Source organism: Blastococcus sp. SYSU D00669, assembly GCF_054050715.1.
Genome location: NZ_JBJGZV010000031.1, coordinates 1 through 55,299 on the forward strand (window position 1 = coordinate 1; position 55,299 = coordinate 55,299).

Genomic DNA, 55,299 nt, shown 5'->3' on the forward strand with positions numbered 1-55,299 from the left:
CGAGGACCTCCGGTTCGTGAGTGGGTGCCTTCAGCAGCTCCACTCCACGTCCGGAGGTCCTCCTCCACAAGATCAGCAGTCAGATCTCGTGGTCACACGTCCTCGACCAACGTCTCTGGTCAGTACAACTAGCTCAGCACCACCGCAGCCCGGGCCAGAAGACACCACTCGTCCGGGGCGCAATGGTTGGCCCCCCACCCACCACCAGCGTCAGCCCGCCGGGAGCGGGCAGACGCCAGCCCCTCGACCACGGCGCTCCCGGGCAGCCCGCCGTACGGGCTCCAGCCCTCGCCGTCCGCGCACGAGGGGTCCCGGCGGGTCGGGCGCTCGGCCAGCGCGGCGTCCCGACCGCCCGCGGCGGCGACCAGCGCCGCGACGCGGGCGCGGGCCTCGCCCGCGTCCGGCGTGACGGCCGGTGTCGCCGTCGGCGGCGCGGGCGGTCCGCAGGAGGGCCACGCGATGCTCGAGGACGAACTCCGTGAAGCCGTCGTCGTCCTCCGCCATGTCCCCTCACCACGGAACGGCTCCCCCGGCCGGCAGGACGCCGGCCGTGCAGATCACGACCCCCGCGGCCACCAGCACCCGTTCCCACCAGGCGAGCGGTCCGTCGTCGGGGGGCGGCGGGGACCGGTGGGCGCGGCGCACACCGGTGAGACGCCGCGACCCCGCACGCCGCCCGTGGCTGGACACCCAAGTGCAACCGTGGTTGCATCGGCGCCGTGACGGCGGCGGCTCCCGGCGAGTGGGTGCTCCTGGCCTACCGCCTCCCCCGCGAGCCGTCCGGGCCGCGGACGACGCTGTGGCGGCGGCTCCGGCGGCTCGGGGTGGCCCAGCTCGCCGACGGCCTGGTGGCCCTGCCCGCCGACGCGCGCACGCGCGAGCAGCTGGAGTGGCTGGCCGGCGACGTCGTCGAGGCCGACGGGACCGCCGACGTCTGGCTCGCCCGGCCGACGTCGGAGGCGCAGGAGCGCCGGCTGGCCGCGGGGATGGCCGCGGCCCGGGCGGCGGAGTACGGGGCGCTGGCGCAGGAGTGCCGCGAGGCGCTGCACGCCGACCCGGCGGAGCGCCGCCGCGCGCTGCGCCGCCTGCGCGGCGAGTGGCGGGCGATCGACAAGCGCGACTTCTTCCCGCCGGCCGAGCGGGACACCGCCGCAGCGGCGCTGCGCGAGCTCGCCGACGCGGTGGCCGCCGCGGAGACGGCGGTGGCGCGGTGAGGTGGGCGACCCGGGCCGGCGTGCACATCGACCGCGCCGCGTGCGCCTGGCTGATCCGGCGCTTCCTGGACCCCGAGGCGGAGTTCGTCTTCGTCTCCGACCCCGCCCAGGTGCCCTCCGACGCCACGCCGTTCGACATGCGCGGCGCCGAGCTGGGCCACTCCGGCGGCGACTGCTCCTTCGAGACGATCCTCCGGCGCCACGGGATCACCGACCCGGTGCTCTGGCGGATCGCCGAGATCGTGCACGAGGCCGACCTGGACGACGAGCGCTTCGACGCCCCCGAGGCCCGTGGGCTCGACGTCGTCCTGCGCGGGCTGTCGATGACCGGCACCGACGAGCGCACGCTCGCCGTCTCCGGGCCGGTCTTCGACGGCCTCTACGAGTTCCACCGCCGCCGCCTGCTGCTCGGCCGCGAACCGGCCTGACCCGGAGGACGCATGGACCCCGACACCCGCCCGGCGCAGCAGACCGGGGTGCCGTTCGGCACCGCGGTGCGGGCCTGGTTCCTGATCTCGCTGCAGACCTTCGGCGGTCCGGCCGGCCAGATCGCGGTCATGCAGCGCACCCTGGTCGACGAGCGGCGATGGATCGGCCAGCGCCGGTTCCTGCACGCCCTCAACTACTGCACGCTGCTGCCCGGGCCCGAGGCGCAGCAGCTGGCCACCTACGTCGGCTGGCTGCTGCACGGCACCCGCGGCGGCCTGGTCGCCGGGGGCCTGTTCGTCCTCCCCGGCGTGGTGGCCCTGCTGGTGCTCTCGGCGGTCTACGTCGCCTTCGGCACCACGACCGCCGTCACCGCGCTGTTCACCGGCCTCGCCGCCGCGGTGCTCGCCATCGTGGTCCAGGCCGTCGTCCGCGTCGCGAAGAAGGCGCTGGACAGCCCGGCGCTGGTCGCGATCGCCGTGGCCTCGTTCCTCGCCCTCGCGCTCTTCGCCGTCCCGTTCCCCGTGGTGGTGGCGGTCGCCGGGCTCGCCGGCTGGGCCCTCGGCCGGTGGCGGCCGGCCGCGCTGCCGCAGAAGCGTGCGGCGGAGGGCCCGGACGCCGGCCCGCCGCCGGTGGTCTCCGACGACGTGCTGCACCACGAGACCCCCAGCGCCCGCCGCACCCTGCGGGTGCTGGTCGTCGGGCTGCTGGTCTGGGGGCTGCCGGTCGCGGCGGTCGCCCTGCTCACCGGTGCCGGCAGCGTGTTCACCGAGCAGGGGCTGTTCTTCTCCGGCGCGGCGGTGGTCACGTTCGGCGGCGCCTACGCGGTGCTCGCCTACGTCGCCCAGCAGGCGGTGCAGGTCTACGGCTGGCTCTCCCCCGGCGAGATGGTGCGCGGCCTGGCGTTGGCCGAGACCACGCCCGGTCCGCTGATCATGGTCGTGCAGTTCGTCGCGTTCCTCGGCGCCTACCGCGCACCGGGCGACCTGGACCCGTGGGTCGCGGCCGTCCTGGCCTCGCTGCTGGTCACGTGGGTGACCTTCGTGCCGAGCTTCCTGTTCGTGCTGCTCGGCGCCCCGTACATGGAGCGGCTGCGCGGAAACCGGTCGCTGTCGGCGGCGCTGTCGGGCATCACCGCGGCGGTCGTCGGGGTCATCGCGAACCTCGGCGTCTACTTCGCCGTCCACACGCTGTTCTCCGAGACCGTGGCCGTCGACGGCGGTCCGTTCGCGCTGGAGCTGCCCGATCCGACCACGCTGAGGTGGGTGCCCCTCGTCATCGCCCTGGTGGCCGCGGCGCTGCTGTTCCGGGTGCGGTGGTCGGTGCTGCGCACCCTCGGCGTCTGCGCCGTCCTCGGGCTCGCCGCCGGGCTGGCCGGGCTGCCCCTCGCCTAGCGTGCCCTAGCGTTCGCGGGCATGTCGCACCCCCTCGCCGTCACCGGCGCGACCGGCCGGCTGGGCGGGCGGATCGCCCGCCGCCTCGCCGACGCCGGCCTGCCCCAGCGCCTCCTCGCCCGCGACCCGGCCCGCGCCCCGCAGCTACCCGGCGCCGAGGCCGTCCGGGCGGCGTACGCCGACGCCGACGCCGTGCGCACCGCCCTGGCCGGCCTGCCGACCGTGCTCATGGTGTCGGCCGCCGAGACCCCCGACCGCGTCGACCAGCACCGCACCTTCGTCGACGCCGCGGCGGCGGCCGGCGTCGAGCACCTCGTCTACGTCTCCTTCCACGGGGCCGCCCCGGACGCGACGTTCACCCTGGCCCGCGACCACTGGGCCACCGAGGAGCACGTCCGGGCCTCCGGCCTGCGGTTCACGTTCCTGCGCGACAACCTCTACGCCGACTTCTTCCCGCAGATGATCGGGGACGACGGCGTGCTGCGCGGCCCGGCCGGCGAGGGCCGGGTCGCCGCGGTCGCGCAGGACGACGTCGCCGACGTCGCCGCGACCGTGCTGCGCGATCCCGCCCCGCACGCCGGCCGCACCTACGACCTCACCGGGCCGGAGGCCTTGACCCTCGCCGAGGTCGCCGAGGTGCTCGGCCGCGTCACCGGGCGGGAGGTGCGCTACGTCCCGGAGACGGTCGAGGAGGCCTACGCCTCGCGCGCCTCCTACGGGGCGCCGGACTGGCAGGTGGCCGCCTGGGTGTCGACCTACACCGCGATCGCCGCCGGGGAGCTGGCCGGTGTCAGCACCGCCGTCCCCGACCTCACCGGGCACCCCGCCCGCACGCTCGAGCAGGTGGCCCGCGCCGCGACGTTGTGATCGACGTCCGCCCTGGGTATGGGCGGGGTCGCCGCTGAACACCAGGAGGCCGACGATGTCCATCCAGTCCAGCTCCGAGGGCGTCCCGCCCGTCGCCGCCGGCGACGCGCAGGACGACATGATCGACCGCGCGACCGAGGACGGCCAGACCGTCGGCGCCGCCGACGCCGCCGAGGACGCCCGGCGGGCGGGCGCCGACCGCGACACCCCGCTGCGGGACACCGTCGAGGAGGGCGCGCTCGACGCCGGCGCGGACGCCGAGCGCGCCACCGACGGCGGCGAGGCGGTGGGCGCGGCCGACGCCGAGGCCGACCGCCTGGCCGCCGGCGCCGACGACCGCGGGTGATCGACGTCGTCCTGTTCCACCACGCCCGGGGGCTGACCGACGGCGTCCGCCGGTTCGCCGGGCGGCTGTCCGCCGGCGGCCACCGGGTCACGGTCCCCGACCTGTTCGACGGGGCGACCTTCGGCTCGATCGACGAGGGCGTCGCGCACGCGCAGGAGATCGGGTTCGGCACGGTGCTGGAGCGCGGGGCCGCGGCCGTGGCCGACCTGCCGCCCGAGACCGTCTACGCCGGCCTGTCGCTCGGCGTCCTGCCGGCGCAGCGGCTCGCGCAGGAGCGGGCCGGTGCCCTCGGCGCGCTGCTGCTGTTCTCGGCCGTGCCGGCCGCGGAGTTCGGGTCGTGGCCCGACGGTGTCGCGCTGCAGCTGCACCTCGTGGACGACGACCCGTGGAGCGAGGAGGACCGCCCCGCCGCCGAGGAGCTGGCCCGCACCGTGCCCGGCGCCGAGCTCTTCCGCTACCCCGGCACCGGCCACCTGGTCTGCGACGACAGCCTCGACGACCACGACCCCGCGGCGACGGAGCTGATCGTCGAGCGCTCGCTCGCCTTCCTCGACCGGTGCGGTCGCGCCCGTGGCGCCGGGCTACCGTCCGGGGCGTGACGACGACGGAGCCGGGGATCCAGCGGGCGGAGGTGGGCGGGCTCGAGCTCGCCTTCGAGACGTTCGGGGACCGCTCGGACCCGCCGGTGCTGCTGGTGATGGGCCTGGCCACGCAGATGATCGGGTGGCCGGACGAGTTCTGCCGCGGCCTGGCCGACCGCGGGCTGTTCGTCGTCCGCTTCGACAACCGCGACATCGGCCTGTCCACCCACCTCGACGACCGCGGGGTGCCCGACCTCGGCGCCGTCCTCGGCGGCGACCGGTCGACGGTCCCGTACGCGCTGGCCGACCTCGCCGACGACACCGTCGGGCTGCTCGACGCGCTCGGCCTGGACAGCGCGCACGTGGTCGGCGCCTCGATGGGCGGCATGATCGCCCAGCTCGTCGCGATCCGGCACCCGGCGCGGGTGCGCAGCCTGACCTCGATCATGTCGACGACCGGCGACCCCGCGGTGGGGACGCCGTCGGAGGCGGGCATGGGCGTGCTGTTCGCACCGCCGGCCACCGACCGGGGCAGCGCCGTCCAGCGCGCGGTCGACACCTACCGGGTCATCGGCTCGCCCGGCTTCGAGCTCGACGAGGCGGCCGTCCGCGAGCGCGCCGGGCTCTCCTACGACCGCCGGTACAACCCGGCCGGCGTCGCCCGCCAGCTCGCCGCGATCCTGAGCACGCCCGACCGCACCGCCGACCTGGCCGCGGTGGGCGTACCCGCGCTGGTCGTGCACGGCGCGGAGGACGCCCTGGTCGACGTCAGCGGCGGGCGGGCCACCGCCGCGGCGATCCCCGGCGCCGAGCTGCTTGTGGTCGACGGGATGGGCCACGACCTGCCCCGCGCCGTCTGGCCGGAGCTGACCGACCGGATCGCCGGGCTGGTGCAGCGGGCCGAGCGGGCTTGAGGGGTCACTCGGGGAGCAGCGGCGCGTAGGCGAACCAGACCTCGTCGAGCTCCTGGGCGGTGTGCCCGCCCTCCCAGTCGGCGTAGACGGCGAACAGGTCGAGCTCGCCGTCCCAGAAGGTCAGGAACAGCCACGGGGTCGCCGAGGCGGCCGGGCTGCGGAACAGCCCGCCCTCCTCCTCGCCGGAGGGCCCGGTCCAGGTGCGGCTGCCCGGCTCGGCGATGTCGCGGATCTCCTCCACCCGCGCGTCCTGGGCCGCCACGTCGGGGAACTGGAGGACCTCGACGTAGAGCCCGTTGGGGTACTCGCAGAAGACGAAGGCCTCGAGCGTGTCCACGGTGTCGATCTCGCAGGTGGCGCCCATCCAGGCGGCCGCGCCCGGCTCGGGCCCGACGAGGTCCGGGAAGGCCTGCCCGATCGCCCACGCCTCCTCCCACGGACCCGGGGCGAAGACCTCCTGCTCCGTCACCGTCGACCGGCCGGCGCCGTCGTCGTCCAGCGCGACCACCCCGTACACGTGGTCACCGTTCTCGGGGACCACGTCGGTGAAGGTGGTCTCGGGGACGTCGGCGGCCACCACCTCGCCGTCGCGGAGCACCTCGTACCGCTCCGCGCCGTCGACCGCCTGCCAGCTGACGACGACGTCGGGGCCCTCGACCGTCAGGGTCACCGCTGCCGGGGCGTCGAGCGGGGTGACGAACGGGTCGGCGGCCACGGACTCCGACCGGTCGCCGTCCTCGCCGACGGCGACGACGGAGTAGCGGACCTCCGTCGCCCCCGGGGCCTCGGGATCGGGCCAGCTGGTCTCGGTGGTCGTGCCCAGCAGGTCGGCGTCGCGGTAGACCTCGTAGTTCTCCGCGCGGGGCGCGGCCTCCCAGCTGACCACGACCCGGCCGTCGTCGTCGGCGTCCACCGCGACGGCGCCGGGCTCGCCGACACCGCGCAGGAGCAGGAAGACGACGACACCGGCCGCGACGACGAGGGCCAGCCCGGCCGCACCGAGGGTCCACCAGAGGCCCTTCCGGCTCGTCCCCCCGCCGCCACCCGGTGTGCCGAGCGACCCCCAGGACCGCGCCGGCTGCTGCCAGGCCGGCTGCTGCTGCCAGGCGGGCGGCTGCGGTTGCGCCTGCTGCCAGGGCGGCCGGTCCGGCGCCGCCGGCGGAACCCCCCACCCGGGCTGCTGACCACCCCAGGGCTGCCCGGGCGGCCAGCCCTGACCGGCGTACGGATCGCTCACGCCGCGCTCCCGCTCGCTCGAGGCCCGCACCGGGCCGACGGCGGTCACGCTATGTCACCGGGGCCGCCAGCGGCAGCGTCGTCGGTCCCGCTGTCACCCGTCCGGGCGCAGCGGTCAGCTGGTGAGCAGACCGCCCTCCACCGGCAGCGTGGTCCCGGTGACGTACCCACCGGCGTCGCTCACCAGGAACAGCAGCGCCGCGGCCAGCTCGTCGGGCTCGCCGGGGCGGCCCACCAGGACGCGGGGCAGCTGCGAGTCGAGGTAGCCGGGCTGGTAGCTGTCGGTCATCTCGGAGGCGAAGAAGCCGGGGGCCAGCGCGTTCACCCGGATGCCCCTGCGGCCGGTCCACTGCTGGGCGAGGTCGCGGGTCAGGCCGATCAGGCCGGCCTTGCTGGCCGCGTAGGCCGCCTGCGGGAGCCCGGCGGTGGTCAGGCCCAGGATGCTGGAGATGTTGACGATCGAGCTGCCGGGCTGCATGACCCGGCCGCAGGCCTGCGCCATCCAGTAGCAGCCGTTGAGGTTCACGTCGATGACCTGCCGGAACTGCTCCGGGGTCTCCCGGGTCGCCGGGACGGCGGTGCCGACGCCGGCGTTGTTGACCAGGATGTCGACCTTGCCGAACTCGGCCATCGCCGCGTCGACCAGCGCCTGGCAGTCCTCGGGCACCGAGACGTCGGTGCGCACGGTGAGCGCCCGGCGGCCGGCCTCCTCGACCAGGCTGCGGGCGTGCCCCAGCCGGTCCTCGCGGCGGGCGGCCAGGACGACGTCGGCCCCCGCCTCGGCCAGCGCCCGGGCGAAGTCGACGCCGAGGCCGGAGGACGCCCCCGTCACGATCGCCACCCGGCCGTCGAGCCGGAACAGGTCCAGGATCGTGCGGTCCCTCACGGAAGGTCCCCTCTCGTCGCGTGCCGTCGACCTGACGGTAGGTCAGGTGTTGCACAGGTCACCCGGCGGGTAGACCGCGCACCCGGCGGGCTCGAGGGGGAGAGATCGATGGGCAACCTGGCGCAGAACCTGCTCGACACGGCGGAGCGGCACGGGGACCGGCCCGCGCTGCGCATGGACGACGCCGTCCTGACCTACGCCGAGTTCCGCGACGCCGCCGCCCGCGTGGCCGCGTTCCTCGCGCAGCGCGGCATCGCGCCCGGTGACCGGGTGGGCATGGTGCTGCCCAACGTCGTCGCGTTCCCGGTGCTGTTCTACGGCGCGCAGCTGGCCGGCGCCGCCGTCGTCCCGATGAACCCGCTGCTCAAGGCGCGCGAGGTCGAGTACTACCTGCGCGACTCCGGCGCCCGCCTGGTGCTGGCCGCCGAGCAGGTCGCGCAGGCGGCGACCGAGGCCGCGGCCACCGTCGGCGTCGAGGCCATCGCCGTCGACCCCGTGCTGCCCGAGCAGGCGATGGCACCCGACGGGCTCCCCGAGGCCGTCGAGCGGGCCGACGACGACCCGGCGGTGATCCTCTACACGTCGGGGACCACCGGGCCCCCGAAGGGCGCGGAGCTGACCCACGCCGGGCTGCGCAGCAACGCGCGCACCACCACCGAGACGCTGCTCGAGGCCGGTCCGGACGACGTGATCATGGGCTGCCTGCCGCTGTTCCACGTCTTCGGCCTGACCTGCGCGCTCAACGCCGGCGTGCTCGCCGGGTCGCTGCTCACCCTCGTCCCCCGCTTCGACGGCGCCAAGGCGCTGTCGGTGATCGGGCGCGACCGGGTGACGGTGTTCGAGGGCGTGCCGACGATGTTCGCCGCGATGCTGCACGCGCCCGAGGCCGGCCAGGCCGACGTCTCGAGCCTGCGGCTGTGCGTCTCCGGCGGCTCGGCCATGCCGGTGGAGGTCATGCGCTCGTTCGAGGAGACCTTCGGCTGCATCGTGCTGGAGGGCTACGGGCTGTCGGAGACCTCGCCGGTGGCCTCCTTCAACCACCCGCACGCCGAGCGCAAGCCGGGCTCGATCGGCACGCCGATCCGCGGGGTGGAGATGCGCCTGGTCGACGACGACGGCCGCGACGTCGGCCGGGGCGACGTCGGCGAGATCGCCATCCGCGGCGAGAACGTGATGACCGGCTACTGGGGCAAGCCCGAGGAGACGGCGAAGGCGATCCCCGACGGCTGGTTCCGCACCGGCGACCTCGCCCGCCAGGACACCGACGGCTACTTCTTCATCGTCGACCGCAAGAAGGAGATGATCATCCGCGGCGGCTACAACGTGTACCCGCGGGAGATCGAGGAGGCGCTCTACGAGCACCCCGCGGTCGCCGAGGTGGCCTGCGTCGGCGTGCCGCACCCCGAGCTCGGCGAGGAGGTCGCCGCCGCCGTCGCGCTGAAGCCCGGCGCGACCGCCGAACCCGACGAGCTGCGCGAGTGGACCAGGGCGCGGGTGGCGGCCTACAAGTACCCGCGGCACGTCTGGCTGGTCGACGCGCTGCCCAAGGGGCCGACCGGCAAGATCCTGCGCCGCGCGGTGGAGGTCCCGGAGGGCGTGCGATGAGCGGACACGGCCGTGGGCACCGCAGCGAGGAACGAGCGAGGAGCGGAGCGGCCCGCGGGAGCGATGTGGCATCGACCGGTCCCCGGTGGCGGCAGGCCTACGACGCCGTCGACAGGGCGGTGACGCCGCGGGCGGAGGCGTTCGTGCGGACGCCCGGGTTCGCCCAGGGGGCCGCCCTCGTGCAGCGGGCGCAGAAGCTGGCACGGGACTCGGCGCGCGGGCTGACCGCCCGGGCCTGGCACCTGCTCAACCTGCCCGCCGGCTCCGACGTCAGCCGGCTGCGCGCGCAGATCGGCGCGCTCGACCGCGAGGTCCGCCGCCTGAACTTGCAGCTGGAGACCGAACGGCGCCGGGTCCCCCGGACGACCACCGACCCGACCAGCGTGGAGGACCTCCGTGCCGACGGTGCCGAGCCCGCAGACGATCCTCGACCGCGTCCGGCGCGACGTCGAGCGCAACGCCCTGCGGGCCCGTAACGGCATCAAGCTCGCCGCGGGCCTGGACCGGCCGGGCGTCGGCCTGAGCCCCAAGGACGTCGTCTGGCAGCGCGGTCGGTGCCAGCTGTGGCACTACCGCAGCGACCCCGACGTCACCGGCGGAGTCCGCTACCGGCCGCCGCTGCTCGTCGTCTTCAGCCTGATCAGCCGCAGCTTCGTCCTCGACCTGGCACCGGGGAACAGCTTCGTCGAGCAGTTGCTGGCCGCCGGGTTCGACGTCTACCTGGTCGACTGGGGCGAGCCGGACGAGCGGGACGCGCAGAACCGGCTCGAGGACTACGTCGACGACTACATCCCCGCCGCGGTCGACCGGGTCCGCGAGCTGTCGGGCTGCGACGAGGTCAACCTGTTCGGCTACTGCTTCGGCGGCGACCTCGCCCTGCTGTACTCCGCGCACCACCCCGACGCGCCGCTGCGCAGCCTGACCGTGCTGGCCACCCCGGTCGACTTCCGGCACATGGGCCCGCTGGCCGACCTCTTCCGGGTGGGCGGCCTGGAGGTCGACGACGTGCTCGACGAGAACGGCAACGTGCCGCCGTCGGTCGTCGTCCAGGGCTTCCGCAGCCTGACCCCGACCGCCGAGGTGACCCGCTACGTGACGCTCTGGGAGCGGCTCTGGAACGACGAGTACGTCGCGGCCTACCAGGCGATGACCGGCTGGTCCGACGACCACGTGCCGTTCCCCGGGGCGGCCGCCCGCGAGACCGTGCGGATGCTGGTGCGCGACAACGGCATGCTCACCGACCGGCTCACCGTGGCCGGCGACCCGGTGCACCTGCGGGACGTCACCGTGCCGTTCCTGACCGTCCGGGCCGACCGCGACCACATCGTGCCGCCGGCGGCGACCGCCCCGCTCGTCGACCTGGTCGGCTCCACGGACAAGCACGAGCTGTGCCTGGACGCCGGCCACATGGGCCTGGTGGTGGGGCGGACGGCGGCGCGGACGACGGTGCCCACGATCCTGGACTTCCTCCGCCGGCGCAGCGAGGAGGCCGCGTGACCGCCGTCGTCCCCCTGGCGGCGGAGGACTGCGAGGCGCTGCTGCGCTTCTTCCGCGAGCTGCCCGAGGGCGACCGCACGTTCATCCGGGAGGACGTCACCGACGCCGAGACCGTCCGGTCGTGGACGACCGGCGGTGATCGCTGGGTCGCCCGGGACGGCGACCGGATCCACGGCTACGTGGCCGTGCTGCGGCTGCCCGGCTGGTCCGACCACGTCGGCGAGGTCCGGCTGGTGCTGGCGCCGGACGCGCGCGGCCGGGGGCTCGGCCGCGACCTGGCTCGGCACGCGCTCGTCGAGGGGGTGCGGGCCGGGCTGACCAAGCTCGTCGTCGAGGTGGTCGCCGAGCAGGGTGCCGCGCTGGCGCTGTTCACCGCGCTCGGGTTCAGCGGCGAGGCGCTGCTGCGCGACCAGATCCGCGACCGGGAGGGCCGGCTGCGCGACCTGATGGTGCTGGCCCACCACGTCGACGAGACGTGGTCGGGCATGGACACCGTCGGCCTGCCCGAGGAGCTCGGCGCGGACCCGGGCTGACCGGCTCGGGTCAAGTCCGGGCGGCCGCGTGCCGACGCTGTCCTGGAGGGAGACCGGCTCCCCGGACGAGGACGGTGGCGGATGCGCGCGGGCGGACGGCGACGGCTCGGCGTCCTCGTCCTGTGCTCGGCGGCGCTCACCGGGTGCGCGGCGGCCGACGCGGACGTGCAGCCGGCGGCGGCCACCCGCCAGGCGGCCGGGCAGACCTGGTTCCTCGACTCGGGCGGCGTCGTCCCGCCGGTGCCCGACCTGTCCGAGCCCGCGGAGGTCGGCCTCTCCCCCGTCGTCCCGCGCCCGTCGGTGCCGGAGTTCGTGCCGCCCGTGGTGCCCCACGGCGTCGGCATCGAGGACGAGCCGCCGCCCGCGGTCTGCGGCGGCTACGCCAACCCGGTGCGGATCAACCCCGGCGCCACCCCCGGTCCGGGGACGGCGACCATCAGCTGGATGGCCGACGGCCGGCCCGAGGTGACCGGCTACCGCGTGCAGGCGGTCTCCCAGGACGTCGTGCCCGGCGAGCAGCCCGACCCGGTCCGGCGGACCGTCGCACAGCCGGCCGGCTGCACACCGGTCATCACGACCCTGACGGGGCTGACCCGGGGCGGGGTCTACGTCTTCTGGCTGGAGGAGGCCGTGTTCGACCCGCTGACCGGCGTCACGCGCCTGGTGCAGGTGGGCTCGTCCGAGGCGGTTCCGATCCCCTGAGCGCGCGCACCCCGCTGCCGGCCGCGGACCCGACGCGCTCCACCCCGGTGAACCCGTGCGCCGCCAGCGCCCCGGCGACCGCGGCCGTCGCCTTGTCCGGACCGCCCGGACCGGTGCCGTAGAGGACCAGCAGCAGCCCACCGGGCCGCAGCGCCCTGCGCAGCACCGCGAGCTCCGCGGCGGGGTCCCCGGTCCAGAACAGGTTCACGTTCACCGAGAAGGCCCGGTCGACCCCGTGCTCGGGCAGGTCCAGCCCGTCCAGCGCCGCCTCGACGACGGTCAGCCGCCCGGCCGCGACGTGCCCGGCGTTGCGACGGGTCGTGCGCTCGACGGCCACCGCCGACCGGTCGACGGCGACCATCCGGCCGGTGGTGAGCCGGGCGCAGACCAGCTCGGCGGCGACCCCGGGCCCGCAGCCGACCTCGAGCACGACGTCGTCCGGCCGGGGGTCGAGCAGCTCGACCGCCCACCGGACGCGGTCGGGGACGGCGCTCACCGCTCGGTGACGCGGCCGCCGTCGACCACGAGCCGGCGGGTGGTGTGCACCGCCTCGAGCATGCGGCGGTCGTGCGTGACCAGCAGCAGCGTGCCCTCGTAGCCGGCCAGCGCCTGCTCGAGCTGCTCGATCGCCGGCAGGTCGAGGTGGTTGGTCGGCTCGTCGAGGACGAGCACGTTCACCCCTCGGGCCTGCAGCAGGGCCAGCCCGGCGCGGGTGCGCTCCCCCGGCGAGAGGGTGGCCGCGGGCCGCAGCACGTGGTCGGCGACCAGCCCGAACTTGGCCAGCAGCGTGCGCACCTCCGCGGTCGGCCAGGACGGCACCTCGGCCGAGAACGCGTCGAGCAGCGGCTCGCCGCCGAGGAAGCGGCCGCGGGCCTGGTCGATCTCGCCGATGCGGACCGAGGGCCCCAGCGTCGCTGTCCCCTCGTCGAGCGGCACCCGGCCGAGCAGGGCGCCGAGCAGCGTCGTCTTCCCCGAGCCGTTGGCGCCGGTGATCGCCAGCCGGTCGCCCCAGTCGACCTGCAGGTCGACGGGGCCGAGCGTGAAGGCACCGCGGCGCACCACCGCGCCGCGCAGCGTGGCCACGACGGCGCCGGCGCGGGGGGCCGCGGCGATCGACATCCGCAGCTCCCACTCCTTGCGCGGCTCCTCGACCTCCTCGAGCCGCTCGATGCGCTTCTCGGTGATCCGCGCCTTGGCCGCCTGCTTCTCCGACGTCGACCGCATGTGCGCGCGGATGTTCTTGTCCGGCTCGCTGCCGGCCTTGCGGACCGCGTTGCGGACGCCCTTGGCCATCCAGTTGCGCTGCATCCGCGCCCGCGCCTCGAGCTCGGCCTTTGTCCCGGCGTACTCCTCGTACTGCTCGCGCGCGTGCCGGCGGGCCACCTCGCGCTCGACCAGGTAGCCGTCGTAGCCGCCGTCGTGCACCCGCACCAGCTGCTGGGCGAGGTCGAGCTCGACGACACGGGTGACCGTGCGGGCGAGGAACTCGCGGTCGTGGCTGACCACGACGATGCCGGCCCGCGCCTGCTCGACGAACCGCTCGAGCTGCGCCAGGCCGGTCAGGTCGAGGTCGTTGGTCGGCTCGTCGAGCAGCAGGACGTCGTAGCGGGCGAGCAGCAGCGCGGCCAGGCCGACGCGGGCGGCCTGGCCGCCGGACAGGCCGGCGGTCGCGGCGTCCAGCGCGATGCCCGGTGCCACCTCGGCGACCACCTCGGCGGCCCGCTCCTCGAGGTCGGCCCCGCCCAGCGCGAGCCAGCGCTCGAGCGCGTCGCCGTAGGCGTCGTCGGCCCCCGGCCGGCCCTCGCTCAGCGCCGCGGTGGCCTCGTCGAGGGCCGCCTGAGCCGCCGTCACGCCGGTGCGGCGGGCCAGCGTGGCGAGCACGGTCTCCCCCGCCGGGCGCTCGGTCTCCTGCGGCAGGTAGCCGATGGTCGCCGTCGGCGGGGACAGCGCGACGCTGCCGGACTCGGCGGGCAGCTCGCCGGCGAGGGTGCGCAGCAGCGTGGACTTGCCGGCGCCGTTGACCCCGACCAGACCGACGACGTCGCCCGGGGCGACAACGAGGTCGAGGTCGGAGAAGAGGACGCGGGCGCCGTGGCCGGCGGCCAGGCCGCGCGCGACGAGGGTGGCGCTCATGGCGGGGGTGCTCCCGGTGCGGTCGAGGACGGACGACGTCGGTCACCGGGTCACAGCACGGGCCCACTGTAGCGGGTGCCGCGCGGGCTCAGCCGCCGATCTCGTCGTCGTCCCGGGCGAGCACCTCGTCGGCCATCTCGTCGAGCATGGCCTCCAGCGCGGTGTCCTCGCCCTCGCCGGGGCGGCGGCGCACCAGCCACGGCTGCAGGTGGTCGTAGCCCCGCACCGAGACCCGGCGCAGCGGCCGCACCCGGTAGGCGGGCAGCCCGCGCAGCCGGCGGGCCAGCTCGCGGTCGACGAGCACCGCCTGCGGGTGCGCGATCGAGGTCAGCCGGCTGGCCAGGTTCACCACGGGCGAGTAGACGTCGCCGAGCCGGGTGAGCACCGTCCCGTAGGCGACACCCACCCGCAGCGGCGGGCGGTCCTCGGCGGCCCAGCGCTCGGGCAGGTCGAGGGCGATCTCGGCGCCGTCGACCGCGGAGGCCGCGGTGAACAGCACGCCGTCCCCCACCGTCTTGACCACCCGGCCGCCGTGCCGGGCGATCACCTCGGCGGCGGTGCTCTCGAAGTCCTCCACCATGTCGCCGAGCTCGCGGCCGCCCATCCCGCGGCTGCGGGAGGTGTAGCCGACCAGGTCGGCGAAGCCGACGGCCAGCTCGCGGCGGTCCCCGGTGGCGCCGGCGGCGAGCAGCCGGTCGGCGTTGGCGGCGAGGTGGCGGCGCCAGACGTAGTCCTGGACATCGCGCAGCAGCGGCAGCAGCCGGCGCGCGGCCTCGACCGCCTCCTCCGGCGTCGCCCCGCGGCCCTCGTGCGTCGCCGCGCCGGCCAGCACGTCGGCGAGCATGTCGGTCTGCCAGTCGGCCAGCCGCGACAGCGCCTGGCCCATGGCGCGGGCGATGGTCGCCTCGGTGTCGGGGCCGACGAAGCCGGAGTCGATCAGCGAGGACAGCACGCCCAGCGCGGCGATGTCGGCGTCGCTGTAGGCCGGGTCGTCGTCCGCGGAGTCGGCGAACCCGAGCGCGCGCCACAGCCGCCGGGTGCGCTCGAGGGGCACGCCGGAGAGCTCGGCCACCTGCAGCCGGGTGTAGCGGCGCGGGCCGCCGAGCAGCAGCCGCTCGAGCGCCTCGCGGGGGTCCGGGCCCTCGGCCGGCCCGGCGTCGTCCATGGGGTGGATGGTGCCTCTCAGGTGGTGTGCACGACCAGCACGTCGACCGCCGAGCGGCGCGTGGCGTCGGCCGGCACCGAGCCGAGCAGCCGGCCCTTGATGCCGTTGAGCCCCTTGTTGCCGACCACCAGCAGGTCGGCGTCCTCCCGCCGGACGACGTCGAGGAGGGCCTCGACCGGCGAGCCCATGACCGCGACCGTGCGCACGTCGCGCGCACCGGCCTGGCGCGCCCGGTCCCCCGCGCGGCTGACGGTGTCCTCGGCCGGGTGCGACCCGACCACCTGGTAGGCCTCGTCCCCCAGCACGTCCTGCGCCCGCGCCAGCTCGCGCTCGTCGGCGTCGGTGGGCAGGTAGGCGCAGGCGACGACGAGGGCGGCCCCGCAGGCCCCGGCGATGGCGCCGGCCCGCGCGACCGCGCGCAGCGAGGACTCCGAGCCGTCGGTGCCGACGACCACGGTCCGGTAGGGGGTGTCGCTCACGGCGCGCACTGTATGTGACGCGCGGTACCGCCTGTGGGGCGGGTCACCACGTTTCCCCCGGTCGGGGGCACCCCGGAGCGCGACGACCGGCCGCCGCGGTGAGCGCGGCAGGGCCGGACCCGTTGATGCGGGACGCCGCCCGGACCATGCTGCCGCGCATGGCTGCCCACCCGAAGACTTCGGTGGAGGAGGCTCCGCGGCCGGCCGCTCGGCTCAGCACCAAGTACTACGAGCAGGAGCTGACCCGGCTGCAGGTGGAGCTGGTCAAGCAGCAGGAGTACGTCCGCGCGAAAGGCCTGCGGGTGGTCGTGGTCTTCGAGGGCCGCGACGCCGCGGGCAAGGGCGGCGCGATCCAGCGCATCACCGAGCAGCTCAACCCCCGCTTCGCGCGCATCGTCGCGCTCGCCGCGCCGACCGAGCGCGAGCGGGGGCAGTGGTACTTCCAGCGCTACGTGGCCCACCTGCCGGCCCGCGGCGAGATGGTCCTGTTCGACCGCTCCTGGTACAACCGCGCCGGCGTCGAGCGGGTCATGGGCTTCTGCACCGACGAGGAGTACTGGGAGTTCCTGCGCTCGTGCCCCGAGTTCGAGCGCATGCTCGTGCGCAGCGGCATCCAGCTCCTGAAGTACTGGTTCTCGGTCAGCGACACGGAGCAGGAGCGGCGCTTCCAGGCGCGGCTGCACGACCCGACCAAGCGCTGGAAGCTCAGCCCGATGGACCTCGAGGCGCGCAACCGGTGGGTCGACTTCTCGCGGGCCAAGGACGCGATGCTCGCCGCGACCGACATCCCCGAGGCGCCGTGGTGGGTGGTCGAGGCCGAGGTGAAGAAGCGCGCCCGGCTCAACGTCATCAGCCACCTGCTCACCCAGGTCCCCTACGAGGACCTCACCCCCGCAGCCCCGGTGCTGCCGCCCCGGCCCCCGGTGCGCGACGACTACGTCCGCCCGCCCCGGTCGAGCCAGCACTTCGTGCCGGACGTCTGCCCGGGCTGACCGCGGCCGTTCGCCTCCCGTTCCGCGACCGTTCGCCGACGGCGGACCGGTTGCGGGCCCGGCATGACCCGGATCGGCGCGCGGGTGCGCTTGGATGGGCACCGACCTGCCCGGACCCACCCGAGGAGTGCGCCATCTCCAGCGCCACCGCCCCCCGCGCCCACCCCGTGCGCGTCGAGGTCAGCGGACTGACGAAGACGTTCGGCACCGTCCGCGCCGTCGACACGCTGTCGTTCTCCGTGGAGCCGGGCTCGGTCACCGGGTTCCTCGGGCCCAACGGCGCCGGGAAGACGACGACCCTGCGCATGGTGCTCGGGCTGGAGACCCCGGACGCCGGCCAGGCCACGTTCGACGGCGTCCCGTACGCGGCGCTGGGCGAGCCGACCCGCACGGTCGGCGCGGTCCTGGAGACGGCGTTCCACCCCGCGCGGTCGGGCCTCAACCACCTGCGCGTGTACTGCCGGGCGGCGGGGCTGCCGCTCTCGCGGGCCGACGAGGCGCTGCACCAGGTGGGCCTGGCCGACGCCGGCAAGCGGCGCGCCGGCGGCTACTCGCTCGGCATGCGCCAGCGGCTGGCGCTGGCCACCGCGCTGCTCGGCGACCCCGCCGTCCTCGTCCTCGACGAGCCGGCCAACGGGCTGGACCCCGAGGGCATCCAGTGGCTGCGCGGCTTCCTGCAGCACATGGCGCACAACGAGGGCCGCACCGTGCTGGTCTCCAGCCACCTGCTGTCGGAGATGGAGCACACCGCCGACCGGGTGGTGATCATCGGCGCCGGCCGGCTGGTGCGTGAGGGCTCGATCGCCGAGCTGCGCTCCGGTGCCGACGGCGCCGGCACCGTGCTGGTGCGCAGCCCCGAGGCGCACCGGCTGGCCGACGTGCTGCGCACCGCCGGCCACGCCGTCGCGGCCCAGGACGGCGAGACGCTCACCGTGACCGGGCTGCCCGCGGCCGCGATCGGCCACCAGGCGTTCACCGCCGGCGTCGAGCTGCACGAGCTGCGCCCGCAGAGCAGCGGCCTCGAGGAGATCTACTTCCGGCTCACCGCCGGGCAGGAGCAGTACGCCGCGTCCACCCCGACCCCCACCCAGGAGACCTCCCGATGACGCGGCTGGTGCGCGCCGAGTGGACCAAGCTGTTCACCACCCGCGTGTGGATCGGCCTGCTCGTCGGCGCCTGCGTCATGGCCGGCGGCTTCGCCGCCCTGTTCACGGGGCTGGCCGGTGTGGAGCAGAACGGCCAGCCGGGCCTGCCGGCGGTGGACGACCCCCAGTACGCCGAGCTCGTCTTCTCCGTCGCGGCCAACGCCAGCGTGCTGCTGCTGATCCTGGGCATCATCGGGATGACGCAGGAGTACCGGCACCGGACGGCGACGCCGACCTTCCTCACCACCCCGAAGCGGGGCCGGGTCGTGGCCGCCAAGGTGCTGGCGTACGCGCTGGTCGCGGTGCCGTTCGCGCTGCTGGTGCTCGCCGTGAACGTGCTCGTGGTGCTGCTCTACGCGGGGGCCCGCGGCAATGCGCCCGCGCTGGACGCCGACAACCTGCAGACGCTCACCGCGGCCGGCCTCGTGCTGGTGGTCTTCACCGTGATCGGCGTCGGCGTCGGCGCGCTGCTGCGCAACCAGGTCGGCGCGATCGTCGGCTCGCTGGTCTACCTCTACGTCGTCGAGCCGATCGTCTCCTCGATCGGCGCCATCCAGGGCGCCTACAAGTGGCTGCCCGGCGGCGCGGTGCAGGCCGTCACCTCCGACTTCCAGGCGCCGGACCTCCTGGAGCCCTGGCAGGGCGGCCTGCTGCTGCTCGGCTACGGTCTGGTGGCGGCCGTCCTGGGGACGTTCCTCGCCGTCCGGCGCGACGTCGTGTGACGTCGTCGGGCGCCCCGGGAGCTGCGCACGCGACCACCGACGACCCGGAACGGGGGCGATCGCGCATGACCACCCGCATGACGGTCCAACGCCTGGTCCGGCTGATCGCCGCCGGCGACGCCGAGGCGGTCCGCACCGCCGTGGCGGAGAACCCGCGGCTGCTCGCGCGCACCGTGGAGCGGGACGGCCACAGCGGCTGGGCGCCGCTGCACGTGGCCGTCGCCGAGGGGCAGGAGGAGATCGTCCGGCTGCTCGTCGTGGCCGGGGCCGACGTCCACGCCGTCACCGAGCACGACCGCACGCCGCTGCACGTGGCGCTCGAGTTCGCGCCGCAGCTGGTGGCCGTCCTGCGCGAGCTCGGCGCCCCGGTCGACGCGGCCAGCGCGGCGTTCCTCGACGACGTCGACCAGCTCGCCCGCGAGCTCGACGCGGGCGCCCGCCTCGCCGACCCGGTGACCGGCGTGGACCTGCTGGCCTTCGCCGCGCACGGTGGGGCAGCGGGCACCGCGCGGCTGCTGCTCGACCGCGGCGCCGACGCCGACGGCGGGGCGCTGCACGCGGCCGCCGGGCGGGCGCACGTGGAGCTGGTGCGGATGCTGCTCGACGCCGGCGCGCAGGTCGACCGCCGCGACCCGGAGTCCGGCCGCACCCCGATCCACGCGGCCGTGGCCGCGGGCGGCACCGGCGACGCGCCCGAGGTGGTGCGCGTCCTGCTGGCCGCCGGGGCCGACGTCAACGCCACCACCAACGACGGCGCCAGCGCGCTCGACATCAGCCGGGTCACCGCCGCGCGTTCCCGCAGGCACGACGACGGGCAGGCCTCCCGCAGCGACGCCCTGGCCGAGCTGCTCGTGGCGCACGGCGCGACCGACTGACCCCCGGTGCGAGACGCGTCGTGACAGCCGGGTTCGCCCGGTGTCCGGGCAGGCCCCGGGCGTAGACTCGCCACCCGGTCCGAAAACGTCCACAGACGAAGAAGGCACTCGCCCCCGTGTCAAGCGTGAGCTCATCCCGGCCGTCCTCCACGAACTCCTCCTCCGTGGCGGGATTCGGCACCAACGAGTGGCTGGTCGAGGAGATGTACCAGCAGTACCTCGCCGATCCGTCCAGCGTGGACCAGGCCTGGCACGAGTTCTTCGCCGACTACCGGCCCGGCAGCCCGGTGTCCTCCGGTCTCGACCGCGAGCAGCCGGCCCAGCCGAACGGCGCGGCCCCCGCCCCGGCGCCTGCCGAGCCCGCGCCCGCCCCCGCTCCGGCGGAGCCCGCCACCTCCAAGAGCGCCCCGGCCGCCGCGGCCACGCAGGGCTCGGCCACCCAGCAGAGCGGCCCCGCCGTCGCCCCGAGCGCCCCCGAGTCCGCGCCGCGCGCGACCCCGGTCCCCGAGCGCACCGAGGCCACCGTGGTGGGCCGGGCCGCCGACCGCGCCGACCAGCAGCAGCCGGCCGCCCCTGCCCCGAAGCCGGCCGCCAAGCCGGCGCCCGCGAAGGCCGAGGGCGACGGCGTGAAGCGCACCCCGCTGCGCGGTGCCGCGGCCAGCGTCGTCAAGAACATGAACGCGTCGCTGGCCGTCCCGACGGCGACCAGCGTCCGGGCCGTGCCGGCGAAGCTGCTCGCCGACAACCGCATCGTCATCAACAACCACCTGGCGCGCTCGCGCGGCGGGAAGGTCTCGTTCACGCACCTGATCGGCTACGCGCTGGTCCGGGCGCTGCGCGACTTCCCGAACATGAACAACGCCTTCGCCGAGGTCGACGGCAAGCCGGTGCTCGTGCAGCCCGAGCACGTCAACTTCGGGCTGGCGATCGACCTGCCGAAGTCCGACGGCACCCGCTCGCTGGTGGTCGCCAACATCAAGGCCGCCGAGGCCATGGACTTCGCCCAGTTCTGGGGCGGCTACGAGGACATCATCCGGCGTGCCCGCGCGGGCAAGCTGACCGTCGAGGACTTCTCCGGCACCACGATCAGCCTGACCAACCCGGGGACCATCGGCACCAACCACTCGGTGCCGCGGCTCACCGCCGGGCAGGGCGCGATCATCGGCGTCGGCGCGATGGAGTACCCGGCCGAGTTCCAGGGGATGAGCCCCGAGGCGCTCGCCGAGATGGCGGTCAGCAAGATCATCACGCTGACCTCCACCTACGACCACCGGATCATCCAGGGCGCCGAGTCCGGCGACTTCCTGCGCCGCATCCACGGCCTGCTGCTGGGCGAGGACGGCTTCTACGACGAGGTCTTCCGCTCGCTGCGCATCCCCTACGAGCCGGTCCGCTGGGTGCCGGACGTGCGGATCAGCCACGAGGGGCAGATCGACAAGGAAGCGCGGGTCATCGAGGTCATCGAGGCCTACCGGCGCAACGGCCACCTGATGGCCGACACCGACCCGCTGGAGTTCAAGGTCCGCACCCACCCCGACCTCGACATCGTCGAGCACGGGCTGACCCTGTGGGACCTCGACCGGCACTTCCCCGTCGGCGGCTTCGCCGGCGAGCGCACGATGGCCCTGCGCGACATCCTCGGCGTGCTGCGCAACTCCTACTGCCGCACGGTCGGCGTGGAGTACATGCACATCACCGACCCCGAGGAGCGGGAGTGGCTGCAGAAGCGCATCGAGGTCAAGCACGAGCAGCCCGACCGTGAGAAGCAGAAGCACATCCTCGGCCGGCTGAACGCCGCCGAGGCGTTCGAGACCTTCCTGCAGACCAAGTACGTCGGGCAGAAGCGGTTCAGCCTCGAGGGCGGCGAGTCGGTCATCCCCATCCTCGACGAGGTGCTCATCGCCGGCACCGACTACGAGCTCGACGAGGTCGCGATCGGCATGGCCCACCGCGGCCGGCTGAACGTGCTGGCCAACGTGCTCGGCAAGAGCTACTCGAAGATCTTCGGCGAGTTCGAGGGCAACATCGACCCCTCGACGGTGCAGGGCTCCGGCGACGTGAAGTACCACCTCGGCGCCGAGGGCACCTTCGCCAACCCGTTCCGCGAGGCCTCGATCGACGTCTCGCTGGCCAGCAACCCGAGCCACCTCGAGACGGTCAACCCGGTGCTCGAGGGCATCGCCCGCGCCAAGCAGGACATGATCAACAAGGGCGAGAGCGGCTTCACGGTCCTGCCCGTCCTGCTGCACGGCGACTCGGCCTTCGCCGGCCAGGGCGTGGTCGCCGAGACGCTGAACCTCTCCCAGCTGCGCGGCTACCGCACCGGCGGCACGGTGCACGTCGTCATCAACAACCAGGTGGGCTTCACCACCAGCCCGGCGGCCGCCCGGTCGAGCCTCTACTCGACCGACGTGGCCCGGATGATCGGCGCGCCGATCTTCCACGTGAACGGCGACGACCCGGAGGCGTGCGTCCGGGTGGCCCGGCTGGCGGTCGACTACCGGCAGGCGTTCAAGAAGGACGTCGTCATCGACCTCATCTGCTACCGCCGCCGCGGGCACAACGAGGGCGACGACCCGTCGATGACGCAGCCGCTGATGTACGACATCATCGACCGCAAGCGCTCGGTCCGGAAGCTGTACACCGAGGCGCTGGTCGGCCGCGGCGACATCACGCTGCAGGAGGCCGAGGAGGCCCTCAAGGACTACCGCGGCCAGCTGGAGCGGGCGTTCGCCGAGACCCACGACGCGCAGGACTCGGCCAAGCCGGAGCCGGTGATGGACCCGCGCACCCCGCAGGAGTCCACGGTGCGGACGGCGATCAGCACCGAGGTCCTCAAGACCATCGGCGACGCCCACGTCTCGCTGCCCGAGGACTTCACGGTCCACCCGAAGCTCAAGCGGATGCTCGAGCGGCGCGCGGCGATGGCCAGCGAGGGCAACATCGACTGGGCGATGGGCGAGCTGACCGCGTTCGGCTCGCTGCTCATGGAGGGCGTCCCCGTCCGGCTCGCCGGCCAGGACTCCCGCCGGGGCACCTTCGTGCAGCGGCACTCGGTGCTCATCGACCGGGACAACGCCCGCGAGTACACGCCGCTGCTGAACCTCTCCGAGGACCAGGCGAAGTTCTTCGTCTACGACTCGCTGCTCTCCGAGTACGCCGCCCTCGGCTTCGAGTACGGCTACTCGGTGGCCAACCCGAAGGCCCTGGTGCTGTGGGAGGCGCAGTTCGGCGACTTCGTCGACGGCGCCCAGATGGTGATCGACGAGTTCATCAGCTCCGGCGAGGCGAAGTGGGGGCAGCGCTCCGGCGTCGTCCTGCTGCTGCCGCACGGCCTGGAGGGCCAGGGGCCCGACCACTCCAGCGGCCGGATCGAGCGGTTCCTGCAGCTGTGCGCCGAGAACAACATGACGGTCGCCAACTGCACGACGCCGGCGAACTACTTCCACCTGCTGCGCCGCCAGGCGCTCTCCGACGTGCACCGGCCGCTGGTGGTGTTCACGCCGAAGTCGCTGCTGCGGGCCAAGGCGGCGGTCAGCCAGGTCGCCGACTTCACCGAGGAGAACTTCCAGCCGGTGCTGGGCGACCCGGGCGTGGGCGGCGAGCCGCTCGACCCGTCGGCCGTCCGCCGGGTGCTGCTCTGCAGCGGCAAGGTCGCCTACGACCTCGGCGCGCACCGGGAGGCCGAGGGCATCGCCGACACCGCGATCGTCCGGGTCGAGCAGCTCTACCCGCTGCCCGCCGCGCAGATCCGCGAGGTGCTCGACCGGTACCCGAACGCTCACGACCTGGTGTGGGTGCAGGAGGAGCCGGCCAACATGGGCGCCTGGCAGTTCATGGCGATCAACCTGCCGGAGGAGCTCGGCGGCCGTGCGCTGCGCCGCGTCAGCCGCAAGGCGTCGGCCAGCCCGGCGGTCGGCTCGGCCAAGGTGCACGACGTCGAGCAGCGCGAGCTGGTGGCGTCGGCCTTCGCCCGCTGACGTGTACTTCACCGATCGGGGGCTGGAGGAGCTGGCCGACCGGCGGGGCGAGGAGCAGGTGACCCTCGCCTGGCTGGCCGACCAGCTCCAGGCCTTCGTCGACCAGCACCCCGACTTCGAGGTGCCGATCGAGCGGCTGGCCACCTGGCTGGCCCGCGGCGGCACCGAGGACGACGAGGACTGAAGGACCCCTCCTGCCCCCCGCCACTCGCACGCTCGCGGTGGGACCCTGCAGAGGGGCCTCTCGGTGTGGCGTCCCGACATCCGATCAGGTGAGCGGCACCCTGTGTGCGTGCTCGGTCACTCGCATGCCCTGTCGGGCCTCGCCGCGGGCGCGGCCACCCTGCCCTGGGCCCCCGTCCACGGCGCCGTGGCGCAGGGCGCCTGGGTCGCCGCGGCCGGCGGGTTCGCGATGCTGCCCGACCTCGACCAGCAGCGGACGACGATCTCGCGCATGTGGGGGCCGATCACCGACCTGCCCGCGGCGCTGATCAACAAGATCTCCGGCGGCCACCGCTGGGGCACGCACGACGCGGTCCTGGCCCCGCTGGTGTTCGGCTTCCTGGCGATGGCCGCCGCGGAGAACTTCGCCACCAGCCTGCTGGTGCTGGCCCTGGCGATCGGCCTGGCCCTGCGCGCGCTGCACTTCGTCATCCCGGGCCGGGCCGAGAACACGATCCTGGGCAACCTGGTCATCTCGTGGGGTGGCGCCTGGCTGTTCCTCGACCACTCCCCCGCGCCGATGTGGCTGCCCTACGCCGTGGGCGTCGGCGTGCTCGCGCACATCGTGGGCGACTTCCTGACCCGCGAGGGCATCCCGGTGCCGGTGATCTGGGTGATCCACAAGTGCCGGCTCTCGCCGATCCACCTGCGCACCGGCGCGACGATCGAGAAGGTGCTGCTGGTCCCGGCGTTCGCGGTGGCGACGCTCGTCTTCCTGTACCTGAACACCGGCGTATCGGCGGCCGTCGAACCGGTCGTCGACCGCATCACCGGCACCGGCTGACCCGAGGGCGGGTGTGATCCCCCGACCGCGATTCGGTCGCCCGGGAGCCGGAACGGCCGCAGACTCGGTGCGTGGAACAGCTGTCGGACAAGCTCCTGAACTGGGCGAGCATCCTCGACGAGCAGACGTTGGCGCAGGCCGAGCGCACCGCGTCCCTGCCGTTCGTGCACCCGCACGTCGCCCTCATGCCCGACGCGCACCTGGGCAAGGGCGCCACGGTCGGCTCGGTGCTGCCGACCCGCGGCGCGATCATCCCGGCCGCGGTCGGCGTGGACATCGGCTGCGGCATGATCGCCGTCCGCACCCCGTGGTCGGTGGACGAGGTCCGCGGCCGCGGGCCGCTGGCCCCGCTGCGCGGTGACATCGAGCGGGCGGTGCCGCTCTCGGCCGGCCGGTACAACAAGCGGCTGACCGCGACGGCGCAGGCGCGGGTCGCCGAGCTCGAGCGCTACGGCGAGGAGCTCGGCGTCCTCGGCTCGGTCAACGCGACGGCGCCGAACTGGCCGCTGCAGCTGGGCAGCCTCGGCTCGGGCAACCACTTCATCGAGGTCACCGCCGACGAGCGGCAGCGGGTCTGGCTGTTCCTGCACTCGGGCAGCCGCGGGGTGGGCAACAAGATCGCGCAGACGCACATCGCGATCGCCGCCGAGCGGGCCCGCCGGGAGCGGCTCGACCTGCCCGACCGCGACCTCGCCTGGCTCGAGGAGGGGACGGCGGAGTTCGACCGGTACATCGCCGAGCTGCGGTGGGCGCAGCACTTCGCCCTGCTCAACCGCGAGGAGATGATGGACCGGGTCGCCGACTGCCTGGCCCGGCACATGCGGGCCGACGGGACGCCCGAGCACGAGCGGATCAACGCCCACCACAACTTCACCCAGCGGGAGACGCACGACGGTGTCGACCTGTGGGTGTCGCGCAAGGGGGCGATCCAGGCCCGGCACGGCCAGGAGGGGCTCATCCCCGGCTCCATGGGGACGGCGAGCTACGTGACCACCGGCCTGGGCAACCCGCTGGCGCTGGAGTCGGCACCGCACGGCGCGGGGCGGGCGTACTCGCGCAGCGCCGCCCGGAGGACGTTCACGCGGGCGCAGCTCGACGAGGCGATGACGGGCATCGAGTGGCGGCACAGCGACGTCTTCCTCGACGAGATCCCCCAGGCCTACAAACCGGTCGACGTCGTCATGGAGGACGCGAAGGACCTCGTCGAGATCCGCCACACCCTCCGCCAGCTGGTGAACGTCAAAGGCGATTGAAGGAGGACCCCCTGCCCCCACCGCTCGCACGCTCGCGGCGGGCCCCTGCAGGGGGCCGGATCCAGGCGCACGAGCCGTTACGGTTCCGGCCGTGACCGCCGTCTCCTCCCCCGCGCGGCTCGGCCGGGGCACGCACGTCGGGTACGCCGTGGGCTCGATCGGGACGGCGGCGTTCGGCACGGTGCCCGGGCTGCTGCTGCTCTACTACCTGACCGACGTGCTCGGGGTGGCCGCCGGGCTGGCCGGCGCGGTGGTGTTCGCGCCCAAGGCGTGGGACGTGCTGCTCAACCCGTGGATCGGCAGCCGGTCCGACCGCACCGAGAGCCGCTGGGGGCCGCGGCGGCCGTGGATGCTGGCCGGCGGTCTGACCCTGCCGCTGCTGTTCGTGCTGGTCTTCGCCGGGCCGGGCGGCTCGCCGGGTGTCGCGGCGACGTGGGTGGCGGTCACCTTCCTGCTGGCCGCGACCGCGTACGGCTGCTTCCAGGTGCCCTACGTCGCCCAGCCGGCCGAGATCACCGACGACCCCGGCGAGCGGGCCACGCTGATGTCCTGGCGGGTCGCCGCGCTGGCCGTCGGCATCCTGCTGGCCGGGGCCGGTGCGCCCGCGGTGGTCGACGCGGCCGGCGGCGGCCGGGGCGGCTACCTGGCGATGGCCGCGTTCGTCGCCGTCCTGCTCGCCGTGGGCATGCTCGGCGCGGTCTGGGGCACCCGCAGCGCCCCCACCCTCACCCGGGTGCGCAGCGAGGGCCGGCTCGGGACGACGCTGCGGCTGGCTTGGGGCTCGCGGCCGTTCCGCGTGCTGCTGATCGGCTTCGTCGTCCAGGCGCTGGGCATCGGCGTGATGCTCGCCGGCGTCCCCTACTACTCGCAGCACGTGCTCGGCGACGAGGCCGCCGGCACGCTGCTGTTCGCGGCGCTCGTGGGCCCGGCGATCCTGGTCATGCCGCTGTGGCTGCGGGTCAGCCGGAAGCTCGGCAAGCGCGCCGGGCTGCTCATGTCCTCGGTGCTGTTCGCCTTCGGCGCCGCGGCCCTGGCCCTCGGCGACGACGGCGGCACGGGCGCGGTGCTCCCGCTCGTGGTGCTGGTCGGCATCGGCTACGCCGGCATGCAGATGTTCCCGCTGGCGATGCTGCCCGACGTGATCGCCGCCGACGAGGCGGCCTCCGGGCAGCGCCGGGCCGGCGTCTTCACGGGGGTCTGGACCGCCGCCGAGACCCTCGGTCTCGCCGTCGGCCCGGGCCTGCTCGGCCTGCTGCTCGGGGGGGCCGGCTACGTCTCCTCCACCGGGGACGACGTCGCGCAGTCCTCCGCCGCGGTCACCGCCGTCCGGCTGGGCTTCAGCGTGATCCCAGCGCTGATCGTGCTGGCCGCCGTCCCCGTCTTCGCCCGCTACCGACTGGAGGAAGCGTGAACCCGCACGACGTCCTGGCCGAGCTCACCGCGCTGCAGGCCGACGACGTGCCCACCCACGGCGGGGCGACGATGGCCTACGTCTACGACTCGGGCCTCGCCGACCTCGACGACCTCGCGGCCGCCGCCCAGGCCGCCTACCAGTGGACCAACGCGCTCGACCCGACCGCCTTCCCCAGCGTCGCGCGCATCGAGGACGACCTGGTCGGCGCCGCGCTGGAGCTGCTGCACGGCCCGCCCGGCGCCGTCGGCACGCTCACCTCCGGCGGCACCGAGAGCTGCCTCCTGGCGGTGCTGGCCGCCCGGGAGCGGTGGCGCTCGCGCGGCGGCACCGGCACGCCGACCCTGCTGCTGCCGGTCACCGCGCACGCCGCGTTCCGCAAGGCCGCCCACCTCTTCGGCCTCGACGTCGTCGACGTCCCGGTCGACCCGGACACCTGCCGCGCCGTGCCGGCCGCGATCCGCGCCGCGCTCGACGGGCGGACGGCGCTGGTCGTGGTCAGCGCGCCGTCCTACCCGCACGGCGTGCTCGACCCGGTCGGCGAGATCGCCGGTCTCGCCGCCGGCGCGGGGGTCCCCTGCCACGTCGACGCGTGCATCGGCGGGTGGGTGCTGCCGTTCCTCGACGACGTCCCCGAGCCGTTCGACCTCGCCGTCCCCGGGGTCACCTCGCTCTCGGTCGACCTGCACAAGTACGGCTACGCGCCCAAGGGCGTCTCCCTGCTGCTCACCGTCGAGCCCGAGCTGCGGCAGGCGCACTGGTTCTCGACCGCCGGCTGGCCCGGCTACCCGGTGGTCAACCCGACGCTGGCCGGCACCCGCCCGGCCGGGCCGATGGCCGCCGCCTGGGCGGTGCACCGGTACCTCGGCGACGACGGCTACCGGCGGCTGGCCCGCGGCACCCGCGCGGCGACGGTCGCGCTGGCCGAGGGCATCGCCGGGATCGAGGGCCTGCGGGTCGTCGGCGCACCGGTCGCCACCCTGGTCGCGGTCGCGCAGGACGGCCCGGACGGCATCGACGTGCTCAACCTCGCCGACGAGATGACCGCCCGCGGCTGGCTGCTGCAGCCCCAGCCGCCGTTCCCCCAGCCCGGCGGCGCCGACCTGCCGGCGACGCTGCACCTCACCGTCACCGGCGCCACCGCCGGCCGGGTCGACGCCCTGCTGGCCGACCTCGCCGACGCCGCCAAGGCCGCGGCGGCCCTGCCCGCACCGGTGGCCGATCCCGACCTGGTCGCCGCGGCGGCCACCATCGACCCGGCGACGCTCACCGTGGCCGAGGTCGACGCCCTGCTCGAGGTCGCCGGCGTCGGCGGCGGCCGGCTGCCCGAGCGCATGGCGCCCGTGCACGCCCTGGTCGCCGCCCTCCCCCGACCGGTCGCCGAGCGGCTGCTGGCCGGCGTCCTCGACCTGGTCTACCGGCCCGCCCGACCGTGACCGCCCTCCGGGCCGTGGCCGCGGTCATGTGGGGCCGTCCCGACGTCGGCCGGCCCCCGTGGCTGCTGCTCGGGCGCCGGCTGCGTCGGCTGCTGGTGGCGGCGGTCGCCGCGTACGGGCTGATCGTCGCCACGGCGGCGTCGAGCCTGATCAACGACGCCGGGCGGATGACCGGTGGGCTGGCGTTCCTGGTGCTGCTCCCGCTCGCCGGCCTGGTCGTGCTCGCGGTGTGGCGGCCGCTCCCCGCCTGGCGGGTGGTCACCGCCGCGTGGCTCGGGATCCCGTTCCTGATCCTCCGGCCCGACCCCTCCGACCTGCTCCTCGAGCCGTGGCAGTGGTGCCTGTGGGTGCCGGTGCTGTTCGCCGCCGCGTGGGTGCTGCCCCGCCGCGACGTCGTCGCGCTGGCCGCGCTCTCGGCCCTGCTGCCGGTGGTCCTCGCGCCGCTGCTGACGTGGCCCGGTGGGATCGACACCGTCGTCTACTCGGTCCTCGGCGCGCTCGTCCCCGTCCTCCTCGGGGCCAGCCTCGGCGCCCGCTGGGACGCCCGGCGCGCGCTCGCCCGGGAGCAGGCGCGGACGGCGGCGGCGCAGGCCGAGCGCGGCGCCCTCGCCGAGCGCGCCCGCATCGCGCGGGAGATGCACGACGTCCTCGCGCACGAGCTGTCGCTGATCGCGGTCCGCTGCGAGACGGCGCCCTACCGGCTGCCGGAGCTGTCGCCGGCGGCCGGCGCCGAGCTGGCCGAGCTCGCCGGCACCGCGCGCCGGGCGCTGACCGACCTGCAGCAGCTGCTCGGGGTGCTGCGCGCCGACGACCACCAGGCCGAGCGCGCCCCGCAGCCGGGGCTGGACGGGCTCGGCGGGCTGGTCGACCAGACCCGCGCCGCCGGCGTCGAGGTGTCGGCCGCCATCGAGCCGGTGCCGGTGCCGGCCGGCGTGGGGCTGTCGGCGTACCGGATCGCGCAGCAGGCGCTGGCCAACGCCGTCCGGCACGCCCCGGGTGCGGCCGTTCGCCTGGAGCTGACCCCGCGCGACGGGGCGCTGCGGTTGTCCGTGGTCAACGGCCCCGGCGGCACGCCGGGCACCCCGGGCGCGGGCGTGGGGCTGCTCGGCATGCGGGAGCGGGCGGAGCTGCACGGCGGCCGGCTCGACGCCGGGCCGACCGGGGACGGCGGGTTCGCGGTGGTCGCCGAGCTGCCGCTCGACGGGGAGGGCGGGTCGTGATCCGGGTGCTCATGGTCGACGACCAGGAGATGGTCCGTGAGGGGCTGGCCGCGCTGCTCGCGGCCCAGCCCGACATCGAGGTGGTGGGCACGGCCGGGGACGGCGCCGAGGCGCTGCGCCGCGTCGCCGACCTGACCGCGGCGGGCACCGGACCGGACGTCGTCCTGATGGACGTCCGCATGCCGGTGCTCGACGGGCTGGAGGCCACCCGGGCGCTGCTGGCCGACGGCGCGGCCGCGCCCAAGGTCGTCGTGCTCACCACCTTCGACCTCGACGACTACGTCTACGACGCCCTGCGCGCGGGGGCCAGCGGCTTCCTGCTCAAGCACGCCCCGTCGGCCGAGCTCCTGCAGGCGGTCCGCGTCGCGGCCGCCGGCGACGCGCTGATCACCCCCACCGTCACCCGGCGGCTGATCGCCGACTTCGTCGCCGCGCGCCGGGCGGCCGTGCCGCCGCCGGGCCGGCCCGGTGCCCTGGCCGGCCTGACCGAGCGGGAGACGGAGGTGCTGCGGCTGGTCGCGCGCGGGCTGTCCAACACCGAGATCGCCGCCCGGCTGGTGGTCGCCGAGCAGACGGTGAAGACCCACGTGAGCCGCGTGTTCACCAAGCTGGGGGTGCGCGACCGCGCCCAGGCCGTCGTCCTGGCGTACGAGACGGGGCTGGTCTCCCCCGGTGGGGACGTACCCGGGTAGCACGCGGAAGACGGCTCCTGGGTGTGACGACCCGGCGACCGTCCGTGCCTAGCGTCGGGGAACGTGACGACCACCCGCCGCCGGGCATCGGCCCTGGTCGGCGTCCTGTCCGCGCTGGCCGTCGGACTCCTCGCGCCGCCGGCGGAGGCGGCCGTGCCGCCGCCGGTGGTCCGCGACCCCGGGTGCGCCGCCCGGCTGGCCGAGCGCCTCGCGCCGGACGGCCGGGACCAGGTGCGCGTGCTCGGCTGCGACCCGGCCGGGCGCGGGCTGGCGGTGGTGGCGCTGGGCGACCCGGCGACCGCGGCGCACGTGGCGGTGCTGGTCCCGGGGTCGGACATCGACCTGGGCACGCTCGCCGACGCCCGGCGGCCGCAGCGCCGTCCCTCCGGCTGGGCGCGGGCGCTGGCCGAGGCCGGCGGGCCGGAGCTCGCCGTCGTGCTGTGGGTGGGCTACCCGACCCCGCAGGGGCTGGGGCTGGACGCCGCCTCCGGCCGCCTCGCCCGCGCCGGGGCCGCGGCGCTGGTCCGCTTCGTCGACGACCTGAGCCCCGCCGGGTCGGTGACCGTGGTCGGGCACAGCTACGGCGCCGTCGTGGTGGCGCTGGCCGCGGACCACCTGGCCGCCGGCGACCTGGTCCTGCTGGCCAGCCCCGGGGCGCGGGCCGGCACGACGGCGGAGCTGGGCACGCCGGCGCGGGTCTGGGCCGGCCGCAGCGACGACGACTGGATCGGCCGGGTGCCCGCGGCCCGCATCGGCGACCTCGGCCACGGCACCGACCCCACCGACCCCGACTTCGGGGCGCGGACCCTGCCCACCGGCGGGGCGGGCGGGCACGACGGCTACTTCCGGCCCGGCTCGGCGTCGCTGGCCGCGATCGCCGCGGTCGCGACCGGCCGGCGGCCCGGGAGCGCCGCGTGACCGCCCGCCGTGATCCGGCCGTCGACGCGCTGCGCGCGCTGGCCGTCGTCGGCGTGGTGCTGGGCCACTGGCTGGTGACGGCGCCGGTCGCGCCGCGGGCGGGCGACGGCGCCGTGCGGCTGGACAGCCCGCTGCGCACGGTGCCGGAGCTGGCGCCGGTCAGCTGGCTGCTGCAGACGCTCGGCCTGTTCTTCCTCGTCGCGGGCTCCGCCGCCGCGCGCAGCTGGTCGGCCGACGGCGGGCCGTGGGGGCGGTGGTGGACGCGCCGCGTCCGCCGGCTGCTCCGGCCGGTCGCCGTCCTGGTGGGCGCGGTGGCCTGCGTCGCGGCGGCCCTGGCGCTGGCCGGCACGTCGCAGAGCCTCGTGCGGCGGGTGGTCGTCCTCTCGCTGAGCCCGCTGTGGTTCCTCGGCGTGCACCTCCTCCTGCTGGCCGCGACACCGGTGCTGGTCCGGCTGGACCGCCGGTTCGGGCGGGCCGCCGTCGTCCTTCCCGTGGCCCTGGCCCTCGCCGCGCCCCCGCTGGTGGTCGCCGCCTGGTGGGTGCCGTGGCAGCTCGGCGTCGCCGCGGCCCGCCGGCCGCTCCCCCGCGCCACCGCCGCCGCGCTGGCGCTCGGCGGCCTCGCCGGGGTGGTGCTGCTCGTCGGCGTCGGCGGGCTCCCGGCCGCGGCGGTGGGCGTGCCGGGCACCGCCGGGTCCAACCTCGACTCGCCCTCGGCCGCCACCGTGTGCCTCGCGCTGGCCCAGGCGGGCCTCGCCGGGCTCGCGGCACCCCGGCTGGCGCGGCTCGGGGACCGGCCGGTGGTCCGCGCCGTCGACCGGGCCGCGCTGCCGGTCTTCCTGCTGCACCAGCCGGGGCTCGTCGCGCTGTGGCTGGCCACCCTGCCGCTGGGCCCGCTGCCGGGCCTGCACGACCCGCCCGGTGGCCCGGGCTGGCTGCTCGCCCGAGCGCTGTGGCTGCTCCCCCTCGCCGCCGTGCTGTCGGAGTGGACCCGTCGGCGTTCCCGCGACGGATCCACTCCGCTCAGGCGGTGACGCCCTCCGCGCGGGCGCAGGCGGCGACCGCAGCCGCGACCGCCTCGGCCACCCGCCGGTCGAGCGGGCTGGGGACGATGTGGTCCGGCCGCAGGTCGTCGCCGACGACGTCGGCGATCGCGGTCGCCGCGGCCAGCTTCATCTCCTCGGTGATCGCCGTGGCGCCGGCGTCGATGGCCCCGCGGAAGACGCCGGGGAAGGCCAGCACGTTGTTGATCTGGTTCGGCAGGTCGCTGCGCCCGGTGGCGACGACGGCGGCGTACTTCGCCGCCATGTCCGGGTCGACCTCGGGGATCGGGTTGGCCAGGGAGAACACGATGCAGTCGTCGGCCATCGCGGCGATCGCCGACTCGGGCACCGAGCCGCCGGAGAGCCCCAGGTAGACGTCGGCGCCGGCGAGCGCGTCGACCATCGTGCCGGCGTGCCCGGCGCGGTTGGTGTTCTCGACCAGCCAGCGCTTGACGGGGGTGAGGTCCTCCCGCCCGGCGTGCAGGATCCCCTTGGAGTCGGCGACCGAGATGTCGCCGATCCCGGCTCCGAGCAGGATCTTCGTGCACGCCACACCGGCCGCGCCGGCGCCGGCGACGACCACCCGCAGGTCGCCGATCTCCCGCCCGACCACCTTCGCGGCGTTGCGCAGGGCGGCCAGGACGACGATCGCCGTCCCGTGCTGGTCGTCGTGCATGACCGGGATGTCGAGCCGCTCGCGCAGCCGGTCCTCGATCTCGAAGCAGCGCGGCGCGCTGATGTCCTCCAGGTTGATCCCGCCGAACGACGGCGCGACCGCGGCCACCGCCTCGACGATCTCGTCGACGTCGGTGGTCGACAGCACGACGGGGACGGCGGACAGCCCGGCGAACTCGCTGAACAGGCAGGCCTTGCCCTCCATCACCGGCAGCGAGGCGGCCGGGCCGATGTCGCCGAGGCCGAGGACCGCGGTGCCGTCGGAGACGACGGCGACCACCCGCGGTGCCCAGGTGAAGCGGCGGGCCAGGGCGGGCTCGGCGGCGATGGCGCTGGAGACCCGGGCGACGCCCGGCGTGTAGGTCAGGGCCAGGTCGGCGATGGACTCGATGGACCGGGTGGGGCGTACCCGCAGCTTGCCGCCCTCGTGCACCGCGAACGCCGGGTCGCCGGCGAAGCGGTCGGGTCTGTCCGCATCGTTGCGCTGGTCACCCATGGAACGGGGAGCGTAATCCCGCCGTGGCAGCCCTCTGACGCCCCCTGCGGGTCGGCAGCGCAGTGTCTCCGTCCGCGTGGCACCGGCCGGTGCTCCTGGTGTGGTGCTTGACACGGCCCAGGGCGGGGACGAGGGTGTCCGCACCCCCGGGGGGACCGCGGTGCGGGCCCGTGTCCGACGAGGTCGGGGCGAGCCGGGGGCGTGACCGACCCTCCGGGAGGCCCCGTGAGCGGAGCGCACGTCCCCGTGGTCGTCGTCGGCGGCAGCCTGGTGGGACTCACCACGTCGCTGCTGCTCTCCACGCACGGGGTGGAGCACCTCCTGGTCGAACGCCACCGGGGCACGGCGGTGCACCCCCGGGCCGCCTCGTTCCACCAGCGCACCATGGAGGTCTTCCGGAGCGCCGGCCTCCAGGAAGCGGTCGAGGCGGCGGCGGCGCGGGAATTCGTGCAGAACGGTGCGATCATCTCGGTGCAGAGCCTCGCCAGCCCCGACATGACGTTCTTCTTCCGGCACTTCAACGAGGGCGTCGAACAGCTGAGCCCGACGTCGCGGTTGTTCATCACGCAGATCGGCCTGGAGCCCGTGCTCCGGGAGCGAGCGCGCGAGCTCGGCGCGGAGCACCGGTACGCCACCGAACTGCTCGACGTCGAGCAGGACGACGACGGGGTCACCGCCGTCGTCCGTCCCCGGGACGGCGGACCGGAGCAGCGGATCCGCTCGGACTTCCTGGTCGCGGCCGACGGCGCGCACAGCTCCGTGCGGGAGCGGCTGGGCATCGGGATGCAGGGCCGGGGAGCGTTCGCCGAGTGCGCGACCATCTACTTCCGCGCCGACATGCGCGAGCTCATCGGGGACCGCAACCTCAGCGTCGTCTACGTCTCCCACCCCGAGCTGCTCGGCTTCTTCCGCTTCTCCATCACCGGCGACTCGGGCTTCCTCGCCGTCTTCTCCACCGTCGGACCCGACGGCGCGGTCGACCGGCACGTCGCCGAGGACCTGGACGCCCCGCGGTGCGTGGACATGGTCCGCAAGGCCCTCGGCCGGCCGGACATCGCCGTGGAGGTGGACGACGTCCAGCGGTGGACCGCGGCCGCGGCGCACGCCGCCGCGTTCGGTGACCGGAGGATCTTCCTCGCCGGCGATGCGGCGCACGTCATGCCGCCGACCGGCGGGTTCGGCGGCAACACCGGCGTGGCCGACGCCCACAACCTGGCGTGGAAGCTGGCCATGGTGACCCGCGGCGCCGCGGGACGCGAGCTGCTGGAGACCTACGACGCCGAGCGGCGCCCGGTCTGCGACCTGATCGTCGAGCAGGCCTACACCCGCTACGCGCTGCGGGTCGACCCGACGCTGCCCCGCGACGACATGGCTCCGGCGATGGACGACCCGTCGATCGAGCTCGGCCCCGTGCACCGCTCCCGGGCGATCCTGGCCGACGAGCCGGACGACGGGGCGCTCCTGGTGGATCCGAGGGGTCCGGGTGGTCGCCCGGGAACTCGCGCGCCGCACCTGCCCGTGACCCGGGACGGCGTCCGGGGGTCGGTGCTCGACCTGTTCGGGTCCGACCTGGTCCTCCTCGCCGGCGCCGGGGGCGACCGCTGGGCGTCCTCGGCCGCGCGGGCTGCCCGCGCGGCCGGGGTGGCCCTGCCGGCGCACCTCGTGGGGGCGACCGGTGCGGTCGTCGACACCGACGGACGGTTCGCCGAGACCTTCGGCATCGAGGACGACGGGGCCGTCGTCGTCCGGCCGGACGGCGTCGTCGCGTGGCGGGCGCGCCGGTGCCCCGAGGACCCGGACGCGGTGCTCGCCGACGTCGTCCGCCGGCTGCTGTTCCGGTAGCGGGTGGGCCGGCTACGCGCCCGCCTCGAGGACGTCGGGCGGAGGTGCGTCCAGCCGGCCGGGCCGTGGCCAGAGCCGGGCGACCACCCGGCCCACCGGCACGGCGACGCCGAACGCGCGGCTGTCGTCGGTGACCAGCGGGTTGTCCCCCACCACCCAGCAGCCGCCCGGTTCCGGGCGCAGGGCCCGCTTCACCACCAGGAGCTCCGGCCGGGCGGGGAACCGGGCCAGGACGACGGTGCCGGGCGCGACCGCGGCCCCCGGGCGGAGCCGGCGGACGAGCAGGCGGTCGCCGTGCCGGACCGTCGGCGACATCGACGGGCCGCTGACGCGGGCCAGCACCCAGGACGTCGCGAGCGGGCTCGCACCGCTCCCCCTGTCGTCCGCGATCACCGCGAGTAGGGTCGCAGACGACCCGATCTCACGACATCCGGAGGCACACCCATGCGTCTGACCCGCATGTTCTCCGCCGTCGAGGCCACCGCGCACTGCGACCTCCCCTGCGGCGTCTACGACCCGGCCCAGGCCCGCATCGAGGCGGAGTCCGTCAAGGCCATCCAGGAGAAGTACCAGGCCAACGACGACCCGGCGTTCCGCACCCGCGCCATCCTGATCAAGGAGCAGCGGTCCGACCTGGTCAAGCACCACCTGTGGGTGCTGTGGACCGACTACTTCAAGCCGCCGCACTTCGAGAAGTACCCGCAGCTGCACGAGCTGTTCAACAAGGCCACCAAGCAGGCCGGCGCGGCCGGCGGCAAGGGCAGCATGGACCCCGCCGAGGGCCAGAAGCTGCTCGACTACATCGCCGAGATCGACAAGATCTTCTGGGAGACCAAGGCCGCGGCCTGATCCCCGGGCGCTCGACGGCGCCGGTCGACGGTCCCCGTCGACCGGCGCCGTCGTCGTCTCGGGTGCGCCGTGCTGCCTCCCGGTACCGTTTGCCCACGATGCGCATCGACCGGGCCGGGTGGCCCTTCATCACCGGGCCGCTCGCCCCCGCCGCCGTCCTGGCGGTCACCCGGCGGCGCGGGACCCGGCTGCTGGCCTGGCCGTTCGTCCTGCTGTCCGCCTACATGGCGGTGTTCTTCCGCGACCCCGACCGGCGCTGCGACGTCGAGGCGCCGGCCGCGGACGACGTCGTCTCCCCCGCCGACGGCGTGGTGATGGTCGCCGGCGAGCCGCAGGAGGGCGTCGCCCCCGAGGACGCGCCCGAGGGCGGCTGGCAGCAGGTGAGCGTGTTCCTGTCGGTCGTCGACGTGCACGTGAACCGCTCGCCGTACCACGGGGAGGTGGTCGAGAGCTCCTACCGCAAGGGCAGCTTCCTGGCCGCCTACCGCAAGGAGTCGGCGCACCGCAACGAGCGCAGCGAGATCCGGCTGCGCGACGGCGAGCGCACCGTCGTGTTCCGGCAGATCGTGGGCGTGCTGGCCCGGCGCATCGTCACCCGCACCGGGACCGGCCGGCGGCTCGCCACCGGCGAGCGCATGGGTCTGATGAAGTTCGGGTCGCGGATGGACGTCTTCGTGCCCCGGGAGTGCACCATCACGGTGCGGAAGGGGCAGCGCGTGCGCGGCGGGGAGACCGTCATCGCGCGCTGGCCCGAAACCCGCTGAGGGGGCTGAGCGCATGCCACCCACCCGCCGCACGGCGACCGTCGAGTTCGTCCGCGGTTCCGGCCGGCGCGCCCGCCGCCGCACGCTCGCCACCCTGCCCAGCCTGTTCACGCTGGCGAACATGATGTGCGGCTTCGCCGCCATCCTCGTGTCCATCCGCGGCCAGTACACCCTCGCCGCGATCCTGGTCGGCCTCTCGGTGGTCTTCGACATCACCGACGGCGCGGTGGCCCGCCTGGTCGGGGCGGTGACCCCGTTCGGGCTGCAGTTCGACTCGCTGGCCGACCTGGTCTCCTTCGGCATGGCGCCGGCGCTGCTGGCCTTCACCCTCTTCTCCGAGGGCGACGACGCCTTCGACCCGCTCGGCTGGATCGCCTGCGCGCTGTGGGTGGCCTGCGCCGCGATCCGGCTCGCCCGCTTCAACACCACGATCGACCCGACGGCCGACAAGCGGTACTTCGTCGGGATGCCCAGCCCCGGCGCGGCCGGCGTCGTGCTCGCCTCGGTGTTCGCGTTCGGCGACCAGATGCAGGGCCGCGACCGGCTGTGGGTGCTGCTCATCGTCGCCGTCCCGGCGCTGCTCATGATCAGCCGGATCCGCTTCCGCTCGTTCCGGTCGCTGGTCAGCCCCAAGAGCCGGCGGCCCTACGGGCTGATCGCCACCGCCGTCCTGCTGCTCGTCGGGTTCCTGACGGTGCCGGTGGTCACCGGCGTCGTCCTCGCCTACGGCTACCTGCTGGCGCCGGTCCTGGTGCCGCTGGTGTCGCCGCTGGGCAGGCTGGTGCCGGACAAGGTCAAGGAAGCGCTGACGTGAGCGGACAGGGGCGTGAGCATCGCAGCGAGGAACGAGCGAGGAGCGGAGTGCCCCGCGGTAGCGAACCGAGGGCGTCATGACGGTCCGCCCGATCCGCCCGGACGACGTCCCCGCCGTGGTGGGCCTGGTGCGCGAGCTGGCCGACTACGAGAAGGCGCTGCACGAGGTGCGGCTGACCGAGGAGCAGCTCTCCGCGTCGCTGTTCGGCGAGCGCCCGGCCCTGTTCGGCCACGTCGCCGAGGTGGACGGCGCCGTCGTCGGCACGGCGCTGTGGTTCCTCAACTTCTCCACCTGGCGCGGTACGCACGGCATCTACCTCGAGGACCTCTACGTGCAGCCGCAGCACCGGGGCACCGGCCTGGGCAAGGAGCTGCTGCGCACGCTGGCCGAGACCTGCGTGCAGCGCGGCTACGACCGGCTGGAGTGGGCGGTGCTGGACTGGAACACGCCCTCGATCGACTTCTACCGCGCCCAGGGCGCGGTGCCGATGGACGAGTGGACCGTCTTCCGCCTCACCGACGACGCCCTGCGCGGCTTCGCCGACCGGGAGGCGGGCGCGCCGGGACCCGCCTAGCCTTCGGGGGATGGCGGACGAGAACCTCCCGGCGCTCGTGCGGCGCCGCATGACGGAGCTCGACCTCACCCCCGAGCAGGCCTCCCGCCTGGCCCGGTGGGCCGTCTCCCCGCAGACGATCGGGCGGCTGGCCGCCGACCGGCACCGCGGCCCGATCAGCGAGCGGCTCGCCGTCGCGCTCGCCGCCGCCCTGGGCGTGCCGGAGAACCGCGTGCGCCGGCTGGCCGGGCTGACGGAGGTCCCCGACGCGCGGGTGGACGTCGAGACCGCGCCGCACCTGCGCCTGATCAGAGGCGGCGGCTGAGGCCCGGTTAGGCTCCGCGCCGTGAGCACCGACCGCAAGAGGGCCGACTGCTGGCTCACCGACATGGACGGCGTGCTGGTGCACGAGGGCAACGCCCTCCCCGGGGCGGCCGACTTCCTGCGGCGGCTGGTCGAGCGCGAGCGGCGCTTCCTGGTGCTGACCAACAACTCGATCTTCACGCCGCGCGACCTCGCGGCGCGGCTCTCGCGGTCGGGGCTGCAGGTGCCGGAGGAGGCCATCTGGACCTCGGCCCTGGCGACGGCGGACTTCCTGTCCAGCCAGCTGCCGGGCGGCTCCGCCTACGTCATCGGCGAGGCGGGGCTGACCACCGCGCTGTACGAGGCGGGTTACACGCTCACCGACACGGACCCGGACTACGTCGTCCTGGGTGAGACGCGGACGTACTCGTTCGAGGCCATCACCCGCGCGATCCGGCTGGTCGGCGACGGCGCCCGGTTCATCGCCACCAACCCCGACGTGACCGGCCCCTCCCCCGAGGGCCCGCTGCCGGCCACCGGCTCGGTCGCCGCGATGATCACCAAGGCCACGGGCGCCGAGCCCTACTTCGTCGGCAAGCCCAACCCGATGATGTTCCGCAGCGCGATGAACCGGATCGAGGCGCACTCGGAGTCGACGGTGATGGTCGGCGACCGCATGGACACCGACGTCGTCGCCGGCATCGAGGCCGGCCTGGAGACCGTGCTGGTGCTCTCGGGCTCGACGAAGGCCGGCGACGTCTCGCGGTTCCCGTTCCGGCCCAGCCGCATCTGCGACTCGATCGCCGACGTCATCGACCTGGTCTAGGGCCCCGCCGCAGGGGCCCGCCGCGAGCGTGCGGGTGGTGGGGGGCGGAGGGGCCCTCCTTCAGTCGCCCCGGCGCTGGAAGAAGGCCAGCCGCGACTCGGGGGTGGCCAGCAGGTAGAGGGTGACGGCGACCGGCACCAGCATCGGGATGCCGACCTGCTGCTGCTGGTACTCGAACGCGGCCGTCAGGCCGATCGCGCCCAGCAGCAGCTGCACCGCGACCACCGGACCCCGCGCCCACGCCGACAACCGCCACAGCCCGCGCGCGCAGCCGGCGAGCAGCACCGCGCCGAGCAGGGCGAACACCACCAGCCCCCAGGCGCCCGAGTCGCTGTCGGCCTCACCGGTGAGGGTCCGCAGCCCCAGGTAGGCGGCGACGACGACGAGGAACACCGCCTCCAGGGCCACCACCAGCGCCGCCCAGCGGACGCTGCGCGGGGTCTCCGACTCCTCGCGCGCGGGCTCGGGCGCCGACGGCTCGGCGGCGGCACCCAGCAGCCGGTCGGCGCGGCTGCGCCTGCGGGAGGGCTCCGTCGTCACGGCCGCGAGACTACGCGCGCCCCACCAGCCCCCCGGCTCCCGTCTCCAGCCGGTGCGGTGGCCCTGCGCTGGCTAGCCTGGCGGTATGCGCGCGCTCGTGGTGGTCAACCCGGCGGCGACCGCCACGACCGCGCGGGGCCGCGACGTCCTCGTGGGCGCGCTCGCCAGCGAGCTCAAGGTGGACGTCGTCGAGACCGAGCGGCGCGGCCACGGCCACGAGCTGGGCCGGCGCGCCGTGGCCGACGGCGTCGACGTCGTCGTGACCCTCGGCGGCGACGGCACGGTCAACGAGGTGGTCAACGGCCTCCTCGAGCACGGACCGGCGCCGCACCTGCCGAACCTCGCCGTCGTCCCGGGTGGCTCGACGAACGTCTTCGCGCGGGCGCTGGGCCTCTCCCGCCGCCCGATCGAGGCCACCGCCCAGGTCCTCGAGGCGCTGCGCACCGGCCGCAGCCGGCTGGTCTCCCTGGGCACGGCGAGCGCCACCGGCACCAGCACCGCGCCGGTGGCGCAGCACGACGAGGCCAGCGCGCCGGCCGTCGCCGCCGCGGACGCCGCCGCCGACCCGACCTGGACCGCGCCGCGCTGGTTCGTCTTCGCCGCCGGGCTGGGCTTCGACGCCGACGTCATCGCGCGGGTGGAGGCCCAGCGGGCGCGGGGCCGGCGCTCCACCGGCGCGCTGTACGTCCGCGAGGCCACCAGCGCCTTCCTGCTGGGCACGGAGCGCCGGCGCCCGGCGATGACGCTCCGGGTCGACGGCGAGCCGCCGGTCGACGAGCTGTTCCTCTGCCTGTTCTCCAACGTCAGCCCCTGGACCTACCTGGGCGCCCGGCCGGTCAACCCGAGCCCCGAGGCCTCGTTCGACACCGGCCTGGACGTCTTCGCGATGGGCCGGATGGGCCCGCTGCGCATGCTGCACACGCTGCGGCAGGTGATGGCCCGTCGTCCCGATGCCCGGGGGCGGGGCGTGCACCGCTGGCACGACCTGCCGGAGGTCGAGATCTCGGCGTCCCGGCCGCAGGGCTGGCAGGTCGACGGCGACCACCTGGGGACGGCGACGGGGCTGCGCGTGCGCGACGTCCCCGCGGCCCTGCGCGTCATCTGCTGACCACCGGTCCCGCACAGTCCGCGCACAGGCGCCGACCTGGGCGCCTAGCACGGAACCGGCCCTTGCGGTCAAGCCCTTCGCCGGTGTGGTGGACACGTCGAGTGGCGCGCCTATCACGCCCGTGGTGAGGTTGCTCACGAGGGGGTCCCACCCGACCTCGAATCGCTTGACAGGCGTCCGGCTCGTGAAAACATCGCGAGAGGAACGCAACCTGCCGGTAACAAAGCAGGTAGTCGCTGAGCCACGGCGCTGGGCAACCGGTGTCGGACCGCGGAGCGGACCGAAGCCGTGCGACCTGTCGCAAACCGTAGACGACACCGAGGAGTACACCGCCATGGACTGGCGCCACCGCGCCCTGTGCCGCGACGAGGACCCGGAGCTGTTCTTCCCCATCGGGACGACGGGTCCGGCGACCGTGCAGATCGAGCAGGCGAAGGCGGTGTGCCGGCGCTGCCCGGTCGTCCAGTCGTGCCTCGACTGGGCGCTCCGGTCGGGCCAGGACTCCGGTGTCTGGGGCGGCCTGTCGGAGGACGAGCGCCGCGCGCTCAAGCGCCGCCAGGCCCGCACCCGGGCGTACACCGCCTGAGTCCCGAGCACCACTGGCGCGGCACCCCGCGCACCACGCCGCGAGGCCGGTCCGGACCCCCGGACCGGCCTCGCGGCGTTGCGGGGGTCAGCGGCGCGGCAGCCCGGCGCCGGGCAGGCTGAGCACCACCTCGGTCCCGCGGCCGCCGGCGGCCGGCCCCATCTCGAGGCCGCCGCCCAGCTCTCCGGTCACCAGCGTGCGCACGATCTGCAGCCCGAGCCCGTCGCTGGCCGCCGGGTCGAAGCCCTCGGGCAGCCCCAGCCCGTCGTCCCGGACGCGGACGACGAGGTCGGGCCCGTCGCGCTCGGCGACCAGCTCGATCGTGCCCGGCTCGCCGTCGCCGAAGGCGTGCTCGGCGGCGTTCTGCAGCAGCTCGGTGACCGCCATGACCAGCGGCGTGGCCGCGGAGGCGGGCAGCTCCCCGAACGTGCCCACGCGGCGGGCCCGCGCGGCGGGACCGACCACGGCCAGGTCGCCGAGCATGGGCAGCACCCGGTCCAGGACGTCGTCCACGGCGACGACGTCCTCGCGGCTGCCGGCCAGCGTCTCGTGGACGACGGCGATCGACGCCACCCGCCGCACCGACTCCTCCAGGGCGGCCCGCGCCGCCGGCTCGGTCATGCGGCGGGCCTGCAGCCGCAGCAGCGCCGCGACCGTCTGCAGGTTGTTCTTCACCCGGTGGTGGATCTCCCGGATGGTCGCGTCCTTGGTCAGCAGCGCGCGGTCGCGGCGCCGGACGTCGGTCACGTCGCGGACGAGCACCAGCGCGCCGGCCTCCGCCCCGGGCGCCTGCAGCGGCAGGGCGCGGACCAGCATCGTGGCGGCCGGCCCCTCGACGTCCATGGGGTCGGGGAACCGGCCGGCGACCGCGGCGGTGATGCCGGCGGCCACGGCCTCCCCCGCCACCCGGTCGGCCGACGCCGACCGGGTCAGCTCGGCCAGGTCGGCGCCGACCAGGTCACCGGTCAGGCCCATGCGGCGGTAGGCCGACAGCGCGTTGGGGCTGGCGTAGGTGGCCCGGCCCTCGGCGTCCAGGCGCACCAGGCCGTCACCCACGCGCGGGCTCATCTCGGCGTCCTGCAGCTTCTGCGGCGGGAAGGTGCCGGCCGAGACCATGAGGCAGAGGTCGGCGGCGATGTCGAGGTAGGTGAGCTCGAGGGTCGACGGCGAGCGGGTGACGGCGAGGTTGGTGTCCTTGGCCAGGACGGCGACGACGACGCCGTCGTGCCGCACCGGGATCACCTCGCGCCTCCGGGGGCTGGCCCCCGACCAGTCGGGCTCGCCCTCGGTGACCGGCCGGCCCTCCCGGTAGGCGACGACGAACGGCTCGGCGGCCGGTCCGGAGGACTCGGCGCCGACCAGGTCGTCGGGCTGGCTCGTCGGCGCCGTCAGCGGGCGGACCTGCGCGACGCACCACCAGTTGCCCGTCTGCAGCGGCACCCACAGCGTGAGGTCGGCGAACGCCAGGTCGGCCAGCAGCTGCCAGTCGGCGACCAGCCGGCGGGCGTGGTCGACCTGGGACGGGGAGGACGCCGACCCGCGGTTCAGGCGCTCGGAGAGGCTTCTCATGGTGGTTCCGAGCGTAGGAGGCGCCACCGCCTACGCTGCCCGCGTGGTCGAGACGTCATCCCTGCGCGTGGACGCGGCGACGCCCGAGGACTTCCCGCGGATCGCCGAGCTCACCGCCGGCGTCTACCGCGACGAGGGGCTGGCGCCGGCGGAGTACCTCGCCGAGCTGCGCGACGTCGCCGGCCGGGCGCAGCGGGCGCAGCTGCTCGTGGCCCGCGACGGCGACGCGGTCGTCGGCAGCGTGGCGCTGGTGCTCGACGGCGACTTCGGGGAGATCACCGACTCCGCCGAGGAGGCGGCGTTCCGCATGCTCGTCGTCGACCCGGCCGCGCGCGGGCGCGGCGTCGGCGAGCTGCTCGTCGAGACCTGCCTGGCCGAGGCGCGGGCGGCCGGCAAGCGGCGGATGGTGCTGTCGACCGACCCGAAGATGGTGGCCGCGCACCGGCTCTACGAGCGGCTCGGCTTCACCCGGCTGCCCGAGCGCGACTGGTCCCCGCTGCCCGGCGTGAACCTGATGGCCTACGTGCTGGAGTTCTGACTCAGCCTTCGACCGTGGCGATGAGGTCGCCCTCCTGGAGGACCTCGCCCTCGCTCACGTGGAGCTCCCTGACGGTCCCGGCGCGCTCGGTGAGCACCGGGATCTCCATCTTCATGGACTCGAGGATCACCAGCGTGTCACCGGCCGCGACCTCGCTGCCCGCGGTGACGAGGACCTTCCAGACGCTGGAGACCATCTCCGCGTGGATCTCCTCCACCGCCACGCCGGGCCTCCTCCGCACTCGCCGTCCGCTGTCGTGGACATCCTGGCACGTCGGGGGCACGGCGGGGATCAGCCGGCGGGTGTCGGCGACCCGGCGGCGAGCCGCTCGAGGACGGCGCAGATCTCCTCGCCGTCGTGCGGCACGCCGGTCTCGGGCAGGCCGCTGAGCACCTGGCTGACCGCCTGCGCGGCCGTGCGGGTGTCCTCGGCGCCGGCGCTCACCGTGGCCAGCAGCGCGTCGTACCAGCCGTCGAGCCGGTCCCGGGGGTCGTAGCCGCTGACCGCGACGACGTCGGCACCGGCCACCGACCTGCGCCCGGACGCCGGGAGCCGGCCGGTGACCCGCCCCGCCGTGCCGGGCGGGAGCGTCGACCGCAGCTGCACGGCGACCGCCGCCCGCGGCGTGCCCGGCTGCGGGTCGGCGGCGCGGGCCCGGCGACCGGAGGCGCTGCGCAGCGCGAGCTCGACCGCGTCGACCGCGTGCGCGCGCTCGAGCACCACCATGTCCAGCGAGAAGCCGGCCGCGACCTCGGTCAGCTCGCCGTCCGGGGAGATGCCGACGGTGACCAGGCCCCGCCAGCCGACGTCCTTGAGCCGGCGGGCGGCGGGCGGCACCTCGACCGACCTCGGGGTCCACGACACCCGCGCGATGCCGGCCGCGCGGTCGCGGGACACCGGCGTCAGGTAGCGCAGGCCCTCGTCGGTGACCCAGGCGAGGAAGCCGCGCTCGCTGGCCGGCTCGACGCCGTCCCCACCGAGCCGCTCGAGCACGTCGGCGACCGGACCGATCCAGGTCAGCCCCGCCCGGCGCACCGCCGCGGCGAGCCGGACGTTGCCGGCCAGCGCCGGTGGCACCGGCAGCACGGCGGCGGCGCCGCTGCGCAGGGCGGCCTCGACGATCCGGTCGACGGCGAGGTAGGACTCGGCCGCCGGGGCAGGACCGAGCAGCACCGCGTCGTCGGCCAGCCGCACGTGCCGGGCGTTCCGCTCCGCCTCCGAGTGGACGGCGATCGCCTTGACCCCCAGCCGGGTGCACGCGGCGATGACGGCGCAGGCCGCGGGTCCGCGGCCTGCGACGAGCACGCTCTCGATCCCCAGGTCCATCTCTGCCCAGCTCTCCGCAACTGCCCCGTCCGGCTCGGTGCCGGACCTCCCCGTGAGAGGCTTGCCCTGTCAGCTTGGCCGGTCGGCCGCCCGCGTACACCCCTGGGCGCCGATTTTCCGGCATCCCCCACTCCCCAGGAGGCAGCCATGTCCAAGCGCGGACGCAAGCGTCGCAGCCGCAAGAAGAGCAACGCCAACCACGGCAAGCGGCCGAACGCCTGAACGCACGAGGGCCCGGCTCCCCTGGGGGAGCCGGGCCCTCGTGCGTCCGGGTCAGGCGGGGGTCGGCCGCTCGCCGGCCTCGCGGACCACCTCGGACGTCACCTTCTCGACGGTGACCTGCGTGCCGTCCTCCTCGAAGGAGACGGTGGTCAGCTGCAGCTTGATCCGCTCCCGCAGGCCGGGGGGCGGGACGTCGCCGCCGCAGCGGCGGCGGACCAGGGCCTTGAACTCCTGCTCGATCCCGAACTGGCGCAGACAGCTCGAGCAGTCCTCGAGGTGCTCGGCGATCACCGCCCGGCGCGAGTCGTCGGTCTCGTGGTCCAGGAACTCGAAGACGTGCGACAGGACGTCGTCGCACGAGTGGATCTCGATCGGCTCGCCCACGTGGTCGTCGTCGGTCACTTGGAGCTCGCCTCCTCCCCGGCACCGGCGCGGACGAACCCTCGTTCGCGCGCGTAGTCGGCCAGCAGCTTCTGCAGCCCCCGCCGGCCGCGGTGCAGCCGGGACATCACCGTGCCGATGGGCGTGCCCATGATCTCGGCGATCTCCTTGTAGGCGAAGCCCTCCACGTCGGCGAGGTAGACCGCGAGCCGGAAGTCCTCGGGCAGCTGCTGCAGGGCCTCCTTGATGTCGGAGTCCGGCAGGTGGTCCAGGGCCTCGATCTCGGCCGAGCGCAGCCCGCTGGAGCTGTGCTCCTCGGCGGCGTAGAGCTGCCAGTCCTGCACCTGGTCGGTGGGGTACTGCTGCGGCTGGCGCTGCTTCTTGCGGTAGCTGTTGATGTAGGTGTTGGTCAGGATCCGGTACAGCCAGGCCTTGAGGTTCGTGCCCTCGGCGAACTGGTGGAAGGCCGAGTAGGCCTTGACGAACGTCTCCTGGACCAGGTCCTCGGCGTCGGCCGGGTTGCGGGTCATCCGCAGCGCGGCCGGGTAGAGCTGGTCCAGGTACGGCAGGGCGTCGCGCTCGAACCGGGCGTCGCGCTCCTCGCGGGTCTCGGCGGCCTGGGTGCGGCTGCCGCCCTCCCCCGCCTCCGGGACCTCGACCGGGGCGCCCACGACCGGGGCGTCGTCCTGCTCGTCGACCGGATTGATGCTGGTGGGCTCCTCGGGCACCGACCGTCCTCTCTGCGACCCCCGCATGCGGGAGACCACGTCGGTCGATCCTAGTCGCGGGGCATCCGGGCGGCCCGGGGGCCGATTGCGTACGGACTGCCGACGGGCGGCGGAGACGGTGCTGCTCACGCCTCCTCCAACCGCGCCGGTACGGGACCGATTCCCCGGACGCGTGATCGCTACGCTCCTGCGCCGTGGCAGGGACCCCGGCGGTGACGGTGCTGGAGAAGGCCCGGGTGCCGCACACGCTGCACCCGTACGACCCCGAGCACCCGGCCGAGCTGGGCCACGGCGAGGCCGCGGTGGCCGCGCTGGGCGCCGATCCGCGGCGGGTGTTCAAGACCCTCGTGGCCCGCGTGGACGGCGCGCTGACGGTCGCCGTCGTCCCGGTCGCGGGCTCGCTGGACCTCAAGGCCCTCGCCGCCGCGGCGGGCGGGCGCAAGGCGGTGATGGCCGACCCGGCCGACGCCGAGCGCAGCAGCGGCTACGTCGTCGGCGGGATCAGCCCGCTCGGCCAACGCAAGGCGCTGCCGACGGTGGTCGACGACTCGGCGCTCGGCTTCGACACCGTCTACGTCAGCGCGGGCAAGCGCGGGCTGCAGGTGGAGCTGCCGCCCGCCGAGCTGGTGCGCCTCACCCGCGCGCGGACGGCCCGGATCGCCGCTGAGGGGGGTCTCCCCCCGTGATCGTCGCGGGGGGCGCTACGAGCTGTAGGGGTTGAGCAGCTGGTCGACCGGGGCGTGGTCGTCGGTGAGCGGCTCGGCGTCGCCGACGAAGCGGGTCAGCTCCTCGCCCTCGGCCGCCTGCCACGTGACGTCCTGGGCGGCCATGGCCTGCTCGATCGCGCCCAGCGGCAGCGGCGACCGGGAGGCCAGGACGACGACGTTGCCGCCGTCCTCCCCCGCCAGGACCGGCGCGCGGGCCAGCAGGGCGACGTGCGGGAACACCTCCCGCAGGGTGGCCAGCTCGGCGCGGACGAAGCCGAGCGGCGGGTGGTCGATCAGGTTGGCGGCGTAGATGCCGTCGTCGGCCAGGGCGGCGTCGACCAGCTCGATCGCCTCGACGGTGGTCAGCTGCCAGGGCACCGACAGCCCGCCGAACGCGTCGCCGACGACCAGGTCGCGGCCGCCGCGCGCCTCGTCGGCGAGCCCGACCCGCGCGTCGACCACCCGCACGCGCAGCCGGTCGGACGTCTCCAGCGCCAGCTGCTCGCGGTCGATCGCGACCACGCCGGGGTCGACCTCGAGCACGAGGCTGTCGGTGCCCGGCCGCGTCCGCTCCAGGTAGCGCGGCACGGTCAGGCCGCCGCCGCCCAGGTGCAGCGCCGAGATCGGCCGGCCGGCGGGGGCCACGGAGTCGGCCACCGCGGCGATCGCGCGCACGTACTGGAACTCCAGGTACGTCGGGTCGTCGAGGTCGACGTAGGAGTGCCGCAGCGTGTCGAGCACCAGCACCCGCCCGCTCTCGCGCTCCGGGTCGGCCACCACGCGGGCGCAGTGGTAGGCGGTCTCCTCCTCGCACGGGCTCGGGGCGACGGCGGCCAGCCCCGAGACGGCGAGGGCCACCGCGACCAGCGCCGCCGGCGGCCTCGCCTCGGGGGTGCGCCGCCGCAGCAGCAGCGCCATCGCCACCCCGGCGGCCACCATGAGCAGCCCGGCGCCGACGAGGATGACGCTGCTCGGCAGCACGGCGACCAGCAGGAAGCCGGTGGCGAACGTGGCCGCGATCGCGCCCAGCGTGCCGATCCCGGACAGCTTGCCGACGACGGCGCCGGTCTCGTCCAGGCTGGCCAGCTGCAGCTTCACGACCATCGGCGGCACCGCCGACAGCAGCGCGGCCGGGACGACGACGGCGACCGCTGCCAGCAGCAGCACGTTGCCCGCCTGCGCCCCCGACAGCGCCTCCCCGGTGAACCGCACCAGCGGCAGGACGGCGACGGTGAGCGCGCCGCCGCCGACCATCAGCGGCGGGATCAGCCGGCGCGGGTCGCCGCGGTCGGCCGCCGCCCCGCCCGACCAGGCGCCGAGCGCGATCGCGGCGAGCGCGAAGCCGATGACCGCGGTGTTGGTCTGCAGGGTGATCCCGACGTAGGGCGCGATCAGCCGCAGCCCGACGATCTCCAGGACCAGGACCACGCCCGAGGACAGGAACGTCGCGCCGGCGGCGGCCCAGCCGGGCAGGGCGGCGGAGCGGTCGCGCGCCGCCGTCCGGGAGGACGCCACGTCAGAACAGCGCGGGCTGGTCGGCCGGCTCGCTCACCGACTCCACCCGGGCCTCGAGCTCGGGACCGTTGTTCTTGACGTTGTTCACCAGGGTGCTCACCGGCCGCAGCTCCAGCGTCTCGACCAGCGACGGCGGGGTGGGCCCGGTGAGCGCCTCGACGTCGTCGCGGGCCGGGTCGAGCCAGTCGGCCCACCGGTCCTGCGGCAGGACCAGCGGCATGCGCTCGTGGATCTCCTGCAGCGCCCCGACCGCGGGCGCGGTGACCACCGTGCACGTGTAGAGCCGGTCCTCACCCCGGCCCCACACCTCCCACAGCCCGGCGAAGGCGAGCACCGACCCGTCCTGCGGGGTGATGAAGTAGGGCTGCTTGCCCGGCTTGTCCAGCCGCTTGGCCCACTCGTACCAGCCGTCCGCCGGGACCAGGCAGCGGCGCGAGCGGGCCGCCGTCCGGAACGCCGGCTTCTCGGTGAGCGACTCGACCCGGGCGTTGAGCAGCCGGTTGCCGACCGCCGGGTCCTTGGCCCAGGTGGGCACCAGTCCCCAGCGGACGGCGCGCAGCTCGCGGTGGCCGCCCCCGGTGAGGGCGCCGTCGGCGTCGCGCTCCTTCTTGTGCCGCACGACGTAGACGTCCTTGGTCGGGGCGACGTTGTAGTCGGCGGGCAGCGGCTGCTGGCCCTCGGCGCGCACCGCCTCGAACTGGACCACGAGGTCGTCGGGGCTGCGGCTGGCGGCGTAGCGACCACACATGCGGGGCTCCTCGGGAGGCGGCTGCACCCCCGACTCTAGGTGGCGCGGGTGACAGCCCCGGGGCGACGCGTGACGCCCCGGACGGCGGGTAGGGCGCTACCGCAGCCAGAGGACCGAGGACGAGGATCGAGCCGTGACCGCCACGCAGAACCCACCCGTCGAGCAGCCGAAGACCGCCAGCGACGCGGGCGCCCGCCCGTACCGGACGGTGAACCCCTACACCGGCGAGGTCGAGCAGGAGTTCCCCTTCCTGGACACCGACGCCGTCGACGGCGTCGTCGAGCAGGCGCACGCCGCCTTCCTCGAGTGGCGCCGCCGGCCGGTCGAGGAGCGCGCCCGGATCGTCGGCCGGGCCGGGGAGCTGATGCTCGAGCGCAAGGACGAGTTCGCCGCGCTGGTCACCCGCGAGATGGGCAAGCGGATCCAGGAGGCCGCCGGCGAGGTCGTGCTGGCGGCGAGCATCCTGACCTACTACGCCGAGAACGGCCCCCGCTTCCTGGAGCCCCGGCGCATCGACGTGATGCAGGGCGAGGCCGTCGTCGAGAACGAGCCCATCGGCGTCATCCTCGCCATCGAGCCGTGGAACTACCCGCTCTACCAGGTCGTCCGCGTCGCCGGCCCGAACCTGGTGCTCGGCAACGCGATCCTGCTCAAGCACGCCGAGCTGAACCCGCAGACCGCGCTGGCGATCGAGCGGTGCTTCCGCGACGCCGGCGTCCCCGAGGGCGTCTACACCAACGTCTTCCTGCGCATCCCCGACGTCGAGAAGGTCATCGCGCACCGGCTGGTCCAGGGCGTGACCCTCACCGGCAGCGAGCGGGCCGGCAGCAGCGTCGCCTCGCTGGCGGGCAAGTACCTGAAGAAGTCGGTGCTGGAGCTCGGCGGGTCCGACCCGTTCATCGTGCTCGACACCGAGGACCTCGGCCGCACGGTCAAGGCCGCCACCATGGGCCGGATGCAGAACAGCGGCCAGGCCTGCATCGCGGCCAAGCGGCTGATCGTCACCGAGGACATCTACGAGCCGTTCGTGGAGGGCCTGAAGCAGGCCTTCTCCACCTTCGCCCCCGGCGACCCGAGCGACCCGTCGACGTCGCTGGCCCCGCTGTCCAGCGAGCAGGCGGCGAAGGACCTGCACGCGCAGATCCAGGACGCGGTCGACAAGGGCGCCACCGTGGTCACCGGCGGCGGCCGTCCCGACCACCCCGGCGCGTTCGTCGAGCCGACGATCCTCACCGACGTCACGCCGGAGATGCGCGCGTACAACGAGGAGCTGTTCGGCCCGGCCGCCGTCGTCTACAAGGTGAAGGACGCCGACGAGGCCGTGTCGCTGGCGAACAACAGCGACTTCGGGCTCGGCGCCGCCGTCTTCTCCAGCGACCTCGACAAGGCGCGCGGTGTCGCCGACCGGATCGACGCCGGCATGGTGTGGGTCAACCAGCCCACCGGCTCCTCCCCGGAGCTGCCCTTCGGCGGCGTGAAGCGCTCCGGCTACGGCCGCGAGCTGTCGGAGCTGGGCATGTTCGAGTTCGCCAACCGCAAGCTGACCCGCGTGCTCCCGGCCAAGAAGGCGAGCAAGCCGCAGGCGGGCTAGGCCGGTGCGCGAGCGGTGCGGCGTCCCCGACCGGGCAGAATCACGCCCGTGACGGACATCTGGGCGACGCCGCACCGCTCGACGCCCGTCGACGCGGTCGTCCGCCTGCCCGGGTCCAAGTCGATCACCGCCCGCGCGCTGGTCGTGGCCGCGCTGGCCGACGGCCCGAGCCGGGTCGTGCGGCCGCTGCGCGCCCGCGACACCGACCTGATGGCCGCGGGGCTGCGCGCGCTCGGCGTGCGGGTCGACGAGGACGGCGACGACTGGGTGGTCACCCCCGGCCCGCTGCGCGGCCCCGCCGAGGTCGACGCCGGCCTGGCCGGCACGGTCCTGCGCTTCCTGCCGCCCGTCGCGGCGCTGGCCGACGGCCCGGTCCGGGTGGACGGCGACCCGCGGCTGCGCGAGCGGCCCAACGCCGGCCTGCTCGCCGCGCTGCGCGCCCTCGGCGTCGAGGTGGACGACGGCGGACGCGGGCGGGCGCCGTTCACCGTGCACGGAACCGGCCGGGTCGAGGGCGGCGCGATCAGCGTCGACGCCGGCGAGTCCTCGCAGATCGTCTCCGGCCTGCTGCTGGCCGCCGCCCGGTTCGAGCAGGGCCTCGACCTCGCGCTCGCCGGCGGCGTGCCGTCGATGCCGCACGTCGAGATGACCGTGACCACGCTGCGCGAGCACGGCGTCGAAGTGGCGGCCACCCCGCGCGGCTGGCGCGTCTCCCCCGGCCCCGTCGCCGCGCGGGACCGGGTGGTGGAGCCCGACCTGTCCAACGCCGCCCCCTTCCTCGCCGCGGCGCTGGTCACCGGCGGCCGCGTGACCGTCCGCGACTGGCCCCGGGTCACCACCCAGCCGGGCGCGCAGCTGGACCGGCTGTTCCGCGCGATGGGCGCGACCGTCGAGCGGACCGGCGACGACCTGCGGGTGACCGGCGGCCCCGCGATCCGGCCGCTGGTGGCCGACCTCGGCGAGGTGGGCGAGCTGACGCCCGTGCTCGCCGCCCTGTGCGCGCTGGCCGACGGGCCGTCCCGGCTCACCGGCATCGGCCACCTCCGGGGGCACGAGACCGACCGGCTGCAGGCGCTCGACGAGGTGCTCACCGCCGTCGGCGCGCGGGTCGAGCAGCTGCCCGACGGTCTCGTCATCGAGCCCGGGCCCGGCCGGCCCGCCCGGCTGGACTCCTACGCCGACCACCGCATGGTGCACGCCGGCGCCGTCCTCGGCCTGGCCGTCGCCGGCGTCGAGGTGGCCGACCCCGGCGCGGTGGCCAAGACGCTGCCCGACTTCGTCGAGCGGTGGAACGGGCTGCTCGGGGACCCGGTCGGAGCCGACCGCTGAGCCCGCGCAGGCTGGACAGCAGGTCCGACGAGGACGACATCCGCGTCCGGCCCAACCGGCGCGGCTCCCGCCCGCGCACCCGGCAGCGGCCGGCCCACGAGGACGCCCTGCCCGGCCTGGTGATCGCCGTCGACCGCGGCCGGATGACGGTGCGGCTGGAGGAGTCCGGCGTCGAGGTCACCGCCATGCGGGCGCGGGAGCTCGGCCGGCACGGCGTCGTCGTCGGCGACCGGGTGCGCATCGTGGGCGACACCAGCGGCCGGCCGGACACCCTGGCCCGCATCGTCGTCATCGAGGAGCGGACGACGGTGCTGCGCCGCACCGCCGACGACACCGACCCCACCGAGCGGGTCGTCGTCGCCAACGCCGACCAGCTGGTGATCGTGACCGCGGTGACCGACCCCGAGCCGGCGCTGGGCTTCCTCGACCGCTGCCTGGTCGCCGCCTACGCCGGCGGGCTGGACCCGGTGCTGTGCTTCACCAAGACCGACCTCGGCAGCCCGCAGCCGCTGCTCGACCGCTACGCCGGCCTCGACCTCGACGCCGTCGCCGTCTCCCGCGACCAGCCGCTCGACGAGCTGGTCGACCGGCTGCACCTGCGGATGACCGTGCTCGTCGGGCAGTCCGGCGTCGGCAAGTCGACGCTGGTCAACCGGCTCGTGCCGGACGCCTACCGGGCCACCGGGGAGGTGACCAAGGTGGGCAAGGGCCGGCACACGTCGTCGTCGGCGGTGCTGCTCGACCTGCCGGGCGGCGGCACCGTGATCGACACCCCCGGCATCCGCTCGTTCGGGCTGGCGCACGTCACCGCCGAGGACGTGCTCGCCGCCTTCGACGACCTCGAGGAGGCCTCGGTCGACTGCCCGCCCGGCTGCGGGCACACCGCCGAGGACCCCGACTGCGCGCTGGACGCCTGGGCGGCGGCCGGACCGCCCGCGCGGGCCGAGCGGCTGGCCAGCTTCCGCCGCCTGGTCGACGCCGTCGGCCAGCTCGGCCCGGGCTACTGACGGAACAGGGCGTCGGTCATGGGCTCGTCGACGGCCTCGACGCGCAGCTCGTGGCCGTTGCCGCGGGGCAGCTCGAGCAGCTCCTCGGTGAGCACGCAGACGCCGGTGCCGACGTCGAGGCGCACCCGCCAGCGCTCCGGGTAGGCCTCCGGCGGGCGCGGCAGCGGGTAGCCGTTCGACTCGTACTCGAGTCGCGCGTTGTCGAGCGAGTCCAGCAGCGGGCAGCAGCCGCAGCGGGGGTCGTAGCGGGGCGTCGTCCGGACGACGGCCTCCCACGCCGGCCGGCCGTGGTGGTCCACCTCGGCGACGTCCTCGACCGTCAGCGGTGGGCCGTCCTGGCCGTCGGCCAGCTCGACCGGGTCGAGCACCGCCAGCCAGAAGTAGTTCTCGAAGAAGGGCGCGTCGAGCTCGGGCTGCGCCCAGCGCGACGGCCGTTCGGCCACCAGCCCGTCCGGCCGGAACACCGGCGGGGGCACCTCGGGGAGCTGCGCGGGTTCGTCGCCCGGTGCCGCGAGGACGACGCGGCTGCCGACGGCCGGTGGCTCGAAGCCGGCGTGCAGCACCGCGCCGTCGGCGGTCTCCACGCGCAGCGCGTCGGGCCGGCGCACCCACGCCCGGATCACCGGCTGCCACGCGCCGTCCCGGTACCGCCCCGACGTGAAGCGCAGCGCCGACCAGCGCCACGGCGAGGACCGGGCGAGCGCGGCGAAGTCGTCGGCGGTGGGCACGGAGGTCCTCACACGTCCACGTAGCCGCCGGTGCGCCAGTACAGGCCGCCCTCGCGGCTGAGCAGCCCCTCGTCGACCAGGTACCGGCGCAGCGCCGCGTGGTCGGGGTGCCAGACGGCGAGCAGCGCGTTGACCTCGCGCTCCGGGTAGCGGATCCCGGGCTCGAAGACGCGCACGATGTGCTCGAGCACGATCCGCCGCTTGGACCGCTGCGCCGGGATCGACACCAGCCGACCTCCCCGCACGAAGGCCGACAGCACGGCGTCCTCGGCCGGGTCGTCGGACAGCGGCTCCGGCGCGGGGGCGGCCTCGGCGGCGGCACGCGCCGCGGCGCCGAACCGGTCGGCGAGCAGCTCCAGGCCGCGCCCGTCGCGGCGCACCAGCCCGCCGCGGGCGAGCCGGCGGGCGGCCAGGGCGACGTCCTTGAGCGGCAGACCGGTCGCCTCCGCCACCTCCTCGATGGTCCCGGCGCCGAGCGCGAGGGCCGCCACGACCTTCAACCGGGTGTCGTCGGCGAGCAGCCCGACGAGGGTCGCGGCGTCCACTCCCCGACCGTATGCGCTCGGCGCGGCGCGGCGCCCAGTAGGTTCGGGTGCCATGACGGCTGGTCGGGGCTTCAACGAGGACATGCGGTTGGCCCACGTGCTGGCCGACCAGGCCGACTCGATCAGCATGGAGCGCTTCCGGGCGCTGGACCTGACGGTCGAGACCAAGCCCGACCTCACCCCGGTCACCGACGCCGACCGGGCCGTCGAGGAGCAGCTGCGCATCACCCTCGACCGGGCCCGGCACCGCGACGCGGTCATGGGCGAGGAGTTCGGCACCACCGGCCACGGCTCCCGCCGCTGGGTCCTCGACCCCATCGACGGCACGAAGAACTTCGTCC

General features: G+C 75.3%; 60 protein-coding genes (1 of these 60 only partly in view). 42 read left to right on the forward strand and 18 right to left on the reverse strand.

Features of this window, described 5'->3' with window-relative positions; all coding sequences use genetic code 11:
* The first annotated feature begins 719 nt into the window (after window positions 1-719).
* The 7 genes from ACI8AF_RS19660 to ACI8AF_RS19690 are packed head-to-tail and all read left to right on the forward strand — an operon-like array spanning window position 720 to window position 5,742.
* Entirely contained in the window at window positions 720-1,214 is a 495-nt protein-coding gene (locus ACI8AF_RS19660) for a Chromate resistance protein ChrB (protein WP_456541433.1), read from the forward strand.
* The gene (locus ACI8AF_RS19665) at window positions 1,211-1,642 is read left to right on the forward strand and encodes a chromate resistance protein ChrB domain-containing protein (protein WP_456541434.1); all 432 of its coding nucleotides are present in this window, start codon (window positions 1,211-1,213) and stop codon (window positions 1,640-1,642) included. The genes ACI8AF_RS19660 and ACI8AF_RS19665 overlap by 4 nt, the downstream gene beginning before the upstream one ends.
* Window positions 1,643-1,654: 12 nt before the next feature.
* On the forward strand, window positions 1,655-3,034 hold the full coding sequence (gene chrA / locus ACI8AF_RS19670) for a chromate efflux transporter (RefSeq protein ID WP_456541435.1): 1,380 nt from the start codon (window positions 1,655-1,657) through the stop codon (window positions 3,032-3,034).
* A 21-nt stretch (window positions 3,035-3,055) separates the two neighbouring features.
* Window positions 3,056-3,901 (forward strand): SDR family oxidoreductase, encoded by an 846-nt coding sequence (locus tag ACI8AF_RS19675; RefSeq protein ID WP_456541436.1) that lies wholly within the window; start codon window positions 3,056-3,058, stop codon window positions 3,899-3,901.
* A gap of 55 nt (window positions 3,902-3,956) precedes the next feature.
* Window positions 3,957-4,247, forward strand: a complete 291-nt coding sequence (locus ACI8AF_RS19680) for a hypothetical protein (RefSeq protein WP_456541437.1) — start codon at window positions 3,957-3,959, stop codon at window positions 4,245-4,247.
* Window positions 4,244-4,846 carry a dienelactone hydrolase family protein gene (locus tag ACI8AF_RS19685; RefSeq protein WP_456541438.1) on the forward strand — a complete coding sequence of 201 codons (603 nt, stop codon included), beginning with the start codon at window positions 4,244-4,246 and terminating at the stop codon, window positions 4,844-4,846. The genes ACI8AF_RS19680 and ACI8AF_RS19685 overlap by 4 nt, the downstream gene beginning before the upstream one ends.
* Window positions 4,843-5,742: an alpha/beta fold hydrolase gene (locus ACI8AF_RS19690; protein WP_456541439.1), complete on the forward strand. Its 900-nt coding sequence runs from the start codon at window positions 4,843-4,845 to the stop codon at window positions 5,740-5,742. The genes ACI8AF_RS19685 and ACI8AF_RS19690 overlap by 4 nt, the downstream gene beginning before the upstream one ends.
* Before the next feature lie 4 nt (window positions 5,743-5,746).
* Here ACI8AF_RS19690 and ACI8AF_RS19695 read toward each other — a convergent pair whose 3' ends face one another.
* Complete coding sequence (locus ACI8AF_RS19695; RefSeq protein ID WP_456541440.1) at window positions 5,747-6,979, reverse strand: fibronectin type III domain-containing protein; 1,233 nt, start codon at window positions 6,977-6,979, stop codon at window positions 5,747-5,749.
* A gap of 114 nt (window positions 6,980-7,093) precedes the next feature.
* Window positions 7,094-7,864 (reverse strand): SDR family NAD(P)-dependent oxidoreductase, encoded by a 771-nt coding sequence (locus tag ACI8AF_RS19700; protein WP_456541441.1) that lies wholly within the window; start codon window positions 7,862-7,864, stop codon window positions 7,094-7,096.
* Between the two features lie 108 nt (window positions 7,865-7,972).
* Here ACI8AF_RS19700 and ACI8AF_RS19705 point away from each other — a divergent pair, with 108 nt between their 5' ends.
* From ACI8AF_RS19705 to ACI8AF_RS19725, 5 genes are all read left to right on the forward strand, one after another.
* Window positions 7,973-9,469, forward strand: a complete 1,497-nt coding sequence (locus ACI8AF_RS19705; protein ID WP_456541442.1) for a long-chain-fatty-acid--CoA ligase — start codon at window positions 7,973-7,975, stop codon at window positions 9,467-9,469.
* 65 nt (window positions 9,470-9,534) lie between these two features.
* Window positions 9,535-9,945, forward strand: coding sequence for a hypothetical protein (locus ACI8AF_RS19710; RefSeq protein ID WP_456541443.1), 411 nt, complete (start codon window positions 9,535-9,537; stop codon window positions 9,943-9,945).
* Window positions 9,866-10,966: an alpha/beta fold hydrolase gene (locus ACI8AF_RS19715; RefSeq protein ID WP_456541444.1), complete on the forward strand. Its 1,101-nt coding sequence runs from the start codon at window positions 9,866-9,868 to the stop codon at window positions 10,964-10,966. Before ACI8AF_RS19710 ends, ACI8AF_RS19715 begins: the two co-directional genes overlap by 80 nt.
* Window positions 10,963-11,499 (forward strand): N-acetyltransferase family protein, encoded by a 537-nt coding sequence (locus ACI8AF_RS19720; RefSeq protein ID WP_456541445.1) that lies wholly within the window; start codon window positions 10,963-10,965, stop codon window positions 11,497-11,499. Before ACI8AF_RS19715 ends, ACI8AF_RS19720 begins: the two co-directional genes overlap by 4 nt.
* 81 nt (window positions 11,500-11,580) lie before the next feature.
* Window positions 11,581-12,201, forward strand: a complete 621-nt coding sequence (locus ACI8AF_RS19725) for a hypothetical protein (protein WP_456541446.1) — start codon at window positions 11,581-11,583, stop codon at window positions 12,199-12,201.
* On the opposite strand, the gene ACI8AF_RS19730 is transcribed toward ACI8AF_RS19725, so the two are convergent.
* The 4 genes from ACI8AF_RS19730 to ACI8AF_RS19745 form a co-directional block, all read right to left on the reverse strand.
* Window positions 12,152-12,697, reverse strand: a complete 546-nt coding sequence (locus ACI8AF_RS19730; RefSeq protein WP_456541447.1) for a class I SAM-dependent methyltransferase — start codon at window positions 12,695-12,697, stop codon at window positions 12,152-12,154. The two genes, ACI8AF_RS19725 and ACI8AF_RS19730, sit on opposite strands and share 50 nt — an antisense overlap.
* The gene (locus ACI8AF_RS19735; RefSeq protein WP_456541448.1) at window positions 12,694-14,334 is read right to left on the reverse strand and encodes an ABC-F family ATP-binding cassette domain-containing protein; all 1,641 of its coding nucleotides are present in this window, start codon (window positions 14,332-14,334) and stop codon (window positions 12,694-12,696) included. Before ACI8AF_RS19735 ends, ACI8AF_RS19730 begins: the two co-directional genes overlap by 4 nt.
* Window positions 14,335-14,422: 88 nt before the next feature.
* Window positions 14,423-15,499, reverse strand: a complete 1,077-nt coding sequence (locus ACI8AF_RS19740) for an adenylate/guanylate cyclase domain-containing protein (protein ID WP_456541449.1) — start codon at window positions 15,497-15,499, stop codon at window positions 14,423-14,425.
* A 17-nt stretch (window positions 15,500-15,516) separates the two neighbouring features.
* A complete protein-coding gene (locus ACI8AF_RS19745; RefSeq protein WP_456541450.1) occupies window positions 15,517-15,978 on the reverse strand; it encodes a universal stress protein in 462 nt (153 codons plus the stop codon).
* 158 nt (window positions 15,979-16,136) lie between these two features.
* Here ACI8AF_RS19745 and ppk2 point away from each other — a divergent pair, with 158 nt between their 5' ends.
* From ppk2 to ACI8AF_RS19815, 14 genes are all read left to right on the forward strand, one after another.
* Window positions 16,137-16,970 (forward strand): polyphosphate kinase 2, encoded by an 834-nt coding sequence (gene ppk2 / locus ACI8AF_RS19750; RefSeq protein ID WP_456541451.1) that lies wholly within the window; start codon window positions 16,137-16,139, stop codon window positions 16,968-16,970.
* A 167-nt stretch (window positions 16,971-17,137) separates the two neighbouring features.
* Window positions 17,138-18,076 carry an ABC transporter ATP-binding protein gene (locus ACI8AF_RS19755; RefSeq protein ID WP_456541452.1) on the forward strand — a complete coding sequence of 313 codons (939 nt, stop codon included), beginning with the start codon at window positions 17,138-17,140 and terminating at the stop codon, window positions 18,074-18,076.
* Window positions 18,073-18,837, forward strand: a complete 765-nt coding sequence (locus ACI8AF_RS19760) for an ABC transporter permease (RefSeq protein ID WP_456541453.1) — start codon at window positions 18,073-18,075, stop codon at window positions 18,835-18,837. The genes ACI8AF_RS19755 and ACI8AF_RS19760 overlap by 4 nt, the downstream gene beginning before the upstream one ends.
* A 65-nt stretch (window positions 18,838-18,902) precedes the next feature.
* Complete coding sequence (locus ACI8AF_RS19765; protein ID WP_456541454.1) at window positions 18,903-19,712, forward strand: ankyrin repeat domain-containing protein; 810 nt, start codon at window positions 18,903-18,905, stop codon at window positions 19,710-19,712.
* A gap of 164 nt (window positions 19,713-19,876) precedes the next feature.
* Window positions 19,877-23,692 carry a multifunctional oxoglutarate decarboxylase/oxoglutarate dehydrogenase thiamine pyrophosphate-binding subunit/dihydrolipoyllysine-residue succinyltransferase subunit gene (locus ACI8AF_RS19770; protein ID WP_456541455.1) on the forward strand — a complete coding sequence of 1,272 codons (3,816 nt, stop codon included), beginning with the start codon at window positions 19,877-19,879 and terminating at the stop codon, window positions 23,690-23,692.
* 1 nt (window position 23,693) lies between these two features.
* Window positions 23,694-23,876, forward strand: coding sequence for a DUF6104 family protein (locus ACI8AF_RS19775; RefSeq protein ID WP_456541456.1), 183 nt, complete (start codon window positions 23,694-23,696; stop codon window positions 23,874-23,876).
* Between the two features lie 108 nt (window positions 23,877-23,984).
* A complete protein-coding gene (locus tag ACI8AF_RS19780; RefSeq protein WP_456541457.1) occupies window positions 23,985-24,698 on the forward strand; it encodes a metal-dependent hydrolase in 714 nt (237 codons plus the stop codon).
* 71 nt (window positions 24,699-24,769) lie between these two features.
* The gene (locus ACI8AF_RS19785; RefSeq protein WP_456541458.1) at window positions 24,770-25,951 is read left to right on the forward strand and encodes an RtcB family protein; all 1,182 of its coding nucleotides are present in this window, start codon (window positions 24,770-24,772) and stop codon (window positions 25,949-25,951) included.
* 91 nt (window positions 25,952-26,042) lie between these two features.
* Window positions 26,043-27,362, forward strand: a complete 1,320-nt coding sequence (locus tag ACI8AF_RS19790) for an MFS transporter (RefSeq protein ID WP_456541459.1) — start codon at window positions 26,043-26,045, stop codon at window positions 27,360-27,362.
* Entirely contained in the window at window positions 27,359-28,798 is a 1,440-nt protein-coding gene (locus ACI8AF_RS19795; protein WP_456541460.1) for a pyridoxal phosphate-dependent decarboxylase family protein, read from the forward strand. Before ACI8AF_RS19790 ends, ACI8AF_RS19795 begins: the two co-directional genes overlap by 4 nt.
* Window positions 28,795-30,018: a sensor histidine kinase gene (locus tag ACI8AF_RS19800; RefSeq protein ID WP_456541461.1), complete on the forward strand. Its 1,224-nt coding sequence runs from the start codon at window positions 28,795-28,797 to the stop codon at window positions 30,016-30,018. The genes ACI8AF_RS19795 and ACI8AF_RS19800 overlap by 4 nt, the downstream gene beginning before the upstream one ends.
* Complete coding sequence (locus tag ACI8AF_RS19805; protein WP_456541462.1) at window positions 30,015-30,710, forward strand: response regulator; 696 nt, start codon at window positions 30,015-30,017, stop codon at window positions 30,708-30,710. The genes ACI8AF_RS19800 and ACI8AF_RS19805 overlap by 4 nt, the downstream gene beginning before the upstream one ends.
* Before the next feature lie 63 nt (window positions 30,711-30,773).
* Window positions 30,774-31,628, forward strand: coding sequence for an alpha/beta hydrolase (locus ACI8AF_RS19810; protein WP_456541463.1), 855 nt, complete (start codon window positions 30,774-30,776; stop codon window positions 31,626-31,628).
* Entirely contained in the window at window positions 31,625-32,659 is a 1,035-nt protein-coding gene (locus ACI8AF_RS19815) for an acyltransferase family protein (RefSeq protein ID WP_456541464.1), read from the forward strand. Before ACI8AF_RS19810 ends, ACI8AF_RS19815 begins: the two co-directional genes overlap by 4 nt.
* On the opposite strand, the gene ACI8AF_RS19820 is transcribed toward ACI8AF_RS19815, so the two are convergent.
* The gene (locus ACI8AF_RS19820; protein WP_456541465.1) at window positions 32,649-33,839 is read right to left on the reverse strand and encodes an NAD(P)-dependent malic enzyme; all 1,191 of its coding nucleotides are present in this window, start codon (window positions 33,837-33,839) and stop codon (window positions 32,649-32,651) included. The two genes, ACI8AF_RS19815 and ACI8AF_RS19820, sit on opposite strands and share 11 nt — an antisense overlap.
* A gap of 225 nt (window positions 33,840-34,064) precedes the next feature.
* Between ACI8AF_RS19820 and ACI8AF_RS19825 the strand changes: the two genes are divergently transcribed.
* The gene (locus ACI8AF_RS19825; protein ID WP_456541466.1) at window positions 34,065-35,681 is read left to right on the forward strand and encodes an FAD-dependent monooxygenase; all 1,617 of its coding nucleotides are present in this window, start codon (window positions 34,065-34,067) and stop codon (window positions 35,679-35,681) included.
* 12 nt (window positions 35,682-35,693) lie between these two features.
* Here the strand turns inward: ACI8AF_RS19825 and ACI8AF_RS19830 are convergent, their stop codons facing one another.
* Window positions 35,694-36,074: a S26 family signal peptidase gene (locus ACI8AF_RS19830; protein WP_456541467.1), complete on the reverse strand. Its 381-nt coding sequence runs from the start codon at window positions 36,072-36,074 to the stop codon at window positions 35,694-35,696.
* A 51-nt stretch (window positions 36,075-36,125) separates the two neighbouring features.
* Here ACI8AF_RS19830 and sodN point away from each other — a divergent pair, with 51 nt between their 5' ends.
* The 6 genes from sodN to ACI8AF_RS19860 all read left to right on the forward strand — a co-directional run bounded on the left by sodN (window position 36,126) and on the right by ACI8AF_RS19860 (window position 39,790).
* A complete protein-coding gene (sodN, locus tag ACI8AF_RS19835) occupies window positions 36,126-36,530 on the forward strand; it encodes a superoxide dismutase, Ni (protein WP_456541468.1) in 405 nt (134 codons plus the stop codon).
* A gap of 98 nt (window positions 36,531-36,628) precedes the next feature.
* Window positions 36,629-37,294, forward strand: coding sequence for a phosphatidylserine decarboxylase (locus ACI8AF_RS19840; RefSeq protein WP_456541469.1), 666 nt, complete (start codon window positions 36,629-36,631; stop codon window positions 37,292-37,294).
* A gap of 13 nt (window positions 37,295-37,307) precedes the next feature.
* Entirely contained in the window at window positions 37,308-38,108 is an 801-nt protein-coding gene (gene pssA / locus ACI8AF_RS19845; RefSeq protein ID WP_456541470.1) for a CDP-diacylglycerol--serine O-phosphatidyltransferase, read from the forward strand.
* Window positions 38,109-38,184: 76 nt separating this feature from the next.
* Complete coding sequence (locus tag ACI8AF_RS19850; RefSeq protein WP_456541471.1) at window positions 38,185-38,682, forward strand: N-acetyltransferase family protein; 498 nt, start codon at window positions 38,185-38,187, stop codon at window positions 38,680-38,682.
* Between the two features lie 10 nt (window positions 38,683-38,692).
* Window positions 38,693-38,986 carry a helix-turn-helix domain-containing protein gene (locus ACI8AF_RS19855; protein WP_456541472.1) on the forward strand — a complete coding sequence of 98 codons (294 nt, stop codon included), beginning with the start codon at window positions 38,693-38,695 and terminating at the stop codon, window positions 38,984-38,986.
* A gap of 21 nt (window positions 38,987-39,007) precedes the next feature.
* The gene (locus ACI8AF_RS19860; protein ID WP_456541473.1) at window positions 39,008-39,790 is read left to right on the forward strand and encodes an HAD-IIA family hydrolase; all 783 of its coding nucleotides are present in this window, start codon (window positions 39,008-39,010) and stop codon (window positions 39,788-39,790) included.
* 60 nt (window positions 39,791-39,850) lie between these two features.
* On the opposite strand, the gene ACI8AF_RS19865 is transcribed toward ACI8AF_RS19860, so the two are convergent.
* The gene (locus tag ACI8AF_RS19865; protein WP_456541474.1) at window positions 39,851-40,330 is read right to left on the reverse strand and encodes a hypothetical protein; all 480 of its coding nucleotides are present in this window, start codon (window positions 40,328-40,330) and stop codon (window positions 39,851-39,853) included.
* A gap of 85 nt (window positions 40,331-40,415) precedes the next feature.
* On the opposite strand from ACI8AF_RS19865, the gene ACI8AF_RS19870 reads away from it, so the two are divergent.
* Entirely contained in the window at window positions 40,416-41,438 is a 1,023-nt protein-coding gene (locus ACI8AF_RS19870; RefSeq protein WP_456541475.1) for a diacylglycerol/lipid kinase family protein, read from the forward strand.
* 334 nt (window positions 41,439-41,772) lie between these two features.
* Window positions 41,773-42,024: a WhiB family transcriptional regulator gene (locus tag ACI8AF_RS19875; RefSeq protein ID WP_456541476.1), complete on the forward strand. Its 252-nt coding sequence runs from the start codon at window positions 41,773-41,775 to the stop codon at window positions 42,022-42,024.
* Between the two features lie 87 nt (window positions 42,025-42,111).
* On the opposite strand, the gene ACI8AF_RS19880 is transcribed toward ACI8AF_RS19875, so the two are convergent.
* Window positions 42,112-43,593, reverse strand: coding sequence for a sensor histidine kinase (locus tag ACI8AF_RS19880; RefSeq protein ID WP_456541477.1), 1,482 nt, complete (start codon window positions 43,591-43,593; stop codon window positions 42,112-42,114).
* 43 nt (window positions 43,594-43,636) lie between these two features.
* Here ACI8AF_RS19880 and ACI8AF_RS19885 point away from each other — a divergent pair, with 43 nt between their 5' ends.
* Window positions 43,637-44,131 (forward strand): GNAT family N-acetyltransferase, encoded by a 495-nt coding sequence (locus ACI8AF_RS19885; protein WP_456541478.1) that lies wholly within the window; start codon window positions 43,637-43,639, stop codon window positions 44,129-44,131.
* A 1-nt stretch (window position 44,132) separates the two neighbouring features.
* Here the strand turns inward: ACI8AF_RS19885 and ACI8AF_RS19890 are convergent, their stop codons facing one another.
* Window positions 44,133-44,354 carry a biotin/lipoyl-binding carrier protein gene (locus ACI8AF_RS19890; protein ID WP_456541479.1) on the reverse strand — a complete coding sequence of 74 codons (222 nt, stop codon included), beginning with the start codon at window positions 44,352-44,354 and terminating at the stop codon, window positions 44,133-44,135.
* 68 nt (window positions 44,355-44,422) lie between these two features.
* Window positions 44,423-45,457, reverse strand: a complete 1,035-nt coding sequence (locus ACI8AF_RS19895) for a biotin carboxylase N-terminal domain-containing protein (protein ID WP_456541480.1) — start codon at window positions 45,455-45,457, stop codon at window positions 44,423-44,425.
* A 147-nt stretch (window positions 45,458-45,604) separates the two neighbouring features.
* On the opposite strand from ACI8AF_RS19895, the gene ACI8AF_RS19900 reads away from it, so the two are divergent.
* Window positions 45,605-45,679, forward strand: coding sequence for a 50S ribosomal protein bL37 (locus tag ACI8AF_RS19900; RefSeq protein ID WP_436277841.1), 75 nt, complete (start codon window positions 45,605-45,607; stop codon window positions 45,677-45,679).
* Between the two features lie 51 nt (window positions 45,680-45,730).
* On the opposite strand, the gene rsrA is transcribed toward ACI8AF_RS19900, so the two are convergent.
* On the reverse strand, window positions 45,731-46,081 hold the full coding sequence (gene rsrA / locus ACI8AF_RS19905; RefSeq protein ID WP_456541481.1) for a mycothiol system anti-sigma-R factor: 351 nt from the start codon (window positions 46,079-46,081) through the stop codon (window positions 45,731-45,733).
* On the reverse strand, window positions 46,078-46,788 hold the full coding sequence (locus ACI8AF_RS19910) for a sigma-70 family RNA polymerase sigma factor (protein WP_456541482.1): 711 nt from the start codon (window positions 46,786-46,788) through the stop codon (window positions 46,078-46,080). Before ACI8AF_RS19910 ends, rsrA begins: the two co-directional genes overlap by 4 nt.
* Before the next feature lie 194 nt (window positions 46,789-46,982).
* Between ACI8AF_RS19910 and ybaK the strand changes: the two genes are divergently transcribed.
* Window positions 46,983-47,474, forward strand: coding sequence for a Cys-tRNA(Pro) deacylase (gene ybaK, locus ACI8AF_RS19915; RefSeq protein ID WP_456541483.1), 492 nt, complete (start codon window positions 46,983-46,985; stop codon window positions 47,472-47,474).
* 15 nt (window positions 47,475-47,489) lie between these two features.
* On the opposite strand, the gene ACI8AF_RS19920 is transcribed toward ybaK, so the two are convergent.
* Together ACI8AF_RS19920 and ACI8AF_RS19925 are read right to left on the reverse strand one after the other, a co-directional pair.
* Window positions 47,490-49,010 (reverse strand): fused MFS/spermidine synthase, encoded by a 1,521-nt coding sequence (locus tag ACI8AF_RS19920; RefSeq protein ID WP_456541484.1) that lies wholly within the window; start codon window positions 49,008-49,010, stop codon window positions 47,490-47,492.
* A 1-nt stretch (window position 49,011) separates the two neighbouring features.
* Complete coding sequence (locus ACI8AF_RS19925; protein ID WP_456541485.1) at window positions 49,012-49,758, reverse strand: SOS response-associated peptidase; 747 nt, start codon at window positions 49,756-49,758, stop codon at window positions 49,012-49,014.
* A gap of 133 nt (window positions 49,759-49,891) precedes the next feature.
* On the opposite strand from ACI8AF_RS19925, the gene ACI8AF_RS19930 reads away from it, so the two are divergent.
* From ACI8AF_RS19930 to rsgA, 3 genes are read left to right on the forward strand one after another with little or no spacing between them, the layout of a single operon-like run.
* Window positions 49,892-51,349: an NAD-dependent succinate-semialdehyde dehydrogenase gene (locus ACI8AF_RS19930; RefSeq protein ID WP_456541486.1), complete on the forward strand. Its 1,458-nt coding sequence runs from the start codon at window positions 49,892-49,894 to the stop codon at window positions 51,347-51,349.
* 48 nt (window positions 51,350-51,397) lie between these two features.
* Complete coding sequence (gene aroA / locus ACI8AF_RS19935) at window positions 51,398-52,678, forward strand: 3-phosphoshikimate 1-carboxyvinyltransferase (protein WP_456541487.1); 1,281 nt, start codon at window positions 51,398-51,400, stop codon at window positions 52,676-52,678.
* Window positions 52,636-53,685 (forward strand): ribosome small subunit-dependent GTPase A, encoded by a 1,050-nt coding sequence (gene rsgA, locus ACI8AF_RS19940; protein ID WP_456541488.1) that lies wholly within the window; start codon window positions 52,636-52,638, stop codon window positions 53,683-53,685. Before aroA ends, rsgA begins: the two co-directional genes overlap by 43 nt.
* Here rsgA and ACI8AF_RS19945 read toward each other — a convergent pair.
* Together ACI8AF_RS19945 and ACI8AF_RS19950 are read right to left on the reverse strand one after the other, a co-directional pair.
* On the reverse strand, window positions 53,679-54,413 hold the full coding sequence (locus ACI8AF_RS19945; RefSeq protein ID WP_456541489.1) for a hypothetical protein: 735 nt from the start codon (window positions 54,411-54,413) through the stop codon (window positions 53,679-53,681). The two genes, rsgA and ACI8AF_RS19945, sit on opposite strands and share 7 nt — an antisense overlap.
* Window positions 54,414-54,421: 8 nt before the next feature.
* The gene (locus ACI8AF_RS19950) at window positions 54,422-54,958 is read right to left on the reverse strand and encodes a DUF2087 domain-containing protein (RefSeq protein ID WP_456541490.1); all 537 of its coding nucleotides are present in this window, start codon (window positions 54,956-54,958) and stop codon (window positions 54,422-54,424) included.
* A 52-nt stretch (window positions 54,959-55,010) separates the two neighbouring features.
* On the opposite strand from ACI8AF_RS19950, the gene hisN reads away from it, so the two are divergent.
* Window positions 55,011-55,299: the beginning of a histidinol-phosphatase gene (hisN, locus tag ACI8AF_RS19955; RefSeq protein WP_456541491.1), read on the forward strand. 518 nt of this gene lie beyond the right edge of the window; 289 of the gene's 807 nt are visible here — the first part of the coding sequence; it begins with the start codon at window positions 55,011-55,013; its stop codon lies beyond the right edge, outside the window.

Excerpts from the sequence above, each read along its gene's own strand:
- chrA (WP_456541435.1), top strand. The coding sequence starts at position 1,655 with ATGGACCCCGACACCCGCCCGGCGCAGCAGACCGGGGTGCCGTTCGGC.
- ACI8AF_RS19675 (WP_456541436.1), top strand. The coding sequence starts at position 3,056 with ATGTCGCACCCCCTCGCCGTCACCGGCGCGACCGGCCGGCTGGGCGGG.
- ACI8AF_RS19680 (WP_456541437.1), top strand. The coding sequence starts at position 3,957 with ATGTCCATCCAGTCCAGCTCCGAGGGCGTCCCGCCCGTCGCCGCCGGC.
- ACI8AF_RS19705 (WP_456541442.1), top strand. The coding sequence starts at position 7,973 with ATGGGCAACCTGGCGCAGAACCTGCTCGACACGGCGGAGCGGCACGGG.
- ACI8AF_RS19725 (WP_456541446.1), top strand. The coding sequence starts at position 11,581 with ATGCGCGCGGGCGGACGGCGACGGCTCGGCGTCCTCGTCCTGTGCTCG.
- ACI8AF_RS19735 (WP_456541448.1), bottom strand. The coding sequence starts at position 14,334 with ATGAGCGCCACCCTCGTCGCGCGCGGCCTGGCCGCCGGCCACGGCGCC.
- ACI8AF_RS19740 (WP_456541449.1), bottom strand. The coding sequence starts at position 15,499 with ATGGACGACGCCGGGCCGGCCGAGGGCCCGGACCCCCGCGAGGCGCTC.
- ppk2 (WP_456541451.1), top strand. The coding sequence starts at position 16,137 with ATGGCTGCCCACCCGAAGACTTCGGTGGAGGAGGCTCCGCGGCCGGCC.
- ACI8AF_RS19760 (WP_456541453.1), top strand. The coding sequence starts at position 18,073 with ATGACGCGGCTGGTGCGCGCCGAGTGGACCAAGCTGTTCACCACCCGC.
- ACI8AF_RS19765 (WP_456541454.1), top strand. The coding sequence starts at position 18,903 with ATGACCACCCGCATGACGGTCCAACGCCTGGTCCGGCTGATCGCCGCC.
- ACI8AF_RS19820 (WP_456541465.1), bottom strand. The coding sequence starts at position 33,839 with ATGGGTGACCAGCGCAACGATGCGGACAGACCCGACCGCTTCGCCGGC.
- sodN (WP_456541468.1), top strand. The coding sequence starts at position 36,126 with ATGCGTCTGACCCGCATGTTCTCCGCCGTCGAGGCCACCGCGCACTGC.
- ACI8AF_RS19840 (WP_456541469.1), top strand. The coding sequence starts at position 36,629 with ATGCGCATCGACCGGGCCGGGTGGCCCTTCATCACCGGGCCGCTCGCC.
- pssA (WP_456541470.1), top strand. The coding sequence starts at position 37,308 with ATGCCACCCACCCGCCGCACGGCGACCGTCGAGTTCGTCCGCGGTTCC.
- ACI8AF_RS19850 (WP_456541471.1), top strand. The coding sequence starts at position 38,185 with ATGACGGTCCGCCCGATCCGCCCGGACGACGTCCCCGCCGTGGTGGGC.
- ACI8AF_RS19855 (WP_456541472.1), top strand. The coding sequence starts at position 38,693 with ATGGCGGACGAGAACCTCCCGGCGCTCGTGCGGCGCCGCATGACGGAG.
- ACI8AF_RS19870 (WP_456541475.1), top strand. The coding sequence starts at position 40,416 with ATGCGCGCGCTCGTGGTGGTCAACCCGGCGGCGACCGCCACGACCGCG.
- ACI8AF_RS19875 (WP_456541476.1), top strand. The coding sequence starts at position 41,773 with ATGGACTGGCGCCACCGCGCCCTGTGCCGCGACGAGGACCCGGAGCTG.
- ACI8AF_RS19880 (WP_456541477.1), bottom strand. The coding sequence starts at position 43,593 with ATGAGAAGCCTCTCCGAGCGCCTGAACCGCGGGTCGGCGTCCTCCCCG.
- ACI8AF_RS19895 (WP_456541480.1), bottom strand. The coding sequence starts at position 45,457 with ATGGACCTGGGGATCGAGAGCGTGCTCGTCGCAGGCCGCGGACCCGCG.
- ACI8AF_RS19925 (WP_456541485.1), bottom strand. The coding sequence starts at position 49,758 with ATGTGTGGTCGCTACGCCGCCAGCCGCAGCCCCGACGACCTCGTGGTC.